Source organism: Hahella chejuensis KCTC 2396 (assembly GCF_000012985.1).
Taxonomy (GTDB): domain Bacteria; phylum Pseudomonadota; class Gammaproteobacteria; order Pseudomonadales; family Oleiphilaceae; genus Hahella; species Hahella chejuensis.
In genome coordinates, this window is the sequence record NC_007645.1 from 6,835,439 (window position 1) to 6,890,739 (window position 55,301).

61 protein-coding genes (2 of these 61 running past the window's edge) are annotated in these 55,301 nt (G+C 54.6%); 35 read left to right on the forward strand and 26 right to left on the reverse strand.

Annotated features, from left to right (window positions below):
* The 3 genes from HCH_RS30295 to HCH_RS30310 form a co-directional block, all read left to right on the forward strand.
* On the forward strand, window positions 1-1,445 hold the 3' portion of the coding sequence (locus HCH_RS30295; RefSeq protein ID WP_011400395.1) for a DUF2326 domain-containing protein. The gene continues 352 nt to the left of window position 1, outside the view; the window shows 1,445 of its 1,797 coding nt (coding positions 353-1,797); its start codon lies beyond the left edge, outside the window; it ends in the stop codon at window positions 1,443-1,445.
* 411 nt (window positions 1,446-1,856) lie between these two features.
* Window positions 1,857-2,819 carry an isoaspartyl peptidase/L-asparaginase family protein gene (locus HCH_RS30305; RefSeq protein ID WP_011400397.1) on the forward strand — a complete coding sequence of 321 codons (963 nt, stop codon included), beginning with the start codon at window positions 1,857-1,859 and terminating at the stop codon, window positions 2,817-2,819.
* Window positions 2,820-2,967: 148 nt separating this feature from the next.
* Window positions 2,968-4,911 carry a methyl-accepting chemotaxis protein gene (locus HCH_RS30310; RefSeq protein WP_011400398.1) on the forward strand — a complete coding sequence of 648 codons (1,944 nt, stop codon included), beginning with the start codon at window positions 2,968-2,970 and terminating at the stop codon, window positions 4,909-4,911.
* A 21-nt stretch (window positions 4,912-4,932) separates the two neighbouring features.
* On the opposite strand, the gene HCH_RS30315 is transcribed toward HCH_RS30310, so the two are convergent.
* The 5 genes from HCH_RS30315 to HCH_RS30335 all read right to left on the reverse strand — a co-directional run bounded on the left by HCH_RS30315 (window position 4,933) and on the right by HCH_RS30335 (window position 7,944).
* Complete coding sequence (locus HCH_RS30315; RefSeq protein WP_011400399.1) at window positions 4,933-5,388, reverse strand: DUF4124 domain-containing protein; 456 nt, start codon at window positions 5,386-5,388, stop codon at window positions 4,933-4,935.
* A gap of 116 nt (window positions 5,389-5,504) precedes the next feature.
* Complete coding sequence (locus HCH_RS30320; protein ID WP_011400400.1) at window positions 5,505-6,323, reverse strand: Zn-ribbon-containing protein; 819 nt, start codon at window positions 6,321-6,323, stop codon at window positions 5,505-5,507.
* Between the two features lie 22 nt (window positions 6,324-6,345).
* A complete protein-coding gene (locus HCH_RS30325; protein ID WP_011400401.1) occupies window positions 6,346-6,567 on the reverse strand; it encodes a hypothetical protein in 222 nt (73 codons plus the stop codon).
* A 33-nt stretch (window positions 6,568-6,600) separates the two neighbouring features.
* Complete coding sequence (locus HCH_RS30330; protein ID WP_011400402.1) at window positions 6,601-7,149, reverse strand: 2OG-Fe(II) oxygenase; 549 nt, start codon at window positions 7,147-7,149, stop codon at window positions 6,601-6,603.
* 141 nt (window positions 7,150-7,290) lie between these two features.
* Entirely contained in the window at window positions 7,291-7,944 is a 654-nt protein-coding gene (locus tag HCH_RS30335) for a glutathione S-transferase family protein (RefSeq protein WP_011400403.1), read from the reverse strand.
* 103 nt (window positions 7,945-8,047) lie between these two features.
* On the opposite strand from HCH_RS30335, the gene HCH_RS30340 reads away from it, so the two are divergent.
* A complete protein-coding gene (locus HCH_RS30340) occupies window positions 8,048-9,019 on the forward strand; it encodes a helix-turn-helix transcriptional regulator (protein ID WP_011400404.1) in 972 nt (323 codons plus the stop codon).
* A 126-nt stretch (window positions 9,020-9,145) separates the two neighbouring features.
* On the opposite strand, the gene ltrA is transcribed toward HCH_RS30340, so the two are convergent.
* Together ltrA and HCH_RS30350 are read right to left on the reverse strand one after the other, a co-directional pair.
* A complete protein-coding gene (gene ltrA, locus HCH_RS30345; RefSeq protein WP_011395787.1) occupies window positions 9,146-10,534 on the reverse strand; it encodes a group II intron reverse transcriptase/maturase in 1,389 nt (462 codons plus the stop codon).
* A 528-nt stretch (window positions 10,535-11,062) separates the two neighbouring features.
* Window positions 11,063-11,380 carry a hypothetical protein gene (locus HCH_RS30350; protein WP_011400405.1) on the reverse strand — a complete coding sequence of 106 codons (318 nt, stop codon included), beginning with the start codon at window positions 11,378-11,380 and terminating at the stop codon, window positions 11,063-11,065.
* Window positions 11,381-11,807: 427 nt separating this feature from the next.
* Between HCH_RS30350 and HCH_RS30355 the strand changes: the two genes are divergently transcribed.
* Window positions 11,808-12,791 carry a lipin/Ned1/Smp2 family protein gene (locus tag HCH_RS30355; protein ID WP_011400406.1) on the forward strand — a complete coding sequence of 328 codons (984 nt, stop codon included), beginning with the start codon at window positions 11,808-11,810 and terminating at the stop codon, window positions 12,789-12,791.
* A 102-nt stretch (window positions 12,792-12,893) separates the two neighbouring features.
* Here the strand turns inward: HCH_RS30355 and HCH_RS30360 are convergent, their stop codons facing one another.
* The 4 genes from HCH_RS30360 to HCH_RS30375 all read right to left on the reverse strand — a co-directional run bounded on the left by HCH_RS30360 (window position 12,894) and on the right by HCH_RS30375 (window position 17,106).
* Window positions 12,894-13,595 carry a DJ-1/PfpI family protein gene (locus HCH_RS30360; RefSeq protein ID WP_011400407.1) on the reverse strand — a complete coding sequence of 234 codons (702 nt, stop codon included), beginning with the start codon at window positions 13,593-13,595 and terminating at the stop codon, window positions 12,894-12,896.
* A 66-nt stretch (window positions 13,596-13,661) separates the two neighbouring features.
* Window positions 13,662-15,605 (reverse strand): AGE family epimerase/isomerase, encoded by a 1,944-nt coding sequence (locus HCH_RS30365; protein ID WP_011400408.1) that lies wholly within the window; start codon window positions 15,603-15,605, stop codon window positions 13,662-13,664.
* A 284-nt stretch (window positions 15,606-15,889) separates the two neighbouring features.
* The gene (locus HCH_RS30370; protein WP_011400409.1) at window positions 15,890-16,405 is read right to left on the reverse strand and encodes a lactoylglutathione lyase family protein; all 516 of its coding nucleotides are present in this window, start codon (window positions 16,403-16,405) and stop codon (window positions 15,890-15,892) included.
* Between the two features lie 266 nt (window positions 16,406-16,671).
* Complete coding sequence (locus tag HCH_RS30375) at window positions 16,672-17,106, reverse strand: winged helix-turn-helix transcriptional regulator (RefSeq protein WP_011400410.1); 435 nt, start codon at window positions 17,104-17,106, stop codon at window positions 16,672-16,674.
* A 91-nt stretch (window positions 17,107-17,197) separates the two neighbouring features.
* Here HCH_RS30375 and HCH_RS30380 point away from each other — a divergent pair, with 91 nt between their 5' ends.
* Genes HCH_RS30380 through HCH_RS30395 form a run of 4 tightly spaced genes read left to right on the forward strand, consistent with a single transcriptional unit; the run spans window position 17,198 to window position 21,116 of the window.
* Window positions 17,198-17,635: a MerR family transcriptional regulator gene (locus HCH_RS30380; protein WP_011400411.1), complete on the forward strand. Its 438-nt coding sequence runs from the start codon at window positions 17,198-17,200 to the stop codon at window positions 17,633-17,635.
* Window positions 17,636-17,652: 17 nt separating this feature from the next.
* Window positions 17,653-20,250, forward strand: coding sequence for a heavy metal translocating P-type ATPase (locus tag HCH_RS30385; RefSeq protein ID WP_011400412.1), 2,598 nt, complete (start codon window positions 17,653-17,655; stop codon window positions 20,248-20,250).
* Entirely contained in the window at window positions 20,247-20,606 is a 360-nt protein-coding gene (locus tag HCH_RS30390) for a cupredoxin domain-containing protein (protein ID WP_011400413.1), read from the forward strand. Before HCH_RS30385 ends, HCH_RS30390 begins: the two co-directional genes overlap by 4 nt.
* Window positions 20,607-20,645: 39 nt before the next feature.
* Window positions 20,646-21,116 (forward strand): DUF411 domain-containing protein, encoded by a 471-nt coding sequence (locus HCH_RS30395; protein ID WP_011400414.1) that lies wholly within the window; start codon window positions 20,646-20,648, stop codon window positions 21,114-21,116.
* Window positions 21,117-21,122: 6 nt separating this feature from the next.
* Here HCH_RS30395 and HCH_RS30400 read toward each other — a convergent pair whose 3' ends face one another.
* Window positions 21,123-22,058: a hypothetical protein gene (locus HCH_RS30400; protein ID WP_148212694.1), complete on the reverse strand. Its 936-nt coding sequence runs from the start codon at window positions 22,056-22,058 to the stop codon at window positions 21,123-21,125.
* 116 nt (window positions 22,059-22,174) lie between these two features.
* On the opposite strand from HCH_RS30400, the gene HCH_RS30405 reads away from it, so the two are divergent.
* Together HCH_RS30405 and HCH_RS30410 are read left to right on the forward strand one after the other, a co-directional pair.
* Window positions 22,175-22,624 (forward strand): TerB family tellurite resistance protein, encoded by a 450-nt coding sequence (locus tag HCH_RS30405; protein WP_011400416.1) that lies wholly within the window; start codon window positions 22,175-22,177, stop codon window positions 22,622-22,624.
* A gap of 20 nt (window positions 22,625-22,644) precedes the next feature.
* On the forward strand, window positions 22,645-23,010 hold the full coding sequence (locus HCH_RS30410) for a thiol-disulfide oxidoreductase DCC family protein (protein ID WP_011400417.1): 366 nt from the start codon (window positions 22,645-22,647) through the stop codon (window positions 23,008-23,010).
* 16 nt (window positions 23,011-23,026) lie between these two features.
* Here the strand turns inward: HCH_RS30410 and HCH_RS30415 are convergent, their stop codons facing one another.
* From HCH_RS30415 to HCH_RS30425, 3 genes are all read right to left on the reverse strand, one after another.
* Window positions 23,027-24,361 carry a reverse transcriptase family protein gene (locus HCH_RS30415; protein ID WP_011400418.1) on the reverse strand — a complete coding sequence of 445 codons (1,335 nt, stop codon included), beginning with the start codon at window positions 24,359-24,361 and terminating at the stop codon, window positions 23,027-23,029.
* A gap of 271 nt (window positions 24,362-24,632) precedes the next feature.
* Complete coding sequence (locus tag HCH_RS30420) at window positions 24,633-25,508, reverse strand: substrate-binding periplasmic protein (protein WP_011400419.1); 876 nt, start codon at window positions 25,506-25,508, stop codon at window positions 24,633-24,635.
* 65 nt (window positions 25,509-25,573) lie between these two features.
* Window positions 25,574-26,779: an MFS transporter gene (locus tag HCH_RS30425; RefSeq protein WP_011400420.1), complete on the reverse strand. Its 1,206-nt coding sequence runs from the start codon at window positions 26,777-26,779 to the stop codon at window positions 25,574-25,576.
* A gap of 213 nt (window positions 26,780-26,992) precedes the next feature.
* On the opposite strand from HCH_RS30425, the gene HCH_RS30430 reads away from it, so the two are divergent.
* Window positions 26,993-27,868, forward strand: coding sequence for a LysR family transcriptional regulator (locus HCH_RS30430; RefSeq protein ID WP_011400421.1), 876 nt, complete (start codon window positions 26,993-26,995; stop codon window positions 27,866-27,868).
* An 80-nt stretch (window positions 27,869-27,948) separates the two neighbouring features.
* Here HCH_RS30430 and HCH_RS30435 read toward each other — a convergent pair whose 3' ends face one another.
* The 6 genes from HCH_RS30435 to HCH_RS32850 all read right to left on the reverse strand — a co-directional run bounded on the left by HCH_RS30435 (window position 27,949) and on the right by HCH_RS32850 (window position 33,465).
* Entirely contained in the window at window positions 27,949-28,689 is a 741-nt protein-coding gene (locus tag HCH_RS30435; RefSeq protein ID WP_011400422.1) for a hypothetical protein, read from the reverse strand.
* Between the two features lie 166 nt (window positions 28,690-28,855).
* The gene (locus tag HCH_RS30440; protein WP_011400423.1) at window positions 28,856-29,623 is read right to left on the reverse strand and encodes a hypothetical protein; all 768 of its coding nucleotides are present in this window, start codon (window positions 29,621-29,623) and stop codon (window positions 28,856-28,858) included.
* Between the two features lie 135 nt (window positions 29,624-29,758).
* The gene (locus HCH_RS30445; protein WP_011400424.1) at window positions 29,759-30,526 is read right to left on the reverse strand and encodes a hypothetical protein; all 768 of its coding nucleotides are present in this window, start codon (window positions 30,524-30,526) and stop codon (window positions 29,759-29,761) included.
* Window positions 30,523-31,671: a hypothetical protein gene (locus tag HCH_RS30450; protein ID WP_011400425.1), complete on the reverse strand. Its 1,149-nt coding sequence runs from the start codon at window positions 31,669-31,671 to the stop codon at window positions 30,523-30,525. The genes HCH_RS30445 and HCH_RS30450 overlap by 4 nt, the downstream gene beginning before the upstream one ends.
* Window positions 31,672-32,134: 463 nt before the next feature.
* Complete coding sequence (locus HCH_RS30455; RefSeq protein WP_011400426.1) at window positions 32,135-33,148, reverse strand: phage integrase; 1,014 nt, start codon at window positions 33,146-33,148, stop codon at window positions 32,135-32,137.
* Window positions 33,148-33,465, reverse strand: a complete 318-nt coding sequence (locus HCH_RS32850; RefSeq protein WP_011400427.1) for a helix-turn-helix domain-containing protein — start codon at window positions 33,463-33,465, stop codon at window positions 33,148-33,150. The genes HCH_RS30455 and HCH_RS32850 overlap by 1 nt, the downstream gene beginning before the upstream one ends.
* Window positions 33,466-33,959: 494 nt before the next feature.
* Between HCH_RS32850 and HCH_RS30470 the strand changes: the two genes are divergently transcribed.
* The 7 genes from HCH_RS30470 (at window position 33,960) to HCH_RS30490 (ending at window position 39,922) form a co-directional block, all read left to right on the forward strand.
* Window positions 33,960-36,614: a toprim domain-containing protein gene (locus tag HCH_RS30470; RefSeq protein WP_011400428.1), complete on the forward strand. Its 2,655-nt coding sequence runs from the start codon at window positions 33,960-33,962 to the stop codon at window positions 36,612-36,614.
* A gap of 457 nt (window positions 36,615-37,071) precedes the next feature.
* A complete protein-coding gene (locus tag HCH_RS30475) occupies window positions 37,072-37,626 on the forward strand; it encodes a hypothetical protein (RefSeq protein WP_011400429.1) in 555 nt (184 codons plus the stop codon).
* Entirely contained in the window at window positions 37,623-37,757 is a 135-nt protein-coding gene (locus HCH_RS35080; RefSeq protein WP_011400430.1) for a hypothetical protein, read from the forward strand. The genes HCH_RS30475 and HCH_RS35080 overlap by 4 nt, the downstream gene beginning before the upstream one ends.
* Window positions 37,758-37,794: 37 nt before the next feature.
* Window positions 37,795-37,962 carry a hypothetical protein gene (locus HCH_RS33385; protein ID WP_238384947.1) on the forward strand — a complete coding sequence of 56 codons (168 nt, stop codon included), beginning with the start codon at window positions 37,795-37,797 and terminating at the stop codon, window positions 37,960-37,962.
* Window positions 37,963-38,026: 64 nt separating this feature from the next.
* Window positions 38,027-38,596 (forward strand): 3'-5' exonuclease, encoded by a 570-nt coding sequence (locus HCH_RS30480; RefSeq protein WP_011400432.1) that lies wholly within the window; start codon window positions 38,027-38,029, stop codon window positions 38,594-38,596.
* Window positions 38,597-38,964: 368 nt separating this feature from the next.
* Complete coding sequence (locus tag HCH_RS30485) at window positions 38,965-39,537, forward strand: hypothetical protein (RefSeq protein ID WP_041599035.1); 573 nt, start codon at window positions 38,965-38,967, stop codon at window positions 39,535-39,537.
* 28 nt (window positions 39,538-39,565) lie between these two features.
* Window positions 39,566-39,922 (forward strand): hypothetical protein, encoded by a 357-nt coding sequence (locus tag HCH_RS30490; protein ID WP_011400435.1) that lies wholly within the window; start codon window positions 39,566-39,568, stop codon window positions 39,920-39,922.
* A 4-nt stretch (window positions 39,923-39,926) separates the two neighbouring features.
* On the opposite strand, the gene HCH_RS30495 is transcribed toward HCH_RS30490, so the two are convergent.
* The gene (locus HCH_RS30495) at window positions 39,927-40,787 is read right to left on the reverse strand and encodes a hypothetical protein (protein ID WP_041599036.1); all 861 of its coding nucleotides are present in this window, start codon (window positions 40,785-40,787) and stop codon (window positions 39,927-39,929) included.
* Between the two features lie 494 nt (window positions 40,788-41,281).
* Complete coding sequence (locus HCH_RS30500; protein WP_041599037.1) at window positions 41,282-41,803, reverse strand: hypothetical protein; 522 nt, start codon at window positions 41,801-41,803, stop codon at window positions 41,282-41,284.
* Between the two features lie 380 nt (window positions 41,804-42,183).
* Here HCH_RS30500 and HCH_RS30505 point away from each other — a divergent pair, with 380 nt between their 5' ends.
* Window positions 42,184-42,390, forward strand: a complete 207-nt coding sequence (locus HCH_RS30505) for a hypothetical protein (RefSeq protein ID WP_011400437.1) — start codon at window positions 42,184-42,186, stop codon at window positions 42,388-42,390.
* Here the strand turns inward: HCH_RS30505 and HCH_RS30510 are convergent.
* From HCH_RS30510 to HCH_RS30520, 3 genes are read right to left on the reverse strand one after another with little or no spacing between them, the layout of a single operon-like run.
* The gene (locus HCH_RS30510) at window positions 42,383-42,646 is read right to left on the reverse strand and encodes an ogr/Delta-like zinc finger family protein (RefSeq protein ID WP_011400438.1); all 264 of its coding nucleotides are present in this window, start codon (window positions 42,644-42,646) and stop codon (window positions 42,383-42,385) included. The two genes, HCH_RS30505 and HCH_RS30510, sit on opposite strands and share 8 nt — an antisense overlap.
* A gap of 58 nt (window positions 42,647-42,704) precedes the next feature.
* Window positions 42,705-43,697: a phage portal protein gene (locus HCH_RS30515; RefSeq protein ID WP_011400439.1), complete on the reverse strand. Its 993-nt coding sequence runs from the start codon at window positions 43,695-43,697 to the stop codon at window positions 42,705-42,707.
* Between the two features lie 14 nt (window positions 43,698-43,711).
* Window positions 43,712-45,457, reverse strand: coding sequence for a terminase large subunit domain-containing protein (locus tag HCH_RS30520; protein ID WP_011400440.1), 1,746 nt, complete (start codon window positions 45,455-45,457; stop codon window positions 43,712-43,714).
* A 159-nt stretch (window positions 45,458-45,616) separates the two neighbouring features.
* Here HCH_RS30520 and HCH_RS30525 point away from each other — a divergent pair, with 159 nt between their 5' ends.
* The 15 genes from HCH_RS30525 to HCH_RS30590 form a co-directional block, all read left to right on the forward strand.
* Window positions 45,617-46,429, forward strand: a complete 813-nt coding sequence (locus HCH_RS30525) for a GPO family capsid scaffolding protein (protein WP_011400441.1) — start codon at window positions 45,617-45,619, stop codon at window positions 46,427-46,429.
* 25 nt (window positions 46,430-46,454) lie between these two features.
* Window positions 46,455-47,492: a phage major capsid protein, P2 family gene (locus tag HCH_RS30530; protein WP_011400442.1), complete on the forward strand. Its 1,038-nt coding sequence runs from the start codon at window positions 46,455-46,457 to the stop codon at window positions 47,490-47,492.
* A gap of 91 nt (window positions 47,493-47,583) precedes the next feature.
* Window positions 47,584-48,285 carry a phage terminase small subunit gene (gene gpM / locus HCH_RS30535; RefSeq protein WP_011400443.1) on the forward strand — a complete coding sequence of 234 codons (702 nt, stop codon included), beginning with the start codon at window positions 47,584-47,586 and terminating at the stop codon, window positions 48,283-48,285.
* Between the two features lie 99 nt (window positions 48,286-48,384).
* Window positions 48,385-48,849 (forward strand): head completion/stabilization protein, encoded by a 465-nt coding sequence (locus tag HCH_RS30540; RefSeq protein ID WP_011400444.1) that lies wholly within the window; start codon window positions 48,385-48,387, stop codon window positions 48,847-48,849.
* On the forward strand, window positions 48,849-49,337 hold the full coding sequence (locus HCH_RS30545) for a phage tail protein (RefSeq protein ID WP_011400445.1): 489 nt from the start codon (window positions 48,849-48,851) through the stop codon (window positions 49,335-49,337). Before HCH_RS30540 ends, HCH_RS30545 begins: the two co-directional genes overlap by 1 nt.
* Window positions 49,321-49,974 (forward strand): phage virion morphogenesis protein, encoded by a 654-nt coding sequence (locus tag HCH_RS30550; protein WP_041599038.1) that lies wholly within the window; start codon window positions 49,321-49,323, stop codon window positions 49,972-49,974. Before HCH_RS30545 ends, HCH_RS30550 begins: the two co-directional genes overlap by 17 nt.
* Before the next feature lie 2 nt (window positions 49,975-49,976).
* Window positions 49,977-51,080, forward strand: coding sequence for a DUF2586 domain-containing protein (locus HCH_RS30555; RefSeq protein WP_011400447.1), 1,104 nt, complete (start codon window positions 49,977-49,979; stop codon window positions 51,078-51,080).
* Between the two features lie 18 nt (window positions 51,081-51,098).
* Window positions 51,099-51,554, forward strand: a complete 456-nt coding sequence (locus tag HCH_RS30560; protein ID WP_011394376.1) for a DUF2597 family protein — start codon at window positions 51,099-51,101, stop codon at window positions 51,552-51,554.
* 3 nt (window positions 51,555-51,557) lie between these two features.
* Window positions 51,558-51,794: a hypothetical protein gene (locus HCH_RS30565; RefSeq protein WP_041599039.1), complete on the forward strand. Its 237-nt coding sequence runs from the start codon at window positions 51,558-51,560 to the stop codon at window positions 51,792-51,794.
* Window positions 51,791-52,384, forward strand: a complete 594-nt coding sequence (locus tag HCH_RS30570) for a hypothetical protein (RefSeq protein WP_011400448.1) — start codon at window positions 51,791-51,793, stop codon at window positions 52,382-52,384. The genes HCH_RS30565 and HCH_RS30570 overlap by 4 nt, the downstream gene beginning before the upstream one ends.
* On the forward strand, window positions 52,381-52,860 hold the full coding sequence (locus HCH_RS30575) for a hypothetical protein (RefSeq protein ID WP_011400449.1): 480 nt from the start codon (window positions 52,381-52,383) through the stop codon (window positions 52,858-52,860). Before HCH_RS30570 ends, HCH_RS30575 begins: the two co-directional genes overlap by 4 nt.
* Before the next feature lie 3 nt (window positions 52,861-52,863).
* Window positions 52,864-53,094 carry an HP1 family phage holin gene (locus HCH_RS30580; RefSeq protein ID WP_011400450.1) on the forward strand — a complete coding sequence of 77 codons (231 nt, stop codon included), beginning with the start codon at window positions 52,864-52,866 and terminating at the stop codon, window positions 53,092-53,094.
* Window positions 53,066-53,350: a putative phage tail assembly chaperone gene (locus tag HCH_RS30585; protein WP_011400451.1), complete on the forward strand. Its 285-nt coding sequence runs from the start codon at window positions 53,066-53,068 to the stop codon at window positions 53,348-53,350. The genes HCH_RS30580 and HCH_RS30585 overlap by 29 nt, the downstream gene beginning before the upstream one ends.
* Before the next feature lie 56 nt (window positions 53,351-53,406).
* Window positions 53,407-53,526 (forward strand): DUF6890 family protein, encoded by a 120-nt coding sequence (locus tag HCH_RS35320; RefSeq protein WP_420794884.1) that lies wholly within the window; start codon window positions 53,407-53,409, stop codon window positions 53,524-53,526.
* Window positions 53,527-53,533: 7 nt separating this feature from the next.
* A protein-coding gene (locus HCH_RS30590; RefSeq protein WP_011400452.1) for a phage tail tape measure protein crosses the window boundary here: on the forward strand, window positions 53,534-55,301 show its 5' portion. The gene runs 257 nt beyond the window's last position; only the first 1,768 of its 2,025 coding nucleotides appear in the window; the start codon lies at window positions 53,534-53,536; its stop codon lies off the right edge, out of view.

Here is a 55,301-nt window from a genome sequence, read left to right on the forward strand (position 1 = left end):
CCGATGACCATTGGGATCACCTTGATGTTCCATTTGCTAGAGCAAAGGAACTTCTCGATAGCTTGCTAGATCTCTCGGCAATCAAGCCGTGGACATATAGGAATGGGCTTGGATATCTTATTCGATCTCAGGATGATTACAACGATGTGTTCAAGTTGCGCAAGTTCGGTTCTCGGGATGCCTATTGGAAGCCGTACTTGTCTCATATTCTAGGGTTCGATGCTGATCTGCTGGTTAGGCATTATCAAAAGGAAGAAGAGTTAAGTAAGAAGGAAGATGCAGAGAGCACCGTTAGAAAAGAGTTGGGCGGGTCGGTCGAGGACGTTAGTAAAATCGAAGGTATATTACTGATTAAGCAGCAGGATGCTGAAAAAAAGCAAAAGCTCCTCGACTCATTTGATTTTAGGCAACAAGACAAAGAAAAGACAAAGTATTTGGTCGACGAGCTTGACGAAAAGATAGCAGAGTTAAACAGGAGGCGCTACTCGCTCAATCAGAATCGAAAAAAGATATTAAAGTCTCTTGAGGAAGATAAGATCATCTTCAACACTGAAGATGCTCAGAAAATTTTCCAAGAAGCCGGAATTTTATTCTCCGGACAAGTTAAAAAAGATTTTGATCAGCTGGTAGCGTTTAATAAGTCAATAACTGAAGAGCGTTTTGGTTACCTCGTAAGCGAAAAATCCGAGATCGAGTCAGAAATATCAAAAATTAGCAGCGAACTTAATTCTCTAGGTAAGAAGCGCTCAGATACATTGTCTTTTTTGAGTGATACAGAGGTATTCAATAAATATAAAAGATTGTCCAATGACCTTGTTTCACTTCGAGCAGACATCGAGGCTTTGGAAAGACAGAAGAGGCATATTCATCGATTGCAAGAATTAAGGGCCGAAATTAGAGGCTTGTCAGAAGAGTGTAGTCATCTCCAGTCTGAAATTGAAAATAATGTTGAGCAACAAAACTCTGAAAAAACCAGCCTTTTTTCCCAGATACGATTGCACTTTAGCGAGATTGTAGATGACGTAATTAACAGGAAAGCATTGTTAAGTGTTTCGCCTAACAGCGAGGGACACTTGCAATTTAAGGCCGAAATTCTTGATGAGTCAGGGAACTCAACTAGCGCTGACATGGGACATACCTATAGAAAATTGTTATGCATAGCTTTTGATCTGTCTGTGCTCCGGGCTCACCTAGGCGAAAAATTTCCTCACTTTGCATTTCATGATGGTGTTTTTGAGTCTCTTGATAATCGGAAAAAGGAAAATCTACTGGCTGTTATCCGCCAATATGCCGATATGGGTATTCAATCCATAATCACGCTGATTGACTCCGATCTTCCTCATAGAGAAGAAGAGGAGTCTTCCGTTTTTGATGAGTCAGAAATCGTGCTTCAATTGCATGATGAAGGAGAAAAAGGGCGCCTGTTTAAGATGAAGGCTTGGTAATCACTAGTCCGGCCATCTGTATTTTTGGGAAGCGGCTCCCCCCTACTTCCTTATTGAGCCTGCTTAAATTGAGTAATTTCCACGTCCTGACCATCGGGAAATTTGGCGTTAATTTCGAGTTTGGCGGTCTCCAGTATATAACCCGCTTTCGCGGTTGTACTCAGCGCGATGACGTCAACACAGAGACGGCGATAACAGCCATAGCCAGCGCCAAAATCGGCGTGCTGCACCAAGCATGAATAAATAGGGTCGACCGGCAAACGCGTAACATGATGATTGATCCCCTGACTGGAAAATTGGAATATTAATCTGCTGTTAAAACGCTCCAGTTAAACAAGCCCCGCCTGGGGCGATAACTGGGGAAAACCCCAGGCGCCAGCAGTATTTCATCAGGAAAACCAGGAAACTTTTATGACGCAGCCGAATCGATACGCGATCGCCATTCATGGAGGAGCGGGGACCCTGTCCAAGGGGATGCTCACAGAGGACCAGGAGAACGAAGTACACGCCGCCCTGCGGCAGGCGGTCATGGCGGGCAAACAGATACTAGCCCAGGGAGGAACCAGCCTGGACGCCGTCGAGGCGGCGGTGCGCGAGTTGGAGAACAGCGAATGGTTCAACGCCGGCAAAGGCTCCGTCTACAACTATGACGGCGACCACGAACTGGACGCCTCCATCATGGACGGCGCCACGTTGAAGGCCGGCGCTGTGGCGGGCGTCCGCAACAGTCCCAACCCTGTGTCAGTCGCTCGCGCAGTCATGAACAAGTCCGAGCATGTGCTGCTGGCGGGCGAAGGCGCAGACCGCTTCGCCAGGGCGATGGGATTGCCTCAGGTGGAAAACTCCTGGTTCGGCACGCCCATGCGCCATAGCCAGTGGCGTCAGGCGCAGGACAAAGCGCAACCCAGCCTGGAACCCGGCGCGGAGGATTACAAATTCGGCACCGTGGGCGCCGTTGCTATTGATCAGGCCGGCAATCTGGCGGCCGCCACCTCCACCGGCGGCATGACCAATAAAAAATACGGCCGCGTCGGCGATTCGCCGCTGATCGGCTGTGGCGCTTACGCTGACAATCGCAGCTGCGCCGTCTCCACCACGGGGCATGGTGAGTATTTTATCCGCCATGTGGTGGCGCATGAGGTGTGCGCCCGTTACCGTTATCTGGGCGAATCGCTACAGCAGTGCGCGCAGCAGGTGTTGTTCGAAGAGTTGCAGCCCAGAGGCGGCGAAGGCGGACTGATCGCCATCGATCATACCGGCGCCGTAACGTTGAATTTTAATACGGAAGGCATGTACCGGGGCTGGAGCGAAAGCGACGGTGAGATTTTCACGGGCATCTACGGCGACGACGCCGTGCGCTCCAACAAGCCTTAACCGCGACTGCCGCTCAGTTTTCGCATTATTTTTAGCCAAAACAGTGGGATAGACTATTCTTAAAGAAGGTTTTTGACAAAAGCCTCTTCTCTTCCATCAGGACGAGGTGGGGCTTTGCGCCGTTTGTCAGTACTTTCTGGGGATGTCTATGCCTAAATTGCTGCGTTTTTTCACCACCCGGTTATTGCGGCCGGTGCTTATCGTGTTGTGCGTTGCGGTGGCGTTGCAAATTATCGCCAATATTCTGCTCGGACAATTTCAGCTGAACAATTTGGTCAAAGAGGTCGAATCCGGCCTGCGCGATAGCCGCCAAAAGGTCAGCACCGAACTGAACGCGGCGGAAAGCGCCGTCGCCAGCCAATTACAGACCATGTCCGACAACGCCCAGCAGCAGCTACAGAGCAAGCTGGGCGCGCAGTTGGAGACTCAGCGCAAGGATATCGCCCAGAATCTGCGACAGACCCTGGATGAAGGGGTTAAGAACCTCACCGGCATCGTCGCCGCTATCGCACCGCCCGCTATCTGGGACCGGGACACGCCTGAATTGACGCGTCTGGCGCAGTTGGTGGATAACAGCGACTCCATCGTGTTCGCCGGCTTTTATGGCTTTTTCGGTCAGGAGCCCGAACAGTTGACCCGCTATGTCGACCGCACCGATGAGCAAGTGCAGGCGCTGATTAAACAGGGCGAAGGCAAAGGCTCTTTGGCTAAGGTAATCGATGCGGCGGAGAAAGATCCCGGCATCGTTGTCATTCGTACGGATATCGCGCCCCAGGGCGCGGTGATCGGCCAGTTCGTGGTCGGCGTCAGCACCTCCCGCATAGACGGCCAGATGGAGCGTCTGAAAGGCCAGTTCTCAGACCTCACCAACCAAAGTAAGGTAACGGTGGCCAATGTGCTCGGCGGCGAATTGTCGCGGGTGTCAGAGGCGTTGCGGCTGTCTCTGAAAAACACGGAAACGCAAACGGACGAATCCATTTCCTCCGCCGTCCTGCAAATTCGGGAAGGAGCGGAGTCGTTGATCGGCAGCCTGACTTCCGCCTCCCTGGCGGCCGGAGTCATATTAGTGGTGCTGATCTCCCTGGTGTTGGGAGTGCGCGTTGTGCTGAAAGTGGATGTGCTGAGCAAAGCCATCTGGAATATCGCCGAGGGAGAGGCGGACTTGACGCAACGGGTGAATATTCAAGGCAACGATGAAATCGCCGACGTGGGCAAAGGCCTCAACGTCTTTATCGAACGGATACAGAAGATTGTGTTGAATGTTAACAAATCCGCGGAGCTGGCTTCATCGCAATCCGACGAACTCAAACATAACACTCAACAAGCCGATGAAGCGGTGGCGCATCAGAAGCAGGAAATCGAGCAGATATCTTCCGCTATTTCAGAAATGTCCAGCAGCATTCATCATGTGGCGGAGCATGTGCAACTGGTGGCGAACGATGTCGACCACATCAAGTCGGAAACCAAAAAGTCCGGCTCCATCTCGCAGAACCTGCGCAATATGCTGCAATCTCTGCAAACGGAAATGAGTAATGCGGATGAGGTGGTCAACCAGCTCGACACCCATAGCAAGGAAATCGGCTCGGTGCTGCTGGTGATACGCACTATCGCCGAACAGACCAACCTGCTCGCGCTAAACGCCGCGATTGAGGCTGCGCGGGCGGGAGACAGCGGGCGAGGCTTCGCGGTGGTGGCGGACGAAGTGCGCACCCTCGCCAATAAAACCCAGCAATCCACCACGGAAATACAGAGCCGCATAGACAGCCTGCAAAGCGGCAGCCAGAGCGCGGTGCGCTCCATCAGTGCGGCGTCGGAAAGAGCCAAACGCTCCGCTGAAGCCTTCACCGAGTCCGACAGCAGCCTGGAGAACATTAATCAATTGGTGATCGGACTGTACGAACGCGCCACCGAAATCGCCTCCATGGCGGAAGAGCAAAGCGGCGTCGCGGAAGAAATCAACCGTAATATCGTCAATATCGCCGACGCCTCGGAACGCACGCAGCAGTCCGCCGCCGAATCCGCCCGAGCCGGCGCCAGCATTCAACAGTCCGTGTCGGATTTGCGACGGCAGGTATCTGAATTTGTGGTGTAGCGCTCAGCGTTTTCTAAGGGATTAATAGGGCCGATACGTGCTCATGCACTGGGCGATGTGATTGGACGCGTCATTGAGACACTCGAAGAACTGACGTTGTTTGCCTTGCGCCTGCGAACACTCGCGCTGGGTTAGCTTGCCTTCAATGCGCTTCAGCTCAGGCATGCCCTGATCGTATTGCGCCTGCGTCATGTGACCGGAGTTCAGGTTTTTCCTGGCGACGTCTCGCATGCTCGACAGCCAGTCCTTGCCATTGCTGATGGATTTAGAACAGAAGTCCGATCCCAGCGCTTCCCCTGACGCCGAACCTTCATCGTCCGTATCGACGGACGCCGCATCCTTTTTGATCTGCTCCTGTTTTTGGCCGGGACAGGGACGATCCGAAAACGTCATATTGCCCGACGCATCCGTACACTTGTAAATACCCGCTTCAGCCATCCCTGACAATAACAAGAAAACCACCGCCAACTTCCGCATTTCCAACTCCAAAGACTCAGTCCACGCCACTCCTAACGAGCAACCTTACAAAATAATCAGAATAGACCATCAATCCCAGGATACAAATAAAGGCGGAAATTCACGCCCGCCGGCAGCTACTTATCGCCTTTCCACTCACCAATGGAAGCGCGCCGCTCATCATCGTCCGCTAATGCATGGCTGGCGACCAGCCTGCAGGGTTCGCATTGATAGGGGAATAACCAGAGGTCGCCGCCCCTCTCAGTAGAATGACCTGTCCGCCAATCTCCACCGCACCCTGGACACCAACGTTTTTCCTCATTTTTGCGTCGGCCCCAATACCGGAAGAGAAAGTAGTATGCAGGTACGCCAGTGGCGGCTTCAATGATCCGGCACACCTCTTTCCCAGCTAAAGTCAGCGCGCTATTGGCGTCGGCAAGTTCCTTGTAGGTTTCTGACTCAAGCACGGCGGACCTCATCCAAATAGAATCGCACTGACGATAATCCCGTTGCCAGAAATAGGCCCGCTCACGCTCATCCGCGTCACAAGGAACGGTATACAGGGTGATATTTTCTCCATTGTCGCCCCGATATAACGGCGACTCACCGCCATTGTCGAGCGTATGCAGGTACAGGAATGGCGCGCCTTTCCATGAGGCTTCCTTCTTTGGCGCGTTATCCTCCAACATTTCCCAAACCGGCTCACCACCGAAATACCCTTTAAGCCCTTCCAATGAACTCAAACCATAACGGTTAAAAAAACTCAGCTCCGTGGCGCTGGGTCCAAGCGCATTAACATATGCGCATACAATGCCTTGCTGAACTGCACAAACATAATCGTCTACATTCACCTGCCCATTATGCGCAAGCGTAGAAAGAAAGCTGAACGCCAGCTCCAGCGCCTCATCTTTATCATCATTAACCAGCGAACCGAAGGTTACTTTATGTAGAATCAATGTTTATTCCCAATCCCTGAACTCAAACCAAGCGATATATAAAATACGCCCCAAGTCCCACGACAACCCAGAACACTATCCCAAACACGATCGCAAATAATCCGTCCAGGTCGGCATGTTTTCCAGCGAATAGTCGATGGATCAGATATCCCGGACCTTTGATCAGAAACTCCATCACGAAATAGAGCACGCCTTGCGCAATGACGCCCAGCAGTCTAAGGAGAAGGACAAGTATATCTTCCATCGAAATACCACATAGATTTGAGGAGTAAGAAGGCTACGCTATTTCCCGATACATCACATCCGTGCGCAGCACATATTTAACGCCGCTTTCGACCGTTGTCCCTTGATGCATCATGGCGTGGGGAAACACTACCACGGAGCCTCTTTCGGGTTTGATTTTGTCCCAGCGGAAGGCGATTTCTCCGCCTTCGTAATCTTCGTTCAGAAAGATCAGGAATGACAGCAGACTCGCTTCTTTTTCGCTGCGGGCGTATGAGCCGTCGCGATGCCATTTGAAGTACTGGCCGGGTTCATAGCGGTAGAAACGTAAGCGTTCATTTAAGCCGACCAGTTCCCAGCCGTCCAACTCCTGCGGCAGCATGGCTTCAATTCGATTGAAGATATTATTCGCCATGACGGCGTCATCAAAAATCACGCGATCATTATTGCGGATATCTTTGTACATCTGCGATCCACGTGCGGTTTGAATCTCCGCTTCGTCGTATCCCATTGCTTCACTGTCGGAAATATAGGCGTCGCACTCATGCGCCGTTAGAAACCCTTGAATGGCGAAAACACCTGCGCCGTATTCGATTTTTTTCATGTCGCCAACTCACTCCTATGACTACGCGGCGAATACCCAATTGGGCGGTAGGAGTCTGTATTATCCTGTGGCGAACATGGAAAACCATACGCATAAGCCGCCCTAAACGGGCGGCGATGGGATGAGAAATGTGAAGAGAGATCAGTCTGCCGAAGTTTCCGTTTTCGCCTGTAGGTCGGCGGCCATCTCAACGTCTCTGGCCAGCACTTCGCTGAAACTGCGGCGACTGGTGACGCGTTTGATATAGGCGTCGATCACCTCCGTGCGCGCAACCAAACCAAACTGAGTACACCAATGAAAAGCCATTCCCCACAATACGTCCGCCGCGGAGAACTTTTCGCCCAGAATGTAGGGGCCGCTGGCGATGCGCTCCACGATGCCGCTTAGCATGAGGTCATAATCCGCATAAGGGCTGGTATCCCGCGGCGCGGGCTCTCTTTGCATGGCCTTGTCCACCACCGCCGGCTCAAAACAACTGGCGTAATACACCATCCAACGCAGATAAGGTCCGCGCAAAGGATCATTCAACGCTGGAGCCAGGCCCGCTTGTGGAAACAAGTCAGCAAGATAAAGAAAGATCGCCACCTGCTCCGTGATCAACGCATCGCCATGCTGCAGTGCAGGGACTTTGCCCAAGGGATTCACCTGCAAATACTCATCCCGGCGGTTTTCGCCATTACGGATGTTGATCAGTTTCACTTCATAAGCTGCTTCCAGTTCCTCCAACAAAACCATGGAGCCAGTGGAGCGGGATTGGGGGCAGTGAAACAACACAATTTTCGAATCAGAAGCCATGACGCATATCCTTTTGGTTGGGAAATAAACTCAGTGGCATAATACGACTCCATACCTGTCAGTTTTTGTCAGGTTTAAAATAAAAAATTTGCAGCAGGTTTTTATGCGAGCCAGCCGTCTCCTGACCATCCTCATGACCCTCCAGGCCCGCGGCCAAACCACCGCGCCTATGCTGGCGAAAGAGTGCGGCGTGTCTCTGCGCACGGTTTATCGCGACATAGAAACTCTGAGCGCACTGGGCATCCCGGTTTATAGCGAGCGTGGCGCAGAAGGCGGATACCGGCTTCTTGACGGCTACCGCACCCGGCTCAACGGACTGTCCTCACAGGAAGCGGAAGCCCTGTTCCTGACCGGTTTAGCCGGCCCCGCCAACGATATGGGTCTGGGCGCCGCCGTCTCCGCCGCACAGACGAAACTGTTGGCGGCCCTGCCCCAGGAACTGCGTTCCGGCGCGGAACGCATGCAATCCCGGTTTCATCTGGACGCCCCCGCCTGGTTCTCAGAAGCGGAACACCCGGATCATTTACGGGACATTACACAAGCCGTCTGGGAACAGCGCACAATCGAGATGCGCTATCAAAGCTGGAAAGGCGAGAAGCAGCGACGCGCCGAGCCGTGGGGCGTGGTATTGAAAAGCGGCTCCTGGTATCTGGTGGCGCAAGTTGATGGCGATCTCCGCACCTATCGCATCTCCCGTATTTTGGAGCTGACCGTCTCGGAAACCCGCTTTGAACGTCCGTCGGATTTCGGCCTGGCGGAATACTGGCGAGCCAATACTCTCCGTCTGGAGGAAGAGTTACACACCTATGTCGCCGAAGTGCGCCTGACCGAAAAAGGCGTCTGGATGATGGACGCGCTCAATTCGCCGTATGTGCGCGCCGCCACCATCATTGATCCAACCCCGGACGCTCAGGGTTGGCGCAAAGCCACACTGCCCGTCGGGACTCTGCGTCAGGCCTGCGTGGAGCTATTGCGGTTCGGCGCTGAGCTGGAAGTGCTGGGACCACCGGAATTACGGGAAAAGATGGCGAGTATCGCGGAAGAAATGGCGCAGTTGTATGCGCAATCAAAGTAGAACGTAATTCAGAGTAACCGCTCCTCACCCTGACTTTAAAGGGAAGTGGACTCCATCGAGTAGGAGGGGGAGTTACCTCCCCCGTCCTCTCACACCACCGGGCATACGGTTCCGTACCACGGCGGTTCATGATTGGCGCTGAAGCCGGTTCATCGTATCCAGCAAGCTTACCAGAGACAGGCGGTCGAACATCCTCTTGGGAAGCGCCGCGTTCATATGGGACGCGCCACTATTCCACCAAGGTCCCCGACCATTGCTTGCGCTACTCCAAGCCCTCTGCTCGGACAGTCCTAGTCGCATTAGATTACGGGCTCGGGTGTAAGTCCGTTTCCACTGTCGCCAGAGCAACAGGCGCAACCGCCGTCGCACCCAGCCATCGAGTCCTTCCACTGGGCGCTTCGAGGTCGTCAGGCGATAGTAGTTCGCCCAGCCCCGGAGTGCCGGATTCAGTCGCGCAATGGTGGTCTGCAGCGGTCGCCCTCGTGATTGTCTGAGCAACTGACGCAGTTTGGCCTGGTAGCGCTTCAGGCTCTTCGGCGCGATCCTCAGCCGTACCTGCTTGCGCCAGCTCACGCTGTAACCCAGATAGCTCCGGCGCCATGGTCGATCCACAGCACTTTTCTCCGCGTTCACTTTCAGGCGAAGGTGCATTTTCAGGTAATGGGTAATGCTAGTCATGACCCGGTGACCGGCCCGCTCGCTTCGGACGTAGATATTGCAGTCGTCCGCGTAGCGGCAGAACCGGTGGCCCCGGCGCTCCAGCTCCCGGTCCAGTTCGGTCAGGAGCACATTAGAGAGCAGAGGTGACAGGGGGCCGCCTTGCGGCGCGCCTTCCCGCCTTGGGCTGACCAGCCCACCGTCCAGCATACCGGCTTGCAGGTATCGGCGGATCAGGGTGAGCATCCGTCGGTCGGCGATGCGGCGGGCCAGCAGGCCCATCAGCACATCGTGGTTGACCCGGTCAAAGAACTGCTCCAGATCCAGATCGACCACCCAGCGGTGACCGTCGTTGATGTGCCGTTGCATCGCCCTAACCGCCTGATGGGCGCTTCGCCCGGGGCGGAACCCGTAACTGTGGTCCGAGAAGATCGGCTCCAGCATCGGGCTCAGCACTTGGTGCAGGGCTTGTTGGATCAGGCGATCCTGTACCGTTGGGATGCCCAGTATCCGTTCTCCGCCTTGCGGTTTGGGGATACTGACCCGGCGTACTGGTTGAGGATGGTAGTCTCCGGCCAACAGCCGCTCTCGCAGCGTTGGCCAATGCTGTTGCAGGTGGCCTTTCAGGGCCGCCACCGGCATCTGATCGACACCGGCGGCGCCCTTGTTGGACATCACCCGCTGATACGCATGCATCAGGTTCGGGCGCTCAAGCACCTGTTCCATCAGCGTATTCGGCTCCGCGTTCGTCCACGAGTGAGCCCCCGTGTCTGCCTCAACACGGGCTTCAGTCTCTGCCGGATACCGTCCGACGTCTCCCTGAATACCCTGACCCATCCGGATCGCTTCTGTCTTCATAAGCACATCACGAGAACTCACCGCCTACTGGCGGTCAACCATGTTCAGTCCTTCAGTACGCGGTAACGCACCTACTATGACCTCGGCTGAGTTCTGGCGCTCCATCCCCACCCCTCACGAGGTGAGTAGCACAACGGCAGAGAACCAGACTTCCCAGGGTAAGACGCGTGACCTTCACACTTATGCCCGCCGCATCTACGTCCACACCTTCCGTGCAAGTACGGGCTTTGACGGTATTTGCCGCCTTACCCAGTGTGGCCGCCTCGTATGCGATTCCTGTTCGTCAGGCCAGTGCTTTGCCTACGGCTTCCTTCAGATTCCACCTCACGATGGACACCCTTGCCGTTCGGCTAGTGGTTCCCCTTGCCGGGCCCACAGGGGACTTGCACCCCCAAGTCATCCGGCCAGCACCACCTGAACCGGAACAGCGCCCGTCAAGGCACTACGCGCCATGCCTGGCGCACAAAAAAAAAGCTGCTCCCCGATGGTCAGCAGCTTTCAATCAGAACCGATCAAGTCGATGCGGAATCAGGAATCTGGATTGGCTTTCCAATACTCAACAATCCGCTCGTTCGCACTAAAGCTATCGCCAAGCTTGTATTCGATCTTGGTTCCTTCAGTAAGACCATCAAACTTCAAACTGGGGTCCAGTTTCACCATTTTGACGTCTGAGTCTTTGTTAAAGGTGGACCAAGCCCTGACTAATCCCAAGCTATGAGAGCCTTTATCAAACTTGTATACATATCCGCTGTACACCATGCCGCCCTCATTCGGAGCCGCAAAGCTAAACGCGGAGATAACCAACAATGAGGCGAGTGCGCCCATCTTTACAACTTTATTTAACACAGCCTTCCCCTCCTGCTGACGAGTACGCTTTACATTCCCAAAATATATACCTTCCACACGGGCATCTCTAGGTGTTATTTGTAGCGAAAGTGACCACAAGATCCCAATTACCAATAAAATTACAAAATTACACCATTTCGTTGCAATCGGGCATAAGTCCGAGATCACATAGATGACTCGACTAGTTGGCGTTTTCGTAATGCGGGAAGCACCCATCATACCTTATCAAAACAACCAAAATCTCATCAAAAATAGGCTTTATTAGGGATACTCCCCTCCCTCTTCCACATGCACAATTTCCTGACGGTTTTAACCAGTTTTTCATATTGCTGTGAAAAATTAGGGCCGCGTTCATACCCCGTTTACTGAACAGGATGAAATGGGGACGCCTCATTGAACAATAATTAAAAAAGGACTCTTTAAAATCATGCATAAACTCTCTTTTCTGGCTGGCGGGTTGCTCGCCGCCTCACTCAGTCTGACCGCTAACGCTGAATATTGCCCTGACTATGACAGCGTGCTGCATGCTCCAGGTCTGCAGAAGCCGGCGCAGAAGTCGTTTCACCATTGGGGTAACCGTCTGCTTGCTTCTTTGAATAAGCCGTTCCATATGGTCCACGACCAGATCGTCAAAGCCGGCGACTCCGCCACCATGGTGGGGAAGTTCGACTACTCCGCCCTGTTCCACAAAGACCTGGAAGATGAAGACATACATGTCTACGTCTACGGAACCGGTATGTCCGGTTGGGAGTATCTGGGAGAACATCGCACCAATAGCGACGGCAAGATTTATGTCAACATCAACAAGCCGGAGGGCGACTACGTGGTGCGCATGGTGGTGGAAGGCGATCACACGGAAGCGTCTGGTTACCTGACCGTGGTGCAGCCCGGCCGTAAAACAGTCTTGTTTGATATCGACGGCACTCTCACCCTGAATGACTTCGAAGCCATTGGCGACTACCTGGGCACGGACACTGCGGAAATGCACAACTACGCGGCCGAAGTGGTGTGGGACTACGTGGAGAAGGGCTATCAGGTGGTGTATCTCACCGGCCGCCAGTACTGGATGGCGAAAACCACCCGCAACTGGTTCAACACCAAAGGCCTGTTCCAATGGCACCTGCGCACGGACAGCAACGCGGAAAACCCCGCCAGCCCACAGACTCAAGCGTATAAGACCGCCTATATTCGTCACCTGCTGAACGACGTGCAATTGGATATCGTACGCGCCTACGGCAACGCCGCCACCGATATCGCGGCCTACGCCGACGCCGGTTTGTCAAAGTCCGAGACTTACATCATCGGGCCGGAAGCCGGTAAGGAAGGGACACAGACGGTTGACGGCGATTACGCCTATCATTACTCCACTGTAGTGACGGAAACCCCCGCCGCAGGCTGCGAATGGCGATAGCCAGGACGCCATAAGCCGTGGTAGACAGGGAAGCCTTCGCTTCCCTGTTTTCATCTCACCCCAGCGGGAACGGAAACCTCTCTCCTGCAAACACTGAGAGAATCAGGACTTATCCAGTTCCCGTAAAAACGTTTCCATAAAAACGTCCACTACCGCCGGGTGCTTGCCGGTAATCAAATGGCCGTCCACGAAGGTGTCCACGGCCTGATTATTCTCCACCTGCAAAACTCCTCCTGCGTTGCGCACGTCGGCGGCGATATTGTGGGCGGCGGTGACTTTACGCCCCTGCAGCAACGACGGGTCCGCGGTGAACAGCCAGAGCGAGTGGCAAATGGCGCCGATTTTAATGCGATCGGTAGCGATGACTTGACGCAAAAACGCCAGCGCCGGGGCGCGGGAGACGCCATCGTCGCTTAACTCGGTTTCATAGCGCAGACGATCCATGGCGTAGCCGCCGATGAGAATGACGCCAGCGTATTGCGACAGATCCACCTGGGTGATATCGGTCTTCACCACCACTTGGCGTTGATGGTCATTGCCGTTGAAGGTCAGTTCAGGCTGGCCCCACAAATAGGACATGAACACCACTTCATAACCGTGGACGGGGAAATATTGCTGAAACGCCACCAACTCGGTTTCATCGAAATGCTCCTCCACCAACACGCCGATTTTGCCTTTGTACTCACCCGTCACCGGCGGCGTCTGCACCGTGATTTGCGGGATTTCTACAGAGGAAGCGGAAGAGAAAAGCGAGGCGAACAGCGTCAGCGCCGCCAGCAGTAAGGTCGTCGATCTTAAATACATGGGTTAATTCCTTTACATCCAATCTGGTTGCGGACGCCCCGCACATCAGGGCGTCCGAATAGGCAATCAGGCAGGGGTCAGTCTGACTTTGACGTTCATTTCCTGACGCTCGCGAGGCAGCGTCACCGTCAGGTTCGCCGGGTCGAAATCCTGATAAAGCTCGCCGTTCACCCACACTTTGTCGATCTTCACGCTGCCCTTGGGCAGGATGTCCGGCTCCACTCGCAACAAATTACCGGTAAAGCCGTTCGCCTGCGGCTTGAAGTAAAGATCCATAGGCTGCTTCAGAATCAGCAGCTTGTTGTACACCGCTGACAGATAGGCCAATTCAAAGGCGTGATACCCCGCCATGGAATGGCTGCCTTTGCTGCGCTCCATGCCTTCCACATAAGGTTGGCCGCCAGCCAGCACATTGAAATAGACGCCGCCGTCCGTGCGGTCCAGGAACCATGCGTTGTAGAAAGCGGAAGATTCCCGCGCCAACTGTAGATAATCAGGGTTGCCGGTCACGCCCGCCAGAATCTGATAAGCCAGAATGCCCTGCTCCTGTTGCCACCAGGCTTTGCGATCATGGAAAGCGAAACGATGCTGGCTTTGACCGTCGCCGAGCTTGCGCTCCACCACGTCGTACCATCCACCGCGCTGCAAATCCGCGCCGTACTTGGGCATGGCGTCGCCCAGGGTTTGCGCCAGCTCGGAATAGGACGCCTTCGGACGCAGGTTGTTCATGCGCATCAAATTCCAGGCGATTTTCAGGTCATGGCCTATCACTGCCCGGTCCTGCTGCCACTTGTAACCGGCATCCACAGACCAGTCCGCGAAGAAGCGTTCGTTGACGAAGGGACTCTCACCGTTACTCGGGAAGCGGGCGGCGATGGTGTCGAAGGTATCCTCAAGAAAATCCGCGTATTCCACCTTACCCGTGGCCAGCCACAGGTTGATCAGATACGCCGGCGCGTGATCGCCCACCGAGTTCCAGTTCTTCTTGCTGCGGTTATCGCCCAAAGACTCCGCATGAGGGCTGAACGTCACCGGATCGATATGGGAGAAGTAGCCGCCCTGGGCGCTCTTGTCGCGATAGCGGTTTTCAAATAAAGACAGGGTTTTCTCCACATCCTGCAGAATGGCGCTGTCGCCAGTAATGCGATAGGTCTGCACCAGTCCCGCCAGGTCATAGATCTGCTCGTAACAGGGGATGGCGTTGTAATCGTCGGAGAAACGCGAGCCCGCGAAGGCCTCAACGCCGTTTTTGCCATTGACGTCCAAGGCGTGCAGCCAATAGAACTGCTCGCCCTCGTTTACCTGAAAGTTGGCGCGCAGATAGGCCGAGCCCTTGCTCGCCGCCTCCCAGTAACGATCCTCTCCCGTCATCATATAGGCGGTGGCGAAGCCGTATATCAGGCGGGATAAAGTAGCGGCTTCCTGAATGCCGTCCCCCAGCTTATCCCCTTCCAGAGACAGGTTGGTGCGATAAAGTGTGTAATCGATCGGACCGTCGCCGAACTCCGCCTGTAGATAGAAGTCCGCCAACTCACTGATTTGACGGCTCCACCAGTCGCTTTGCTCAAAGACGTATTGGTTATCCTGACTTGTGGGAAAAACCAGATGGGTCGCCTCCAGCGCGTATTGGCCGTCATGGGGATAGAACACGCCATAGGCGTAAACATAGCGCCCCTGGGTCAGCATGACGTCCAACTTATCGGTGGCGTTCTTGAACTCTTCACCCAGATTACGCACGAATTCCGCATACGCGTTGTCGCCGATTTTGACGGACAGCTCGTGGCCATTGCGGGTTTTCATGGCGAAGGTCTTATGAGCGCGGTCATATCCGGTCACGTAACCGGCGACCAGATCGGAAAAGGTGAATCCAGTACGTTCCGCCATAAACGCAGACGGGGCTGCTGCCTTTGCAGCCTGCGGCTCATTCGCCGCCGCGACCGGACTGGAAATGGAGACTAATGTAGAGAGTGAAGCAGTAACAACGCAGGCCAGTATCTTCTTCTTAAACATATTATTCTTTCGTTTTCTTTTCGTTTAACGTCAACAACTCATGTGCTATAAACAAAAATTCCTATCGCTCCATCTCCCTGGAAGCGCCTGAAAACTGCCTGTTTTCGCCGGAATAACCGGCTTTATCCCCCTGTCTGCGCACCCGCGCAGGCGCTTGTCTGAAGATATGAATTGCTTACAACGCAGAAATAAGTCTGTGAGGACAACGCGCTTCGCCACCGACCGGCGTAACGCGTCGCTATTGTTCTTCCGGGCTTGCGCCCAGGCGTCAGAGCCGAAGTCCGTTACGCGGATTTATTCTGATAGGCTCCCGCGCTGTAGTGCAGCTCGTAGGAGTGCGAATAAATTTCCACGATGTTGCCGAACGGGTCTTCCATGTAGACCATTCGGTATGGCTTTTCACCCGGAAAATATTCCCGGATCGGCATTCTTTGCTTGCCGCCCAGTTCGACAATGCGCTGAGCCAGCCCTTCCACATCCGGGTCCTGTACGCAGAAATGGAACACGCCGGTCTGGTAGGGGTTGAACTCGTGCCGGGGCGTTTTGTTTTGCGGGAATTCGAACAGCTCTACGCCAATGCTGTCGCTGGTGGACAGGTGGGCGATTTTGAAGGAGCCCCAGCCTTCGCCGAATACGTCGATGCACATGGCGCCAATAGCGGTGTCCTTCTCTTCCTTCACCTCAGTGACGTCCATGATGACGTACCAGCCCAGCGCTTTTTGGTAGAAGTCCAGGGCTCTGGCGATGTCGGGAACGGATATCCCGATGTGGGAAAAGGCTCTTGGATATCTTTTTTCCATCTGTTGACCTCAATGTTTTGTTGCTCGCGCCAGCAGGCGCATTTCACATAGAAATGAGAAGCAGAAAAACAAGTCGGCCGAACTTTTTCTCTTTGCAATATCACAGAGCGACTGCGATTCGGGAGCATCATAGGGAGGGCTAAGTGGCTGATCAAGTAGGCACTTTTTGGTAAGCACCCCCACTTTTGCGCGCGTTTTACTCTCTTGAACAGGCAGGATAGCCGTTAAGACCGCGTGCTTACTGGTGTGAACGACGGCAGGGGGAGCTACTCATCTTCCGCTGATTTTTTCAGGTCGAATTGCGCGATGGCCCATCCATGCATCTGTTCCAGAATGGGAAAAATGCTATGCCCGCGCTCCGTCAATTCGTACTCCACTTTGGGGGGAACTTCCGGGAAAACCGTCTTCACGATGAGCCCGTCACGCTCCATTTCCTTGAGCTGTTGCGTCAGCATTTTCTGACTCACTCCCGGCACGACCCGCTCCAGCTCCTTAAACCGCATTTTGTCCAAATGCAGATGCCACAGTATCAAGCACTTCCATTTGCCGCCCACCGCCGCAAAAGCGACCTCCACCGGGCAACGATAGGGTTTGTCATTCCAGGTATACATGCGTCCCTCAACGAGCTTTCTCGGTAACCAAAATCCGAATGGTAATACAGGGTTGGCGCGATCACATCCTCCCAAAGAAACCTTTTTCATTCGCTTTCTCCTCCCCCTTGACCTATGTGTTACTCCCAGGTTTTACACTAAGCTTAAAATCATCGACGCAGACAATGGGAGATGCCGGAACATGAGGGGTTTGCAACTGAAAGTCAGCGAGATGGCGAAACGCAGCGGCGTGACCGCGGACACCGTGCGTTTTTACACCAAACAGGGGCTGTTGCAGCCGACTCGCGATCCGGACAACGGCTACCAGCTGTATGACCGGGACGACCTGCAGAAGCTGATCTTCGCCAAAAAGGCCCGGCAATTGGGATTCAGCGTAAAAGAAATCAATCAGATCATGGCGCAGGCGGAGGATCATCATTCTCCCTGCCCCATGGTGCGGCGCCTGTTTGAAGAGAAATTCGCCGAAGTGGAACGCCAAATCGCCGAACTCACTCAGCTCAAAACCCGCATGCAGGAAGCCATGAGCGCCTGGGAGCACATGCCTGACGGCGACCCCAACGGCCATACCATCTGCCGTCTGATCGAACATTGGGAACAGGAAACCGACGCGCAACGCTAGCGCCAGTGGAGGCTGATATGAATCAGGCATTATCGGAACAAGGCGCGCTCATCGCGATCCAAGGCGCCGGCTGCCAAAGTTGCGTAAAAAAAATCAAACACGCACTGGCGCCCTTGACCGACGCGGACAAAGTCACCGTGGATTTGCAAGCGCAAACCATCGCCATCGACGCCGCCGTGGATATTCCCGCCGCGCTGGAGGCGATTCGCCAGTTGGGTTATCCGGCGGAGCTCAAAGAAGACGAACAGAACCAGGAAACCGCCGCCGACGCGCATTGCGCAACTCGCGCCGCCGAGCCAGAAAGCACGCCTGCGCAAGCAGACGCCTCTTCCCACCCCATGCGTCAGGCCGACATCATCCAGCTCAATATCACCGGCGCCAAATGCGCGGCCTGCGTCAGTAAAATCGAACAGGCGTTGCAGAGCGTTCCCGGCGTCGCCAGCGCAACCATGAATTTCGCCGACCGCACCGCCGCAGTGGAAGGCGATGCAGATACGAACGCGTTGATTCAGGCGGTGGAACAGGCGGGATACGGCGCCGCCCTGGCGACGAATGACGCCGCCGACCAGGAAACCAAGGAGAAAGCGGAACAGGCCTACTACAAACAGTTGCTGCGAAATATGTGGCTGGCCCTGGGCCTGGGCGTCCCCTTGATGGCCTGGGGTTTATTGGGCGGGGAAATGATGGTGCGGCCAGGACTCAGCCAGTTCGCCTGGTTGGCGGTCGGCCTGATCACCTTGGGAGTGATGGCGAAGTCCGGCGGCCACTTCTACACCGGCGCCTGGAAAGCCTTCAAGAATCATTCGGCCAATATGGACACCCTGATCGCCACCGGCACCGGCGCCGCCTGGCTATACTCCATAGCGGTCGCGGCCCTGCCCCAGGTTGTGCCGGAAATGGCGCGCCACGTTTACTTCGAAGCCTCCGCCATGATCATTGGATTGATCAATCTGGGTCTGGCGCTGGAAGTGCGCGCCCGCGGCAAAACTTCCCAGGCCATCAAACGCCTGCTGAATCTGCAACCCAAAACCGCCCGCATCATTCGCGACGGCGACGAGAAAGACATTCCCATTGAGAACGTCCGTAAAGGCGACCTCCTGCGTGTGCGTCCCGGCGAAAAAATCGCCGTGGACGGCGAAGTGCGCGACGGAAAGAGCCTGGTGGACGAGTCCATGCTGACCGGGGAACCCATTCCTGTGGAGAAAAAACAGGGGGATAAGGTAGCCGCCGGCGCACTCAACAAAACCGGCTCCATGACCTATATCGCGGTAAAAGTCGGCAAGGACACGGCGCTGGCGCACATCATCGCCATGGTGAAGAAAGCTCAGAACGCCAAGCCGCCGCTGGGCCGTCTGGCGGACAAGATTTCCGCCGTGTTCGTACCGGTGGTGTTGATTATCGCCGTCATCGCCGCCCTTGCCTGGTATAACTTCGGTCCCGATCCCCGGATCGCGCATATGCTGGTGGCGGCGACCACCGTGCTGATCATCGCCTGCCCCTGCGCGTTAGGACTGGCGACGCCCATGTCGGTGATGGTCGGGGTCGGCAAGGCGGCGGAAGCCGGCGTGCTGATCCGCAACGGCGGGGCGCTGCAACAGGCGGGCGAGCTGGCCACGCTGGTGCTGGATAAAACCGGCACCATTACCGAAGGCAAACCTTCCGTACTGGAGATTCGCGCCATCGACGGGCGCGATCAAAAGGAACTATTGCGCCTCGCCGCCAGTCTGGAGAAAGCCTCCGAGCACCCATTGGGCATAGCGATTGTGGAATCCGCCCGCGAGCAGTCCCTGGCCTTGAGCGATCCCGCCGACTTCCGTAGCGAATCCGGTCAGGGCGTGACCGGCGTTATCGACGGCGTCACCGTGTTGCTCGGCAATCGCCGCTGGATGGAGACCCATCACATTGACGCCGGCCCGCTTACTGAAGTAGCGGATAAACTGGCGCAACAGGCCGCCACGCCGCTGTTTATGGCGACGGATGGCGCGCTGGCGGGGGTCATCGCGGTGGCGGACAAGATCAAACCTGACTCCCGCGACGCTATCGCCCGTCTGCGCGACCGCGGTTTACGCATCATCATGCTGACCGGCGACGTGAAACACTCCGCCGAGGCTATCGCCAGGCAGGTGGGCGTGGATGAAGTCATCGCCGAAGTGCTGCCGGAAGACAAAGCGCGCGTGATTCGCGACCTGCGCCAGAAAGCTGGACAGGGCGAGCTGGTGGGCATGGTGGGTGACGGCGTCAATGACGCTCCGGCGCTGGCCGAAGCGGACGTGGGCTTCGCTATTGGAACCGGTACGGACGTGGCCATTGAAAGCGCCGACATCACCCTGATGCGCGGCTCTCTGCATGGCCTCGCCGACGCCATCGAGGTTTCCCGCGCCACCGTGCGTAATATCAAACAGAACCTGTTCGGCGCTTTTGTCTATAACGCGTTGGGGATTCCCATCGCCGCAGGACTGCTGTACCCCCTGTTCGGCGTGTTGATGAGCCCGGTGCTGGCCGGCGCCGCCATGTCCCTGTCGTCGGTCACCGTCGTCAGCAACGCCAATCGCCTGCGCCTGTTCAAAAGCAGCGCCGCCGATGCGCAACGCCAACAAGAGGAGAAAGCGGCATGACTATTCTGGTGAATCTGCTCGGCCTCGGCGCCATGGCTTTTGTGATTTACTGGTTCTGGCTGTGGCGGCCGCAAAACGCCGCGCGCAGCGCTGGCGGCGCCATCGAAATCACGGTGTCGGACGGCGTGTACAGTCCCAGCCACATAGAAATTCCCGCCGGGGAAAGCGCCACGCTGCGCTTCCTGCGCAAAGACCCCAGCCCCTGCGCCGCCATGGTGATTTTCGATGGGCTGAATATCAGCGAGGAATTGCCGGTCGGACAGGCGAAAGACATTCGCATCCAGGCGCAGGAAAAAGGCGTCTATAAATTTAATTGTCAGATGAACATGTACCAGGGATCGCTGAAAGTTGTCTGATCGCCAGCGATAAATAGCATGAGCCACAAGGAGCCCATCATGATCTCAAACATAACCACCTTGCCGCGCCGCCTCAGCGGCGTCCTGCTGGCGCTGAGCGCTGGATTCGCCGGCGCGCAGCAGGCTACAGCGGAAGAAATGACGGTATATAAGTCGCCTACCTGCGGGTGCTGCAAGGTATGGGTCGACCACGTCAAAGCCGCCGGGTTCGACGTCACTGTGCATGAAACCCGTGACGTGTCGCCAGTGAAACAGCAGGCGGGGCTGGCGCCGCAGCTCGCTTCCTGCCACACCGCATTCGTCAATGGGTATCTGATCGAAGGCCATGTGCCGGCGGCGGATATTCAGCGCTTATTGCAGGAAAAGCCGGACGCTCTGGGACTCAGCGTCCCGGGCATGCCCGCCGGGGAAAATGTGCCAGGCATGGAAGTCCCCGGCGTCAGAGCGAAATTTGATGTGTTGTTGGTAAGCAAGGACGGCGGCGCAGCGCCTTACAGTCACTACGAATAAGCCGCGTCACTCGCCGATGGGGTGATAATACAGCCGCACGGTGTCGCTGCGGCTGGCGATGATGCGCCCGCCGTCGAAAGGCTGCGCCGGCGTGGACATGCGTTCCCGCAACAGCGACAGATCAAACTCGCAGGACTGCAACTCGCCGTTGCGCATCTCCGCTTCGGGGGAGCCGAAGGTCAGCGCATCCACCACTGCGCCGACCAGACGCGCGCTCATATCTGCGAGAAAGCCGCTTTCAGCGCCGTCCTGAGAGGCGATAATGTCGCCTACTTTGATTTCCGCATAGCCTTCCGCCGCGCCGGCGCCGTCTTCCCGTCCCAGTACTTCGGAGCGGGTGTAATACTGCCGCCGGCCGTTGCTATAGTCGCAGCGGCCGCGCACGGTGTAACGGATCTGATCATTTTCGCCCAGCGGCGCCCACTGCAACGCAATGCGGTCGCTGCGTGAGGCGTATTCCATCTGCGCAGCGGGAGAAGCCAAATGAATGGCGGGAGGGAATTCGATAGAAGTGGTCAGGCCCACCAACTCGCCGGGGCGTGCGCTGACATCAGGCAGACCGGAAGTGAACCAGCTTTTGTCCTGCGCCGCGGCTACATCGTATTCCACGCTGAAATACACCGTATCGTACTCGGACGCCACTTCCAGAAGCCCCTGGTAGTCGCCGCTGAGGTTTTCCAGCGCATTCAGACGCACCTTGTCGATGGCGCTTTCGGCGAAAATCACATCGCCGCCCACCAAGGGTTGCCGTACGCTATCCTTAAAAATCACCGCGCCCACCTGCGCCTGCGCGCCGGAAGCCGGTAAGTTCGCCTGCACCAGCGCCGCAATTCCTTTTTCCGGAATCTTCGGCGGCTGCGCGGTTGATTCATCCCCTCCGCAACCATACATCATAGATATGGCCGCGACGATGACAGCTCCGCGTAGTATCCCTGAACTCATAGCCTTGCCTGTTGTTAGCGGAGAATCCATCAGTTAATGATGGTATGAATTCCGTCAGGAGCAAGTCGAGAGGCGCCCGACGGCTGAAAACGTCACATCATATCATGGGAGTATTCATGCTGAAAAAGTTACAGGCGATCTTTCAGGAACTGGCCGCTGACGCGCGCATGCCGATCAAGCAACCCGCGCTGGAGCAGGTCACCGCGGCCCTGTTGATTCAGTTGGCCAGAGTCGATCAGCAGGTGGATAACACAGAGCTGCAAGTGGTGGAGAAATACGTGCGCCAGGCCTTCAACGTGGACGGCGCCGAGTTGACCGAGCTGATGGAGGACGCCGCCAAAGAGGCGGAGAGCGCCACCTCCCTGTATGAGTTCACGTCGCATATTAACGAGGTCTGCTCGCCCCAGGATAAATACCGCATCATCCTGAACCTGTGGCGCGTCGCCTTCGCCGACGGACAAGTAGACCGGTACGAGGAGCATTTCATCCGGCGCGCGGCGGAGTTGATCTATGTGCCTCATGCGGAGTTCATTCGCGCTAAACTGGAAGCGCAAGAGCAAACCTGAACCGCACGGGAGGGGAAAATATGACCCAGCCTAAATTGACGGTTTACTACGACGGAGCCTGCCCCCGTTGCGTCCGCGACCGTCGCAATTACGAAAAGCTGGCGGGCGACCGCGCCGCCGAGGTGCGCTGGCTGGATATCACCGGCCGCGATGACGAGCTGCGCCGCGAGGGCATTGATCCTCACGCCGCCTTGACGGAATTACACGTACGCGATGAAAACGGCGATATTCATCGGGAACTGAACGCCTATATCCTGCTCATGCGCCGCACCCTGCTGCTGCGTCCCCTGGCCTGGCTGTTGAGCCTGCCCGGCTTGAAAGGCTGGCTGTCCCGCTGGTATCGCCGCAGCGTCATGCAACGCTTGCAGAAAAGCGGACGCGTTTAGTTGACGGCGCTGGAAATCAGGCGGACTCCTGCGGCCAGATAATACGCTGATACAGCGCCAGCAACTTGCGTCCTTTTTGCGGATTGATCCCCGCCACGTAAGCGATTTTCCCTCTCAGATGCGCCGCCCAATCCCCATGCCCCTGGCGATTTTGCCCGTCGGGACCAAAGCGCAGGCAATTGTGCAGCACCGCTTTCAGTTCATCGTAGTCTTTGCGAGAAATATTGGCCTTGGCGTTCACCACCACGCCGCCTACCTGCTGACGCGCGCCCTGCCCGATCACCGCGCTTTTGCGTGTATTCAGAACGAACCCCTCTTCCAGGGCGATAGCGCCGACCAGCGCCTGCAGGCGCTCAATCGCGCCGGGGCTCATCAACGCACCGGAAAGAACGAAGTCGTCGGCGTATCGACTGTAACGCCGCCCCATACTGTCAGCCAGCGCGCTCAGTCGCCGGTCCAGATGGGCGGCGACGAGGTTGGCCAGCGCGGGAGACGTGGGCGCGCCCTGGGGCAAATGCGCGCGACGGAACAGTTCCTCGCCGCGTTCAAGATGGCGCGCCGCAGGAGAACGGAGTATCTCGTTGGGCGTGACCTGCGTGCACAGCCTGCTAAGCAGGCGCGTTACTTCGTGGCCGTATCCAAGCCGTCGCAACACGCGATAAACCTGCGGGTAACCAACTGAAGGGAAAAAGTCCTTGAGATCAAACTTGAGCAACAACGCCTGCCCGACATGCACGCGGGCGTGAGTCAGGCTGGACCGCTGCGCGCGAAAACCGTGAACAGCCTCATGCAGGGGTAGCGGAGCGAGAATCTCCTGATAGATACGTCGCTGTATGCCCTTCAGCCAGACCTTGGGCGCTTCCAGCAATCTGGCGCCGCCTCGGGGTTTATCCAGCCAGCGATAGGTGTAATGCCCTAACGCAGAAGCTGCCTTGCGCGGCGCGCCACGGGCCTGCGTCAGCCAGTCCAGATCTTCCGGGGTCAGTCGCAGCCAGTGCATCAGGTCGCCGGCGCAGCGCAGGGCCGGTAAGCCATATTGCGACGCCAGGCTGTCCGGTGGAAGCGCCCGGGGCGGCGGCAAGAATATATGTCGCACCTGAACCGGGCGGGCAGACACGGCGAGGCCTTGCTGAAAGCCGCGGTCGGCGAGAATCGCTTCGCTCAGCGCATAGGCGGAGGCGCCTTCCCAGCCTTGCTGGAATCGCCTCCACATACGACGCGTCAACGAGGCCAACCAGGTCGGTTGTTCTCCCAACGTCACAACGGCGCGTTGTTGCATTTCCCGCACTGTCGGCGCGCCGGATTGGTAGGCGTCGGCGAGACGGGCGGCCAGCCAGCGGTCATATCTCATCGCCAATATCCCTGGAGAATGTCAGAGGCAGAAAAATAGAAAGGGGACGACGCTCCAACCCTCCTCCCGTGGTCGATACCGTTCTACGCCTTGGCGTAGGGCGGTATGGACGGCGATATGCGTAGTCAACATGTAACCCCGGGGTAGCCCCGGAGCAACGGACCTGGCCCGGTCGCGCCGGTTCCGGATCACGTTCGCTTGAAGCGTCGTCGCAGTGCAAGGTAGAGGACAACAAACGCCCTTGTCAACGCCGGAAGCGCGAGACCAGGGGTCAGCGCACCCGCGGCGAGTCCTCGTAGCCTTGATACCAGAGTTCTTCGCGCTGCAGAGGGGTTGTTTCAGGCAGGATAGGGTTGGTCAGCATGTATACTTCACGGTGCGCCAGCTTGGCTTTGTTGAGCAGTTCGCCGTGATAGTAGAAAAACATATCGTCAAAAGAGCCATCGGCCAGGGCGCGCAACAGCCCTTCTTCGATCAGCGCCTCCAGTTCCTTGTTATCGGGGGCGACGAAGTAGTAGAAGGCGGTGGGATAGCGCAGTAACTTGGTTTGCTCGATAGCAAGCCCCATGTCCCGGTGATTCTCCAGCTCCGCCCAGATTTCCACGATGGAGCGGGGAAACAGATCCACGCGCCTGCGCGCCAGCATATCGAAGATGGTTTCATAGTTGGGCGTGCCCAGCACTTTATAGCCGTTCATCTGCAGGATTTTCGCATCCGGCCAGTCATGTCCCTGCACCATCAGAAACTGCTTCATTTCCTGCGCCGTCATGGGACGGCTGAGGCGTTCGACATCGCTTTCATTGATCAAAAAGATGCGCCAGCCGATCAGGCCTTTGTAGATGGGAATGCGCACCGGCAGCAATTCCTTTTCACGCTCATCCGAGGTCATGCTCCAGACCACGTCCAGATTGGCGCCGGAACGCAATAATTGCAGAGCGCGTCCCTGATTCATCAACTGATCGGTGGGAACCAGACGGTAGTCGACTTTCATTTTCTGAAATGCGAGTTCAAGCAGCTTCAGCGGATACTCGGTCCGCTTATCCACATCCGCCTCAGGTCGCGGATACCGCACCACTATGGTTTCCGCTGCCGCCGCGAGCGTCATCAACAGTAACGCGGACGCCACCGCCCAACGTATTGTACGCACAAACTTTTCCCCATCCGGCTAGTCTACAAATCCCCACAGTTAAGCATAGACAAAAGAGGAAGGCATCACACGCAGACGTCAGGTTCTCCAACGGGTTCGCATTCCTGACGATATAACCAAATGGCGGCGCCCAATACCCCGGTCAGCACCAGCATGGAGCCTAGCACCACGCCGTCCCAGCCCATGGCGCTCCAGAAGGGATGCAGGTAAAAACCGCCGCTGCTGGCGCCGAGGTAATAAAACACCAGATAGAGGGAGGAGGCGCTGGCTTTGGCGCCGCGGGCGCTGCGATTGACCAGACTGCTGGCGGAGGAATGCGCCAGGAAAAAACCGAAGCTGTTGATCAACAGTCCCACAATAATCGTCGGCAGCGTTTGCGCCAACGTCAGCAGGGTTCCGCTCATCAGGATGGCCACGCCCAAGGCGATGCACAGGGGCTGGGGAACTTTTAACACGATCTTACCGGACAGGGACGATCCCACCGTACCGGCCAGATAAGTGAGAAACAGCAGTCCCAGATACTGAGCGGACAGGTTAAACGGAGCGTCCTCCAGCACGAAGATAATGTAGCTGTACTGGTTGATAAAGATGAAGAAGTTCAGACCGCCGATCAGGTAACAGGTGAGCAATATCGGATTGCGCAAGTGCCCGCCGAGATCCGCCAGCATCTGCCGGGGACACAACGGCTTGCGGGTGAAGCCGCGGGAATTGGGCAACATCAGAGCGAACACGATCAGACACAGAACACTGACGATAGTCATCGCTACAAAGGCGGATCGCCAGGAGAACGCTTCACCAACAAAGCCTCCAATCAAACGTCCGCCGATGCCGCCCAGGCTGTTGCCGCCGATATACAAACCCACGGCGAACAGCAACGCCTTGGGGGAAAACTCATCGCCCATGTAGGCGATAGCCACCGCCGGTAAGCCACCGAGGAAAAACCCCTGCGCGGCGCGCAGCGCCACCAGTGCGGAATAAGACTCCACCTGCGTCAGCAGCAGCGTACACACCGTGGCGCCGACCAGAGAAATGAGCATGATGGACTTGCGACCCACCGCGTCGGAAAGCGGCCCGTAAATAAGCAGGGACAGGCCCAGCATCAGCGTGGTGATGGTGAAGCTGCCGTTTGCTTCCAACACGGTCAGGTCGAAGGCGTCGGCGATCATCGGCAGCAGAGGTTGGGTGATGTAGACGTTGGCGAATGTCATGAAAGAACCGATACACAGCGCCAACGTCGCCAACCAGAATTGTCTGCCGCCGGATTCGATCATACTACTGCTCCTCAACCGCCTTTATTATTAATCAGACAGGTCAGGCCCTGTCTCCCGCAGCTAGCCGCCGCGCAGGCGCATCCATGCGCCTGATTAGTAACAGGCCACTATCATTGCCATGTTAATAATATGAAGCTGGATGCAGGGTCACTATAGAGCTACAGTTATCATCAATAAAATATATGCTGCTTATACAGTTAATAACGATTGCTTATGGATATTAAAAGCCTGCGCTACTTTTACGAGGTCGCCCGCCTCGGCAGTTTCACCCGCGCCGCCGAATCTCTCGGCGTCGCGCAGCCGGCGGTCAGCATGGCGCTGCGTAAGCTGGAGACGGAGCTGACGTTAACGCTATTGCACCGTAACGACCGCCGCATCTCCCTCACCGACGAAGGCGCCATTCTGTATCGCCATGCGGAGAAGATTCTGAGGGCCGCGGACGACGCCGCGCTGGAGATGAGCGAGCTGAAGGGGCTGACTCGCGGCGAGGTGCGCGTGGGGGTGCCCAGCATGTTGGGCTCGTTTTACTTCCCACCCATCCTGATGGCCTTTCGCCATCGTTATCCCACGTTGAATCTATCGGTGATCGAAGGCGGCACCTGGCGTTTACAGCAAATGCTGGAGCAAGGGGAGCTGGATCTAGGGGTTATCGTGGCGGAATTCGTGCCGGAGGAGTTGGAGGCGCGCCCTTTTCTACGGGAGCAAATGCTGGTGACCGTGTCCCAGGAGCATCCCTTCGCCAAGCAAGAAAGCGTCACGCCAGAGCAGTTTTTCCGGGAAGAGCTGGTGATGTTCAAGGAGGGCTACTTTCACCGCAAAGTGGTCGACAGACTCGCCAAAGCCGCCGGCGTCACCCCCAACATCGGCTTCGAAACCAACCTGCTGCCATTGATCAAATCCATCATCAAACAAGGCTTCGGCATCTCCACCCTGCTGGGAATGGTAGTGGAGGAAAACGAAAGCCTCGTCACCATCCCCTTCGATCCCCCCATCTGGCTCGACCTCAGCATCGCCTGGCGCCGCAACGGCTACCTCTCCCGCGCCAACCAAGCTTTTGTGGCGTTTTTGTTGGAGCATAGTGGGTGTTGAGTAGAGATGTCTATGCAGTCATTAACTTCTCAAATAAAGCCCCGCACACCTTCTGACTGGGTGTGGGGTCGGTACTGTTGTTACTCTTTACGTAGCTCCACCATGGACATGATGCGGCGGGCGTCTTCAGCCATGCGCTCCCGTCTTAATTCCTTGATATCACCATGTTCAAAGAGCATCCAGAAAGATACAGTAAGGTAAAAATTTTCACTTACTGGATACGCCCAATAATATGTGTAACGGTATCCCGCACGACCTTCTGGACCTATCTGATAAGACAGCCATGAAGCGTCATTAATATTTTCGATATCATAGCTTTCAGGCAGGGTTACTAGGTAGTGATCTGGCACTTCCCCTTTCGTGAAGGCATCGTCTTTAAACTTTTGCCTAGCTTTCCAGTTTATTCCGCCCTCTGACTCATAGTAACGAGAAAAGTCATTTTCTAAGTAGCTTTTCAGACTTTCTAAATTTCCTGTCTTTAATGTCGTATGAGGTTCAGCACGATTAACGTCTATGTTTAACGCCAAACTACATAAACGTCCAAAATTTCCTTGAAGAATAAACCCACGGTACTCCCATGACTCGCATTGAACCTGAATATATGACCTATTGAACGCCTGCTTGTACGATGTTTGGTCAAAAAGTTCTGGCTGGAGATTTACCATTAAAGGAAAGTTCGGTCTTCTAACACCTTTCAGACCAAGATTTCCTGGCAACTTGTATCCAAGTACATAGTCGCCTATTCGGCACTCTTTTTCAGAAAGATGAGAATAATCAGGCCCCTTCCCTGTCAGTGCAGGGGCTAACAAATTTTTTAGCATCCACTTAACCTGCTCTGCTCTTTGATAACTCGAGCCGCCGCTCTATCGCGACCGCACAACTGTAATTATGGCGATCGCCTATGCAGTCATTAACTTTCCAGAAGAAGAGCAAATCAATAATAAAGCCCCGCACACCTTCTGATTGGGTGTGGGGTCGGTACTGTTGTTACTCTTTACGTAGCTCAACCATGGACATGATGCGCTTGGCGTCTTCGTACATTTCCTGAACTTTTAGCTCTCTATTTCCAATTTCTGTTGTCATCCAAAAACTGAAAGTTAGGTAGAAACTATCTGTCATCGGGTAAACCCAATAAAAAGTATGCCTAGGTCCAGGAATTCCTTCGCCTCTAATTTGGTAATGGAGCCACTCCAAACCATTAATAGGCGCCCTTTCATAGATTTCAGGTAAACGGACCAAAACTAGTGTATCAGGGGGAACGTAGCCTTTGGCTCTCATTTCGTCAGGGTGATCAAACTCATATCTTGCTTCCCAGTTAGCTCCCTGTTCGCCATCAATATTGCGTTCCGTTTCGTAATAGTTCCAAAGGTCCTTTTTCAGATACAGTTCCAAGCTGTCAAGATCACCTTTACGAAACTCTGTATGGCGCTCTGCATGATTAACATCAATATGTAAGCTCATCTTGCTCAGCAGCCCTGAATCTCCCTGCAAAAAACGCCCTTTGTATGCCCACTTCTCAAACTCCATTTGCACAAAAGTACGGTTATACAACTTCTTCGGGCCATACGAATCAAATAGATCCGCGTTTAAGTTAACCCTAGCCGGGACTGGAGCGTCAGGCATACCAATATGAATAGTATTTCCCGGCAGCTTATACCGTAATTGGTATTCACCAACTCCGCACTCCTTTGCGCTCAGCTCTGAAAAGTTCGGCCCTTTACCAGTAAAAAGCGGCCGAACTAATTGTTTGATCATAATAAGGCGAGTTCCTCAATAGGAGACACGTATGGCTGAATGTAGTGCTGAAATTGGTTATAGATAGAATCGCCTGATATCGCAAGAGCAATCTCTCCAGCGCTAATCAGGCATTTGCGACATGTTCGGAGTGAATCACCCTTTACACAGTTCTACCATTGACATGATTTGCTTAGCGTCTTCAAGCATTCGCTGATATCTCTGTTCATTACGACCTAATTCAGTCGTCGTCCGAAAGCTAAACGTAAGGTAATAATTATTGGTCAATGGATAGGCCCAATAATATGTAATATTGGTGCCAGCAATCCCCTCTCCATCAATGCTGTAGTGTAACCACTCAACATCATTGATCCGTTCCTTAACGTAGATTTCTGGTAGCAGTACTAACACCAATCTCCTGACAGGGATGTAACCCTTAGCTCTTACCTCGTCAGGGTTATCAAAATCATATCGCTTCTGCCAGTTGCTTCCCGGCACTCCATCGATATTTTTTTCTGCTTCGTAGTAATCCCAATAGTCCTCTCTCAGATAAGTCTCCAGACTTTCGAGATCACTTCCACCAAGAGGTGAATTGGGATTTATTCGGTTAACGTCGATATGCAAGCTCATCTTGCTTAGCAGCCCAGAATCTCCCTGTAAAAAAAGCCCTCTGTAAGCCCACCACTCGAACTCCATTTGAACGAAAGTACGGTTATATAGCTTCTTTGGGTCATACGAATCAAATAGATCTGCGTTTAAATTAACCCTAGATGGAACTGGAGCGTCAGGCATACCAATATCAATAGTATTCCCCGGCAGCTTGTACCGTAATAGATAGTCACCAATTCCGCACTCCTTTACGTTCAGCTCTGAAAAGTTCGGCCCTTTACCAGTAAAAAGCGGCCTCACGATTTGTTTAATCATAACAAGTCGAGTTCCTTCATGGTTAGCTTCGCCAGCCTTTCCGCCTTCTTATGATAACCATTCATCTGTAGATGACGGATAGCAGACTCTCTGCCAAGGTAAGGTAGCGTATGCGGACTAACTTCAACAGGACGGTCATCACCTGTTACGAGTTTCCTGCTACGTATGCCACGAATAAATGAACCGAGAGACAGATCGTTAAAACCTAAGAGGTTGGGCACAAAATCATCTGGGTGGTCTCGTCTGATTTCGTCGATGATCATCCCTGCTTTTGTAAAGGCGTTTTCTGCTCGCGTCTTATAGTTTCCGCCAGCATGAATGGAAACGCGCTGCCCTTCCAACCTTACTCCACGCATGTTCACCAGCTCTACTGCTCGGGTCATGATAATCCCACCCTGACTATGGGCTGTCCATTTACGCTTCGCGCCTTTTTGCTGACTTTCTATCAACATAATTGCCAGGAATTCCGCAAGCTTAGAGGTTGAGACCCTGTCTTGAATGCACTCAAAAATGTCCATTTTTCCGCGGGTAGGGTTGTAAACGAGTGTATAGGCTTTTGCATTATCGTCCCAATATGCTGTGTCCATATGTACACCCATCAGCCATCTTGCTTTGTTTAGATCGTTTGACATTCCGTTGATTGCAACATGTTCGGTATTTATAGACGCTACCGGCATAGGGTCTCCCCACGCACTCTCCAATTTTTGCGCATCCTCCCTAGTGGAACCTTCATGCCATCGAACACCCGATGCTCGCTTGACTTCAAACAGTCCCATTTGCTGTTTATTCACTGGTGTAAGAAGGTCTGTCGCCTCTAGCTCAACGGTCATCCGATTAATAATTATCATTTCAGGATTCACGCTATACATGAAGCTAATTCCTCCCTGACACTTTTTCTGCCTCATGAACATAGGGTCTTTCCTGAAACCCTTACTAAACCGCCCATACCCCCCTTCGCTGGCTAGCTTTAGCACCTCATTATAAACCTTTGTTTTTTCGTAAAGGTTCAAACCACGCATGAAGGTGTCGGCCTCTTTGGTGATCATCAATTTCTTACCTGTGGCCTTTTTCTTTAAATTCCATGACGGCAATGGATTTTCAAGATCAAGTAATTGGTGCTGGGCGGGGATATTGCTTTCTTGCATGGTACTTTCCTGAGCTGGCTGTAAAAGCAATAATCCTAGCAATATACACACCTTTGCCTATTGACCTCATGGCCGAGTCCAATTGGGAGATGGTGTCATCCCTAGGTTAACTCAGTAATTTTTCACTGAAGCACTATCGCCCCCCACATCCGAATCCGTAAAATTTCGTTACCACCCCCGCGCGCCGGGGTGCGGTGGACTATACTGAAAGTGAAGGCGTAGGCCCGCCGGGGAGTAGTAATACGGCGCAGATCTATGACAATCCTTGTCGTCGTCACAATAAGCAACAGTACTTGCGTTCGGTTCAAAGATGGGCGTGTTTCCGCATATTCATCTCCCTGATTCCGAGTCCGACTTGATAGCCCACAATAGGACACAATAGAACATAACTTACTGATTTATAATAACAAAACTACTCCTTACACATCCTTACAGCTCGTTGCTGTGGACACATTGTGGACACTTAAAGCGTAGCAAGAGGGTTTTTGGATACTGCATCAGCCAAGTGGGCCGGAGCCAGTTTTGCGTAGCGAATTGTCATATCCAATGACGCGTGACCCAAAATATATTTTAATTTCAGGATATTCCCATCATTGATCATATAGTGGGAAGCAAAAGTGTGTCGTAGGATGTGTGTTAGCTGACCGTGTGGGAGGGTTAATCCAGCTCTCTTTACTGCTCGCTCAAATGCTTCTTCTGATCCCGCTCCTCTAAACAAGCGCCCTCTTTCTGCACGTCCTGACAGTATCTCAACCGCCAGTTCTTCCGAAATTGGAACTGCTCTTGATTTACTGTTCTTAGTGCCAACAAAGTGAACTTTGTTATGTCTGATTTGCTCCGCATTCAGTTTCTCGGCTTCACCCCAACGAGCCCCTGTTGCCAAACAAATTTTCGACATGGCCAATACATTGGGGTTTCTTGATTTCTTCAGGGCTTCTAGTAACGCCCTTATTTGGTCCTTTTCCAGATAAGTTAGATCACGTTCATCTATTCGAAGTTTTGAAACACCTTTAAGGGGGTTCTCAAGCTTCCAGTTACCGAACTTGATCAGTTTGTTAAAAACGGCCGATAAGTACATGTGATCATGGTTTACCGTGTTTGCTGAAACCAGTCTATTGCTGTTTTTAACTTTCTGCGTAAGTCGCCATCGCCTGTATTCTAAAAAGTCCTCGGCTGTAAACTCTTTGGCTATAGGGTTATTTAACTTCTCGCACAAAACTTTCAATGCGTGCAGCCGGTTATCTGCATCTTTAAGTGTATGGCCATGCAGGTCATGCCAAGTTTTAACAAGATCAGATAATCTTCGCTTGTCCTTGGTTGGCGCCTTCCATTCACCAGAATAGGCTTTTGACTTTTGCTCGGCTTCCCACTGCTTCGCCTGCTGGAGCTTAGGAAATGTTTTTCTTACTCTTTTCCCTCCACGCCCTTCAGGCCTTATATCAACCTGCCATCCCGTTGCAACTTTCTTAAAAGCCATTACTTAATTTTTTCCTCCAACATATACCCTTCAGGAACCTGCCCTGCTTCTATTTTCGCTGCGATCAATCTACAGAGCTTTGCCTCACTGTTTTGCAAAGCGCTTAACGAGATATCACTTTCGCAAGCAACCCAATGCAGCATTTCTGGAATCAGCAATCCAACTTGAGCGAACTCATCCTCAGCCATTCTTGCTTTTTGCTGCTCAATATTTTTGAGCCGGAAATAGTCAATACCAAGCAGTTCGGCAAATTCACGCTGAGTTAATCCAATCAATTCTCTTAGTCCCTGGAGCCGATCACCCGCCTTCATTTTCATAGCTTTGCCTTCTCAAAATTTGATCATAAGTTGGCCTTCCAGTGATCTCGTTAATAGGCCACGTTAGAGCACATTATTACACCTTGCTGCATACATAGTGAATGTTACGTACGCATTTTTACGCCTCTAGGAGTAACTATGAGCACCAGCAACCCATAAAGAGCACTATTTACTCTTTTTGGATCTCATACTACTTGACTGTTGAGACGCCAGGAGTAAATAATACTCTGGAACACGTAAGACCAAGTTACAACATGATTAAATGGAGAGTTGTACTAATGAGCGAGGCTGTTGTGGTTTTAACGCCAGTGATGACTCAGGAGAATTTTGCAAAGCATTCTGGATTGAGGGTTGACCAAGTAAGAGGACAAGTTGACAGAGGGAATATACCAACCATGCATATTGGTAGGCTTCACCTCATTAACATCGCCCAGCTGACACTGGAATGCGTAAAAGCAAGCGAAAGCCAAGGGTAACTGGGCTAAGGACGACTAATGCAAACTTTCGATAACAGAAACGAAATAGCGGAGGCGCTGGCCAGCGATGGCCAGTTCGCTTTCAAGCGTGTAGGGGAATACCTACAGCAGGGCAAATGCCCGAACTGCGGGAAGAAAGAGCTTTTCGTCAGTATGAAAGAGCCCTGGCGCGTCAGCTGTAACCGCTTGAAGCATTGCGGTTACAGCGAGACGACCCGGGAGATATACCCGGAGCTTTTCAATAACTACTCCGAACGCTTCCCCACCTCGGAGGCGAACCCAAACGCCACGGCGGACGCCTACCTGGCGCACAATCGCCGTTTCCCTCTCAGTGAAATGGTGGGCTGGTATGAGCAAGGCAGCTATAAGCTGCCTAAGTCCCAGGAGTGGTGCAACACCGTCCGCTTTTATCTGAACAGTGACCGGACCCTTTATTGGGAGCGGTTGATCGACAAGCAGAAGGATGACGGCCAGCGCATCAACTTCAGCGGCAAACGCCATAACGTCAATGGGCGATGGGTTTTAGTTGACCCAGTTAAGGGCAAGTGGTGGATGCCACCGACCCAGGAGCTTAAACAAGGTGATCGCGTTTATATCGTGGAGGGGATCTTTCACGCCCTGGCGCTGCACTTCTCCGAACGTAAAGCGGTGGCGATCCTGGCCGCCGGTTACTACCCAAGCGAGGCGATAAAACCCTATCTAGGTAAAAAAATCACTTGGGTGCTGGCGCTGGATGACGACGCAGCGGGCCGCAAGAGCATGAAGTCTCATTACACCAAGCTCCAGATGGCGGGTGAAAAAGTCGAGATATCTCTAACCGGGACCAGCAAGGACTGGGACGACCTTTACCGCCTGGATAGGATCAACGATACGTTCCTGCAGGAAGCTCAGTACCGGGGGAAAATGTTCACGGCGCAAAGCGTGATGTGGAAGGCGTACGCGTACTATTTGTGGAAGCGTCACTCTTACTTCGTTATCGACTTTGAGAACCGGCTGTATTCGGTTTCTGTGGACTTGCATAAGCTTAGTGAAGCGTTGGACGGTGCAGCATTGACGCTAGGTAAAGGCTACGACTCGTTTAGCCAGCACTGCACAGCCTTCCCCATCAGTAACTTTGTGCCGGAACTGCTTTATGCGGAACGCGATGACATCCTGGATGAAAAATTCTATGTGTTTCGGGTGCAGTACAGCAGCAATAACGCGGATGCGTTAATCCCGTTAGATGGTGGCAACATCGACACGCCATCGAGCTTTCATAAGGCGATGATCACCAAAGGCTATGGCGCGTTCTCCGGAAGCTCCAAAGACATGGCCATGCTGCATGAGCAATGGTTAAACCGTAAGGTCAAAGAAATTCAATCCATTCCTTATGTGGGTTACCACGCCGACAGCCAGGCATACGTCTACCAGACCTTTGCGTTTAGTAAAGGCAAAGAGCTGGAACTGAATGCGGAGGGGTATTTTGAACTGGAGCGGGGCGGCATCAAAACCAGCTTCAAGGGCTTTCGGGTGCAGCCTGGAGAGTTTAACCCGGAATGGATCGACAACTTTATAACGACCTTTTCCTGGCAAGGATTAACGGCGCTGGCCTTCTGGCTGGGCTCGTTGTTCGTTCAGCAGATCCGGGCGAAGCACAAGAGCTTCCCCTTTCTTGAACTGACGGGCGACCCAGGCGCCGGTAAATCCACGCTGATTGAGTTTCTTTGGAAACTCTTGGGCCGCGATGACTACGAAGGATTCGACGCCATGAAGGCGACGGCCGCCGGACGCCGGCGCGCATTCACGCAAAGCTCTAACATGCCGCTGGTGTTGATTGAATCCGACCGGGGCGACGAGCCGGACGTGAAAAAGAAGCAGTTTGATTTCGACGAGTTTAAACCCTTCTTTAACGGGCGTGCGGTCGGAACGTTGGGCGTCGCCAAGCGCGGCAACGACACGGAAGAGCCGCTCTTTTTGGGTTCCCTGGTGTTTGCGCAAAATGCCATGGTGGACGGATCGGAAGCCCTGCTGCAACGGATTGTGCATTGTCACTGTACGACCGAACACCACTCGCCAGGCACGCGAAAACTGGCGCAGTGGTTTGAACGGCAAATCGTCGATCAGATGGCGGGCTTTATGCGTAAGGCGCTGGAGAATGAAACGCAGATCTTAAACACGTTCTTCAACGAGTTTAATCGCTATGAGGAAGCCTTCACCCGCCGCGGAGAAATTAAAACCAGCCTGCTGCGCTTGGTGAAAAACCATGCCCAGATAATGGCGGCTGCAAAAGCGTTGCGGCATATCTTCCCAACCCTTAATGAAAGCGCTTTCAGTGGTTTGAGCGATTATCTGTATGGGCGTGCTCTCAGTCGCCAGGAGCGCCTGGCGGACGACCATCCGGCGGTGGCGGAGTTCTGGGAGTCTTTCGAGTATCTGAACGCGCAGCCGGACCCTAACGCGTTTGCATCCAGCGCCCTGGTGGAAGTTCTAAACCACGCCGTCGGGACGGGAAACATCGCCGTTAACCTGAACCATTTTGACGAGGTGTGTCGCACTCACGGCCAGAAGTCACTGGACCTCAAGGCCCTAAAGAAACTGCTGCCCAACAGCCAGCGCTACAAGTTCATTGAAACCGGGAAGGTTTATTCCAGGAGTCTCAATAAAACGATTCATTGCTGGATATTTAAGCGCTAAGCAAACGTGTAAATACGTGCGCCTATGTGCGCGTCAGGCAGAGGAAGCCCGTTTTTTCAGGGGGGTGTCGGGATTTGGTAATTTTGGTAAGACGGGTTTAAAAAGTGAGTTTTTTCTATTTTAAATCAATGTCTTACAAACTTACTAAAAAGGTAATATTTAGGTAATTTTGAGGTAAGTTTCTTACCTTTTGAAACCCTAAAAAATTACTTCCCCATTACCTTTTTAAAAATGGAAAAAGCGTTATAAATCAAGGGTCTTACTTTTTACCTTACCTTGATATTACCTTTTTCTTACTTTTTGGGAGTAACTAAAAAACCATTTAAAAACATAAAGATAAGTGCTGTTTTCGGGATCGTCTTACCAAAATTACCAAATCCCGACACCCCCCACCCAATTATCGGGGGGAGATTCAGGCCCGGGGCTGACCCGGAATCAATGTAAAGGAGTTAACACCATGATGAATAAAGGGGCGATTTCGCCCACTTTAGAGGCCCCCTTATGCCCGATGGAAACCTGGGCGGCGGGGATCTGCAACGGCCTGGCGATTGCGCCGGGCATGTCGAAAACCCTTAATTCGCGGCAGGCGCTGCGCTGTTGGGTGCATGAAGCGAAAACAAAAGGCCGGCTCGCCGTGCTCGAAACGCTGGGCAGGCGTCACTACAGGGCGCCGCATGAACTTCCCCAGGCGACCCCGGCTTTATTCTTCTACTGGAGCCAAGCCGTCGAACTGCTGGGGGAAAACGCCTTTGCTATCCAGTCCATGAAAGAAGGCTACAAGGGTGTTAGGCGCCTGGAGCAGATCGGTTTGAGATCCCCAGCGGCGCTAAATGCGGCATTGCTCAACGCCAAGCGTCGCGACCAGATCCTACTGGCGACCATGGCCAGCCTGTTAAAGCCTGTGTGGGGAACGCTACTTGTCGCCAGCCATGGCGTGTGTAGTCAAAGCGATCTGGCCGGGGGCGTACTGGATAGCTATTACGAGTCGGTGATAGAGGGGTTGCTGATATGAGCAATATTAAAAGAGCACTGACAGCAGAACTTGACCGGGACGCTGTCAGCCGCACAAGCATTAATCCTGACAATCCGCACCAGGCCGACGAGTCGGCGCCGCTACGCGCTCATGCGTTAGCCCGAGTGTGATTCTACGTGGTGAAACGTGCAGAGGAAAGCGCCGGCAATGGAACGCAAATACCCGAAACACAACGGCCACGTCATCGCCTGGCTGAAGCATCTAGTGAATGGCGGCAAGTACCACCGCAGGTTAAGAAACAGGAACGAACGAGCAAAGCAGACGACAAGAGAAAATGATGACGTTACGCCAGTTAATAATGGCGATATGAATTAATCAAATGGAAGCACAAGCTGAGGGCTGCAATCGCTCGCCCTCTGCTCATTAGGACAAAGTAAAAGTGAATAACGAATTATTGGAGCTTTTTAAAGGGTGGCTATACAGCCCCCAAGTAGTGGTGCTGGATACGGAAACCACAGGCCTGGACGATCAGGCGGAAGTGATAGAGGTCAGCGTCATGGATATGCGCGGGAAAGTGCTGTTTGACCAGCTGGTGCGCCCGCTTAATCCGGTGCCGGACGAAGCCGCCGACATCCACGGGATAACCTCCGAAAGCCTGGCGGACAAGCCTAACTTTCCAGACGTGTATCACTCACTTAAGCGAGTGATCAGCGGTAAAACGGTGGTGGCATACAATGCTGACTTTGACAGTCGGCTATTAATGCAGACCTGCGCCGCCTACGGGTTACCGGTGATAGAGGCAGACTGGCAATGCGCTATGAATGCTTACACACGCTATCGGAAAGAACCCGACGCAAAACGAGGCGGCTATAGAAGACAGAGCTTAGCCAAGGCCGCCGCACAAATGGGCATAGAAGTGCATGGCGCCCACCGGGCACTGGCGGACTGCTTTACTACCGTTGAAGTGATTGGCAGCGTATATTCGAAATTATCAGCAAAATTATCGTGAATACAGATCCCTGGCTACCTCCGTAGCCAGGGGTTACGGAGAAGACCGCTTTGCTTTACGGCGATATAAAAGTTTAAGGAAGTGCTTCTAATGCATACTTACTAGCTACGCACAAGCTGCGTATACCATATGGCCGATTTATTTCTTTTCCGTAGTTGATTACAATTTGTCCACACCTTCATTCGAAGCAACATCTATAAATAGGGATTTTTCACCTCAAAAGAAACTCACCTTCTATATTCATATTTCTTTGGCTTTTTTATAGCTTAATTGTAAATAAAGAAAAACCGAAGACATAGCGAGGGTTGTAGCCATTCTTGTTGAGTTTATTAAGACCAAAATTCTTATTTAAACCAAACTGAGAGGATATGATGAGCGGCGCACAGCAAGCAGTTATTGACCACAACTCAACTATCAAATCCATAGGTGGAACCATCGCATCTATGGGCTTAGAAAAGAGTGGTTACAGTACGCTAGGAAAATTTATTACTCCAGCAGTATGGGCCACAGACTATGCTGTAAATAAGAATATGCCAGATAAGGCGGACGTAGGGATATTTGCAACAGGCCTTTTTGGAGGGCCAGCCGCAGTTGCTTCTACAGTAGTTGGAATCTTTAAGTCAGTTCTTGATGATGATATGAACGCCAAGCTTAGAGTTATAAAAGCAGCTGAAGGGGCTCCATTCAACGAAGGAATAAAAATCTGTTATCACTATGCGTCATCAGCTCCATTTATAAACGCACTAACTATAGCAAGTTTAGGTGGTACATGCTGGCAACATCCTAACGGATTATGGGTTTATATAGTCGATAAAAACAACAATCTTGTTCATAACTATACACCAAAGGTGGCCGTTCAGATTATACGTCCTGCGCATCCATTTAGAATGGGGTCGAATGGGCGACTAGCTATAACGAATACCACCGTACGAAAGTTTTAGTAACTATATAGGGATTGTAGGCTAGATAATGAAAGCTAAATTTATTGGATTGATTGTTGTTTTTTTTGTGATTTCAGCAATCGCATTCACCTTTCTTTCAAAGGCAGATGAAAATGACTTTGATGTAGTTTGCTCTTCATTTAAAGAGCTGTCTAAAGAAGGTGACGTGGATGCTTTATCCCATGAGGAAAGAGTGGCGTATATCACTCAGAAACTGGATCAGAAGCTAACTTCTGACGGTAATGCATATGCAGCATGGATGGCTACGTCTTTTGCTGTTGAAGGACAAAGGTACATGCTCTTTAAAATGGCAGCGGATAGCACTGGCTATGAAAGCTGGAGTTGTGAAGAAATGCGCAGCCTGATTGAGCCTTCTTCAGAGTAATTTTTTATAGCCACTCAGATGGAACTATCAGTGGGCAGCTTTCACCATTCGGCTGCCCTAGTTTTATAGATGAGAGTAAGTTTTTAATTTCCCTTTCAATAAACGCATCATCCTCATACTGTAAAATATCAATTTGAGCTGACAGCGAGTTAGACATACTAATGGCAAACCAATGCCATTTTTGGAAATACTGCGAACTTTTATTTTCCCGCGCCAGGCATGAATAAATATCATTGTTGGTATAGCATTCAATGTCTCCAATCTCTTTTCTATGAGATAGGTCTATTATTGACTCTGGTATTGAAACGGTTGGTGGGTTGAAACACTTTGGCCTTATCTCGGCAATTTTGTTCTCATTTTCTGAATAGCTAATATATGGAAAATACGGTGACTGTAAATATTGTTTGTTCCATTTTATATTAGCCACTAACGACACCCCCATTTCAGGGAAGTAAAACTCTTTTTTATCCCCTTCTTGTTCTATGCTTTTGGGAAATGGCAGTGCTTTATCGAACAGACCTGATTGTATTGCAATCATGTTTTTTATTTTAACATCAAACCCTGATGTTATTGCGTAAGATAAAACGAAAACTGGAATACAAATACCACTCAGTATGAAGTTGGCATTTGTGACCCACTTCGTTAAACACATCAGGCAGATAATAATAAATGGAACAAAAAATACAGCCTGAATAAACGCAGTAGACTCCTCGGCTAACGACGCGTAGATATCTATATATGGAAAAAACGACAAGTAATAAGTTGCCATTAATGCTCCAACTACAAGCCGAGCGTGAGTGTTTTTTGTCTTGTGACTTACAACAAGAATAAGGGCCAAGGAGGTAATTAGGTATACTTTGTCCATTTTATATTTATCGTACGCTTTCTAATGGGGTTTCTATTTAGCGTCTCATACAGAGTATAGACTGTTTAAATTTTGGCTAAATTAAAGAGTCTGTAATATTATTCACTCATACGGTAGCCCAAGTTCAATTCTACGTGGTGAAACGCGCAGGGGAAAGCACTGAAAATGGAATACCCCTACACGTTATCGCCTAGCTGAAGCTTCAAGTTGACGAACTAGCAGACATTATAGAGATGCACGGGAAAGCGCTGCTTGATCGTTTGTGCGCGCGCTTATTCCGATGGCGGACGAAGGCAAACTTTCCATATCTAAACCATGCGCTAAGGAGAGTGATCAGAAGTAAAACGATGGAGGCCTCTAGCTTCTCAACGAAGGAACTAATCCGAACAGTATTTGCAAAACTGTTGGCCTCTAACGTGTGATAGCAGTTCAGTCGCTTCTTAATGCCAAATGTCTTTCCAGAGGATGTTAATACCTTATGCTAGAGCTTAGCTCTATCTGCGCTGTAGATCATCTGAGTTGTAGGAGGCTCTTTTTTTCTGAACTGATTGCAACATTTGTAGATTCTCTATTGCGATCTCATTTCCCGCCGCAGCTGGTCTAGAAAAATACGTAATTGGATCGAATCGAAGACATGCGCTTCCCACAATAAATATGTATGCGATCAGAGCTCCACCGATCCATAGGCTACCTTTCCAAAAGGCCAATCCAGCCCAAACAATTCCAGCTAAACGCAAAAAGTTCAGAAGGGCTGAGAATGCTTGGCCTGCGCCTGGAGCAAATAAATATGTGTGATAAGTTCTGTAAAATTCAAACTCAGATTCTGAGAGTAAACGTGATAAAGGTATTCCGTGCGGAGGTTTTGTGGCGAAATCTACCACGAACAGGAGAAACCAAATCGAATATGCGGTAATGGCAAACGCAACGGAACCTACTTGAACCGAAGATGTTACCGTAATGATTGTTAGTACAACAGTGATGGCTAAAGCAAGAAGATTCCCTAGCAAATTACCCATAGCGCCTTTCTCCCACTCACGAAGATCAACTCAAATGAATATAGTTGATAATGGTGAGATTATCGTCATCCTGGTTGTTTTTTATTCGCCCTCAGGCCTGTAAAGAGATAAATTCCTCAAGGTGGTTTTTGTGGTGTGATTCACAAAAATTCAAAAAAATCCTCAAAAAAGTTACACACATATGCGTGGAAAAAGTGTCACATAAGTGAACTGTTTTTTTATACAGTTATTTGGGTTTTTATTGTAATGTTTGATCTTTTTATAGCCAGCAAATCCGATTGGTTATGCTTTTAACATTCACCATGATAGTTATGGCCTCTATCAATCAGAGGTTCTGAGCCATAAAGGCATAAAAGGAAGTATTTGGGAGTTATCGAGTTTTGTTATCCAGGAAGAAAAACATTAACAACGCTTTGGATCTGCTGACGGATAGTCAGAGAGTGTTGAGCTTCATGCAGCAGTGTTTGACGCGAAATCCATGGCCAGAGTTGAACCAGGAAAGCCAGGAGGGGTTCGATATCATTATTGAGGACGTAAAGGAAAAACTGGAGAAATCACAGAATGCGATCAAAGCGGAAACTAAATAGCGCCCGCGTTGTGTTGAGCCTGGGCTAGTAGTTCCAACTGCTCGGCCTGATCCATTCCCCGTAACATTTCAATCATCATTCGCTTGGCCTGAAACGACGACGGGCTGAGCGTATGGCTAAACGCTAGGTTCATGACAAAGCTATGCCCGCATTCCGCGTTTTTACAAACGCAGTATAGATTCGCCAGTTTAGGGTCCAACACTTGGCGACTGGTAATAATGGCTTTATTTCCGCACTCTGCGCAATTGACTTGCATCGACTTCCCCCTGATTCCATGTGAATGGAAATAATATCATATTACGCTTTTACGCGTATTAATTACCCACCCCTTGTGATGGATTGAGAAAGCGAATCTGCTTTGGGTTAGACAAATCCTCATTAAGTTTTAAAAACACATGCTGCATAGGGACAACCTCGTTTTCGTAATAAACCCGGCTGATCTTTTCTATATCCCCAAAGCCTCCGGTATTTTCCGGCATGATGCCGGCCAGCGCGGGCTGGATGCGCCACATGCTCAATACATCGTTGCGGCTTAGATTCTTGACCCGTTCAAACTCGTCTTTGGTGGCGATATCGCCAACGGGGATGATTTTCACGGAGTCGGGTTTGCCGCCGGGTATGTTGATATACAGACTTCTAAAATTGCCCACGCCCTTACTGGCGCGGATTTGTTCTTTCAGGGATTGTTCGTCTTCCGGGTCCAGCTGCGCGTCAGCGGTGTAGAAGATGAAGCCCATGTGCGCGCCGTTGTTGTAGTACTTCCTCCGAAATAGCGTTGCGCTTTCATTCAGTAGAACGGACTGCAAACCGCCCAGGTATTGCGGGACGCCATAGATCTGCTGGTTAACGTCGTACTCTTTTAACTGAATGATTTCCCCCGGACGAAACGCTAACGGGTCCACCTGGTTAGGTTGCAGTAAACAGAACTGGTCCAGCGCTTTCATGCGCCGCATGTTCAACGCGGGAATGTGTTGCAGGCGGACGATCTGCCCCAGGCGGTTAAAGAGCTTCTGAAAGTAGCACATGCCAAACACCAGATAATCGAAGCCGGCGTTCTCCAGATCCGTGGCGCTGAGCACGGGCGACGGTACGTAAAACTTGCGCAGCATGTTGCGCTTAAAATAGGGAATGGTCCCGTGATGGGCGTTGGCGCGTAGCAGCTTGGCCAGCCCGGTAAGACTGACCGGGGGCGCGTAGTAGTCGCCATGGGGATTCAGGAACACGCCCAGGTAAGAGGTCAGCGTCGTGTCTAAAACAGCCTCGGGCGCGCCAAAGCTAAACGCAGTCGGGGAAGTCGGTTTGCTCATTTTCTAATGCTCTCTTATCCCGCCATGGCGATGGAGCCACGGCGCTGCTTACGGTCCAAAGGTTCATTGCTAAGCGCGTGCATGATTGACCAGGCCACATCCGCATGGCCGGTTTTGCTGCTGCGGTCGGCCACGTAGGTGACCAAGTCGTTGCCGGTGGTGGTCTGCTTCACCTGCAGGAACGCCTGGGGAATGTCGGTGTGTTCCGCGTCCCACTCAATACGGGCGTTTTCGATCACGTCCATGGCTTTCAACACCAGGGCGGTTTTGGCGTTCAGACTGTAGTGAATGGGCGTGGCGCGAGGGTAGAAGGCTTTCACCTGCTCGAATACGCCCAGGCCGGGGCCGGTGCAGTCGATGCCCACAAACTGCACGTTGTAACGTCCTAACAGATCCTTGATGCGGTTCGCCTGATAGCTGAACGCGCCTTTTAACTGGATCTTTTCCAGCACGCGGAACTTGCCGGCGGGATGCATCGGCGGCGCCACCACCACCACGGTGGAGCGGTCCCCCGTGCGTGCGGGATCGTAACCCAGCCAAACCGGATAATTCGCAAACGGGCGCGGCTGCCTGGGCTTGAAGTCGGGCCAGACCTCGCCGCTGCAGACGGCGCAGCTTAGCAAGTCGTCCAGCTTGAACACGGAGAGGCCCGCTTCCATGAACGCGCACATAAACAGGTTGTTGAATTCCGCCTCGGTGTATTCCTGCTTCAGCTCGTCGATGTCGAACAGGTCGCAGCCCTGGTTTGCGGCATCCTCCACCGTGACCACGTTACGCCAGACCTTATCCGGCCCCAGCTGACCCTCCCGTAACGCCGCCCGCGACAGATCAAACTCGACCTTATGCCGGCGGCTCTCGTTGTAACGCTCGCCGCTCCACAAGGTATAGGCGCCGTGGCTTTTCACCGATGGCGTGGAAAAGTAGGTTTTGCGCCATTTCTTATGCGCCGCCATGCCGCTGGCCAGCTTGTTGAGCCGATCAAAATCGGGAATCCAGAACACTTCGTCGATGTAAAGGTGGCCGTGGTAACCCTGGGCGGTGCGGCCATTGGTGGACACAAAACGCAGCTCCGCGCCGTTGCTAAGCGGGATCACGTCCACGCCTTTCAATTCCGTGTCGAAATACTCCCGCGCAAACTTGAGGATGTAGGCCTTAAAAATGTCGGCCTGGGAGCGGCTGGCGGATAGAAAGATCTGGTTATCGCCGGACGTGATCGCGTCCTGAAACGCTTCCCAGGCAAAGTAATAGGTGGCGCCGATCTGGCGCGACTTCAGAATAAAGCGCGTGCGCTGGCTTTTGTTATCGTGCCAGCGGTGCTGGTAGTCATAAAACAGTTCTTTGCGGATGGTCTCCAGGCGTTCCGGGGTAATCCCGCTCACGTCATTCTTCACGCCGCGCTTTTTCTTCTTGCGGTTGCCGCCGGCGTCGCCGTGGTCCGACTGCGCTTTCTCCCGCGCGGTTTTGGCTTTCTTCAAATCAATACCGGCCAGCTTATCCAGCAGGTTGCTGAGCCGGTCTATCTCCTGGTAATCGCCCGCGACCTTATTGGTTTTTTCAACCAAGTGAATTAACCGCCGGGCGGTGGCCTGCTCGACGGTTTCGTGTTGCAGCATGTCTTTCCAGTTGTGCCGCTCAATCCACTGGTAAATAACGCGGACGTTATTAATCCCCAGCTGCTGCTGGATTTCCGCCGGCGTGATATGGCGAAGAAAAAGGCCCTTCGCCGCTTCGATGATTTCAGGGGGATAACGTGATGACATGCGGCCCAGTGTAAGGGCTTTTTGGCGGCGTTAATCCTTGTTTAACTCCTTGTTATTCCTACCAAAAACAACAAGGAAAGACGCGTATTCAAAGCCTTTGCCGGGGCCGGTGGGAATGCCTATCTTGGCGTCATCGCAACGACTGACGGACCCGAACCCATGCCCCGCACCCTGCATACCGATTTTGTCAAAGTGGCCACCAGCGGACCCACGATCGACGGGCGCAACATCGCCGCCCAGGACATTATCGACATGGCCGCTAACTACGACCCCGCCGAATACACGGCCAACATCTGGTACGAGCACATCCGCATTTTTGGAAACCTCGGCCAGGTGGTGGCGGTGAAGCACGAACAGGACGACAAAGGCCGGGAGTGTTTGTTCGCCAGAATCGCCCCCTCGGACCAACTGATTTTGATGAACACCAGCGGGCAAAAGCTGTTTACCTCTATTGAGATCCAGCCGAATTTCGCCGGGACCGGCAAAGCCTATCTGGCGGGCCTGGCGGTGACCGATTCGCCGGCCAGCCTGGGCACGTCGGAACTGCGCTTTAACGCCCGGGCGCAACACCCGGACAACCTGTTTAGCGCCCCGATTGAACTAGCGCCGCTGCGCGTGGACAACCCGACCAGCCTGTTTTCCCGGCTCATGGGCAAGTTTGCGCGAGCGGAACCCAGCCACGAACCCAACGAACAAGAGCACGCCATGACGGAAGACCAATTCAAGCAGCTTAACCGCGCCCTGGCGGACGGCTTCGCCAGCCTGGCGGACAAGCTGAACGCCAAAGACGACGACCCGAAAGAACCCGACGCCCCGGATCTGGCGCAAGCGCTGGCGGAGATCAAAGCCGAGTTCGCCGACCTGAAGACCGCGCACGACAGCCTAAAGGCGGAATTCAGCGCCGCCCTGGAAGAAGCGCCCGGCACCCTGATCCCGGAAGGCGTCGGCGACGCCGCCCCGCGCGTGCTGTAACTCAAACCACTTACGAGCGGACCGAATGAACTTTAAAACGAAACAATTATTCAATGACATGTGCGCCGCCATGGCGGCCACCTATGGCGTGGGCTCCGTCGCGGAGCAGTTCAACGTTGAACCCACTATCGCCCAGGAGTTGCAGGACAAGATCACCGAAAGCTCGGAGTTCTTGCAGCTGATCAACGTGGTGGCGGTGGACGAACTGAAAGGGGAAAAAGTCATCGGCAGCGTGACCGGCTTTGTGCCCAAGCGCACCGACACCGACAGCGCCGACCGTCAGACCAGCGACGTGCTGGCCCTGGGCAGTAAAGGCTATGAGCTGCACCCGGTGGAATACGACACCCATATTAAATACAAAACCATCGATTCCTGGGCCAAGTTTCCCGACTTCCAAGCCCGTTACGGCGGATGGGTGCGCAAGGCCATCAGCCTGTCAAAACTCCGTGTGGGCTGGCTGGGCACCAGCTGCGCGCTACCTGCGACCAAGCCAGGCGACCACCCCAACGGCGAGGACGTGAACAAAGGCTGGTTGCAGCAACTACGGGAATTTAAATCCGGTTCGCAGTGGTTCGTCGAAGGCGCGACCGCCGGCCAGATCCGTATTGGCGAGGGCGGCGATTTCGCCAACCTGGACGCGGCGGTCCACGCCTGCTTACAGATGGTGGACGAGCTGCATCGCGACGGCGGCGACCTGGTGGTGATCATGGGGCGGGATCTGCTGGCGGAGGACAAGGCGCAGCTATACGCAGCGCAAGGTCACAAGCCAACGGAAAAAGAGCGCCTGGAGAACCAAGCGATTATCCGCACCTATGGCGGTTTGCCGGCGATCACCGCGCCCTTTTTCCCGGCCCGGGGCCTGCTGGTCACCAGCCTGGATAACCTGAGCCTTTACTACCAGGCCGACAGCCTGCGCCGCCAGGTGATCGACAACCCGAAACGTAACCGCGTGGAAGACTTCAACAGCCTGAACGAGGGCTATGTGATCGAGGACGAAACCAAGGCCGCCGGCTTTGAGTTCGCCAACGTGAAGTTGCCCGACGGCGCGGGCGCTTGGGCCTAATTTCTGGAATGCGCAGGGACGCGCCTTACCGCCGGGCTGAATCTGAAGCCGGCCCAGCGGCTTTTTTTCATCGCATTAAACAGGGGAAGCCATGCCACTGCTGACCGTCCAACACAAACAGCGCCGACTCGCCAGGCAGGCCGCCAGCGACGCCTTAACCGCGGCGGATAAGGCTAGCCATGCCCCGGTGATGAATAGCGCACTGTCGCCCCGGGTGCGGGGCGATTACCAGGTGGCCCTGGCGGCGCTGACGCAATGCCGGGAGCAGCTGGCCGAGCTGGACAGCATCCCGGACAAGGTCGCGTTAAAGGCGCGCGTGCTGCCCCAGTTCATGGACTTTTTGCAGGCGTACCGGGACAGCGGCCAGCGCTACCCCAACGAGGTGTTGGTGTTTTGCGTCATCTGGTTGTTCGACGTGGGCGACATCGAAAGCGCCCTGTCCTGGGCGGGCCTCGCCATTGAACAACAGCAATGCATGCCCGGCCACTTTAAACGGGATCTGCCGACTTACGTGCTGGAAGAGGTCCACGACTGGGCGGAGCGCCAGTTCAAGGCCGGCGACAGCGCCAGCCCCTACCTGGACGACGCGGCGGCGAAGCTGACGGCCCAGACCTGGCCCACGGCAAACGACATTGTCGCCGGCAAGCTGTACCGCCAATGCGGGCTGAACGCGGAGCAAAACGGCGACCTGAACGCGGCGCTGACCTACTTCGAGCAGGCGCAGGCGGCCAACCCGGCGGCGGGCTGTAAAACCCGCATCGCCAAACTACAGGCCAAGTTGGGACTGGCCTAACCGACTACCCACCCGGGCGGGCGCCTGGGGACGCTGCCGGCCTCGCGCCGCGTCAGCTGAACCCAGTGCGCGCCGCCTTCTTATTTGGAGGCTGCGACCATGAGTTTCAGCGGTAAAAGCAACGCCGTGATAGAGGCGACGCTCACCAATGACGGCTTTTTCCCGGACCTGTCTTTGGCGGAGTTTCAGCGGGTTTACCGCATCCCGGCGGAGTACCACGGGGACATGGTCGCGGCCCATGTGCGCCAGGCCATGCTGGACATTAATTTCAGCCTGGCGATGCGTAAGGCGGAATGGCTGAGCGGCGGCTTTAAAACCTTGGACGCGGTCGGCGCGGAGCAGCTGGACGGTCGCAACGTGCTGGTCCTGTACTACCTGCGCGCCGTGTCTTATCGCGCCAAAGCGTCGCTGCTCAACGCCTTCGCCACCATGAACCGGCGGGCGCAGGCGGAGAACCTGGCCAAAGAATCGGACGATACCGAGCAAAGCCTGTTAAGCGACAGCGTGCGCGCGCTGCGTCGCCTGCTGGGCGCGGCCACGGGCATTACGGCGGAGTTGCTGTAATGGCCCTGGTGAAGCTGCGCGAGCTGACCCGTTTCCTGCTGGCCCAGGATCTGGCCCCGGCGGAACAGTGGGACAGCTGGATGGAAAACGGAACCCTGGAGGCGGCGGATAAGCGCCTGGGCGCAGGCGTGCGGGTGTGCCGACTGAAGTATGACGCGGTGCTGGCGGTGGAGCGCTACAGCGGCCCGCCGCCACTGCTGATCGCCCATGTGGTGACCTGGCTCATGGACCACGACCCCGAGCGGGACCGTGACGGCTTGGGTCATCCCGATATTGATGTGGACGTAAACGGCGACGATACCGCCGACATAGAAATACGCATCGGCTTTTACGAGAACCTGGACCTGGTGCGCGACGACGCCGGCGCGATCCAGTTTAACGGCGCGCGCTGGCGGGTGGAAATGGTCCCGGTGTACGAGCCCGACGCGGTCGGCGTGGGCGACGATAAAGCCCTGCCCACGGATGCGCCCTATGTCCGTAAAAATTGAGGTCGGCGGCCATCTGAAATTAAAGCGCCAGCTGGCCCTTTTGAAACTGCCGGCGGCCAGGCGCAAGCGCATCCTGGGACAGATCGGGCGCCAGGTGCGCACCCAGTCACGCAAGCGCCTGCGCAGCCAGACCGGCCTGGACGGCCAGCCCTGGGAAGCGCGCAAACAGGGCAATAAAAAAATGCTGCGGGGCTTAAGCAAACGCCTGGCGGTGTTCGCCGGCCCGGATCGGGTGACGATCACCTTTAAAAACGCCCTGGTCGGTCGTATCGCACGCATGCAGCAAGAGGGCGTCACGGAAGTGATGACCCGCGCCCGCATGCAACAGCGCCACGGCCAACCCGACTACGCCGCCCCGGCGACCCGGGGCCAGGCCAGGCAGCTGCGCGAGGCGGGATTCACCATTCCGCGCGGCCAGGGGCGCGGGCGCAAACGGCCCACGCTGAAGTGGGTCACGCAGAATATGACTTTCGGCCAGGCCGGCGCCGTGCTGCGCGCGCTGACCGACAAACCGCGCCAGGGGCGCTGGTTGATACCTCTGCCGGCGCGCAGCTTTTTAGGGGCGACGCAGCACGACATCGACGCGTTCATTGATCGCATTTTTAAACAGACATTCAAGCAGGCAACAAAGGGTTAACCATGGCGCAAGGCAAGGTCACCATCAATAACTTGAACCTCTCGCAAGGAAACTTCCCCGAGGTGGAGCGCAAGGCGCTGTTTATCGGCGTCGGCGCGAAGAACCTGGGACGGGTGCTGTCGCTAAACACCCAAAGCAACCTGGACGAGAGCCTGGGCGCGGACGACAGCGCCCTAAAAACCAACGTCGCGGCGGCCAAGGCCAATGGCGGCGAGAACTGGCAAGCCTACGCGGCGCCGATTAACAGCGGCGATCCCTGGGAGGCGGCCTTAGATCAGGCCATGTTAACCGTGTCGCCGGAACTGGTGGCGCTGTGTGCGCCGGCGGCGGACGCCGCCGCCATTGAGGCAATGCAGACCAAAGCGGAATTGATCCGCACCACGATAGGCCGACGCGTCATCATCCTGACCGCCAGCGCCGGCGTGGATGCGGAGACGCAAAGCTGGAGCGATTACGAGGCGGCCCAGGCGGCGATCACCCAGGGCGCGGCCTGTCCTCGCGTGGCGGTTGTCCCGCAACTGCACGGCAACGACTTAGGCGTGCTGGTGGGGCGGTTATGCAATCGGGCGGTGAGTATCGCCGATAGTCCGATGCGCGTCGCCACCGGCTCCGTGTTGGGGCTGGGGGATGCCCCCGTGGACCGCGACGGCGTGGAACTGCCGGACGCCACCCTGGCGACCCTGGACGCCAACCGCCTGTCCTGCGTGCAGCGTTACCCGGATTACCCGGGCACCTACTGGGGCGACTGCAACCTGCTGGACGTGCCGGCGGGCGATTACCAGGTAATTGAAAACCTGCGCGTGGTGGACAAGGCCGCGCGCGCCATTCGCATTCTGGCCATCGCCCGGGTGGCGAACCGTTCGCTGAATTCCACCCCGGTCAGCATCGCCGCCAACAAAACCTATTTCATGCGCCCGCTGCGCGAGATGAGCAAAAGCGTCGTTTTTGCGGGCGAACATTTTCCGGGGGAGATCAAAAGCCCCAAGGACGACAGCATCGAGATTGTTTGGCCGACCAAAACCCGGGTGGAGGTGTACTTGAAAGTGCAGCCGTACAACTGCCCCAAGGACATTACCGCCAACATCATTTTGGATCTGTCTAACTAAGGACACGGAGCAACAACCATGAGTCAAAAGCGCCTTTCCGGCAAAGACATAGACGTGATGATCGGCGACATGCTGGTGCATGTGGAGGAAGTCACGTTAAGCATTGAGGACGCCACGGCGGTGACCAAAACGCGCGGCATTCCTAACGGATACGTGGACGGCGAAGTCAGCGCGTCGGGCGATATCACGGTGGACACCACCAACCTGCAAACCATTTTAGACGCGGCCAAGGCCGCCGGCAGCTTCCGCGCCCTGGAGCCGTTCGACCAGGTGTTTAACGGCGCCACCAGCGGCGGGGAACTGCGCATCGAGGCGTTCGGCTGCAAGCTGCGCATCTCCGACTTGTTGAACGCCAAAGCCAGCGGCGGCGAGCAGCTGACCCACAAACTGGCCTACGACGTGACGGACCCGGACTTTGTGCGCATTAACGGCGTGCCCTACGTGGACGCGTCGGAAACGGAAAAGCTGGTGTAAGTCATGGCAAGGGACATCTTAGACCAGGCCGCCGAGTTGCAAGAAAAGCTTAACGCGCAGGCGCTGGCCCGGCAGCGGGCCGGCTCCACCCTGGGCCAACCCAGCCGAGCCGTCTGTATTGACTGCGAGGACGCCATTCCGCCGCTACGTCAGCAGCTCGGCGGGGTCTCCCGCTGCGTGGAGTGCGAAGACTACTACCAACATGCGCAACGGCTAATACGCCAAAGGGGGCGCGGATGATCGCCATCAATTACGAACAGCTGCGCGCGGCGGTGCGCAATCAGGGACACCGGTTTTTTGAAAGCGGCGACTACAACCTGAATCTGGTGGGCGTGCGCGCCCAGGATCGCCACGCCAACACCTTTAACGACCTCTTGTGTGTGGCGTTTCAGATCCAAGGGCAAACCCACTGCTTTAGTTTTCCGGCGACCACGGACCCCGGCGTTTATTGGCGCGAACATCTGGCCAACGAAAAAGGGACCGCCATCGTCGCGCCGGGCCAGTATGCGGGCGTGTGGGCGCTGGGCAAACATCAAGGCAAGTATGACGCCCTGGTGCAGCGCGGGCCGATTACTGTGTTTCGGGACAAGGACCGCAACGCCCAGCTGGACGCCCAGGGAGCCACCGAGACAGGTCACTTCGGCATTAACTGTCACCGCGCCACCGAAGATGGCCAAAGCCTTCGCGTAGATCGTTGGTCAGCGGGCTGTCAGGTGATCGCGGACAGCGCCGACTTTGATGTGCTGTTGGCCTTATGTCGCAAGGCGGCGGGGCTATACGGCAATCGTTTCACTTACACCCTGCTGGATGAAACCGAGGTAAGCCGATGAGCCTGTTAAGCAAAGTGGTGGACGTGGTGACCGGCGGCCTGGCGGACAGAGCTTATCAAGTCGTCAAAGACTATTTCCCGCCGGACATGAGCGAGGCGCAGCGCGCCAATGTGCAGCTGGCGCTGGACAAGCTGGAGCTGGAACGCAGACAGCAGGCGGAGCAAGCCCGGCATGCGGCGGAAAAGCAGTTAACCGAGCGCATCAAGGAACTGGAGGGCAGCGCCAAAGACCTGCTGCGGCTGCCCATCCTGGGACCGCTGATGTTGTTTCTGCGGGGCTGTCAGCGCCCGGTGTGGGGCTTCGCCACCCTGTATCTGGACTGGATGTGGTTTAGCGCCTGGACCCTGGACGAACAGCAACAAACCGCGCTGATCACGATCAACGTGCTGGTGTTGGGATTCCTGTTTGGCGAGCGCGCGCTGGCCAACGCCGCGCCCCGCATCCTGCACTTTATGAAAGCCCGTAAAAGGGGGTGATCCATGCACGACAAAGCCGCGTCAGCGGCGGCTTACGCCAGCTCCGCCGTGGCGACCTTATTCGGCTTGAGCCTGAGCCAGGTGGTCGCCCTGGGCGGGCTGCTGATCGCCGCCGCCACCTTCGTGATGAACTGGTATTACAAGCAAAAGCATTTAGATCTGGCCCGCGAACAGGCCAGCCAACAACGCAACGGAGTTAACCAAGATGAGCAACCCAACCACCCAAATGATTGACGTTACGGCAGCCGGCCAGGACTTCAGCTTTAACGTGACCCGCGAGGCGTACAACAAGTACGTCAACGCAGTGACGCCCACGAACAAGGTCGCCCCCAGCCATAACTTTCTGGTCGGGACCGTGGCCCAGGAGCAGCGCGACGCCCTGGTGAAACTAATCAGAGAAACGCCCGGCGCGGAGGTGCAGCTGGCCGGCGCGGTGCTGGAGGAGTACACCCCGGATCTGGGCATCGTGGCAAAAAAGCGCAGCGCATAGCGGACCAGATCGCCGCCAACGGCTATGACCAGTTACGCGCCTACGCGTCCAAGTGGCTGCCGGGACAGGATCAGGACGAACAGGTTTTAGGGTTTGCCCTGTTTCTGGAAACCGACTTTTGGAAACGCCAGGAAATCGCCGTCGCTAACGGCATCGCCAAAGCCTTAAAAGGGTAACGACTCAATGAGCAACAAACTGGAAAAGCTGATGTTCAGCGTGTCGCTGATTGATAAAGCGAGCGGCGTCGCGGGCAAGATCCAGCACAGCCTGGATAAGCTGACCCAGCACGCCACCCGGGGCTTTGTGCAGATGGCCGCCGGCGCGACGGGACTGCTGGGCGCGGGCGTCGCCCTGGAGAGCATGCTGGGACCGGCCATTGAGATGGATCGCGCCTTGGGGGAAGTCAAAAGCCTGGGCGTGGCCAATGACGCCTTGCGCACCCTAGAGGAAACCGCGCTGCGCTTTTCCATTCGCTATGGCGAAGCCGCCGACGACTTCGTGCGCTCCAGTTACGATATTCAAAGCGCCATCGCCGGGCTAAGCGGTCGCGAGCTGGCCGCCTTCACCGAGGCCGGCGGCGTGCTGGCCAAGGCCACCAAATCCGACAGCGCCACGATCACCAACTACATGGGGACCATGTACGGGGTGTTCCAGCGCACGGCGGAGCAGATGGGCAAGGCGCAATGGGTGCAAACTCTGGCCGGCCAGACCGCCAGCGCGGTGCAGATGTTCAAAACCACCGGCGCGGAAATGGCCGCGGCCTTCGGCAACCTGGGCGCGGAAGCGCAAAGCCAGGGCGTGACCATGGCGGAACAAATGGCGGTGTTGGGATCGCTGCAGGCGACCATGAGCGGGACCGAAGCCGGCACCAAATACAAGGCGTTCTTAGCCGGCGTCGGCAACGCCCAGAAAGCCCTGGGCCTGGCGTTCACCGACAGCGAAGGCCGCTTGTTGCCCATGGTGGAGATCCTGACCCGCATTCAAGGCAAGTTTGGCGACATCGACACGGTGGCCAAGGCGGATCTATTGAAAACAGCTTTTGGCTCCACGGAAGCGGTCGGCCTGGTCAAGCTGCTGATGCAGAACACCCAGGGTCTGGCGGGCGCCATTGACCAGCTGGGGGCGCAGACCGGCATGGATAAAGCGCGGACCATGGCCGAGGCCATGATAGATCCCTGGCAGCGCTGGGCGGCGGGCGTGAATGCGGTCAAGGTCAGTTTGGGGCGGGCGTTCCTGCCCCTGCTGCAACCGCTATTAGATCGGATGACCGCCGGCGCGGACACCCTGACGCGCTGGACCCGATTGTTTCCGAACCTGACCCGCCTGGTGGCGATCGCCACGTTAACCGTGATCGGCTTGGTGGCGGCGGCCTCCGCCTTCGCCCTGGCCGCCGGCGTCGCCCAGCTGGTGCTGGCGGGCTGGCATGCGGTGTTATTGCTCGGCGCGGGCGCGATGCGCGCCTGGTCGCTGGCGGTCAGCGCCGGGCGCGCGGCGCTGTTCCTGTTGCAGATCGGAACCTATCTGGCGGCGGGAGCCTTTACCGCCATGCGGGCGGCCTTGCTGACCGGCGCAGCGGCGACCTGGGCGTTTTCCACGGCGCTGCTGGCCAACCCCATTACCTGGATCGTGTTGGGCGTGGTGGCACTGATCGCGGCGCTGGCCGCCCTGGTGATCTATTGGGACGAAGTCAGCGCGGCGGCGTCCGCCGCCCTGGGCTGGATCATGGAAAAGTGGACCGGGTTGCGCGGGATCATTGAGGACAACGCCTTTTTAAGCGCGGTATTCGCGCCGCTGCTGGCGGCGGCGGATCTGGCGGGATGGGTGATTGATTCGTTTGCAACGATTCCCGACTGGTGGGCGCAGTTTACCGACTGGCTGGCGCAGCTGGACCCGTTCGCCGTGATCGGCGCCGGCGTGGATTGGCTGATAGACAAAATCAACGCCATTCCCG

What these genes read in the sequence shown, in the direction of transcription:
- HCH_RS35080 (WP_011400430.1), top strand. Translation starts at nt 37,623, where the DNA reads ATGAGCAATATTAAAAGAGCACTGACAGCAGAACTTGACCGGGACGCT.
- HCH_RS30380 (WP_011400411.1), top strand. Translation starts at nt 17,198, where the DNA reads ATGAGGGGTTTGCAACTGAAAGTCAGCGAGATGGCGAAACGCAGCGGC.
- HCH_RS30430 (WP_011400421.1), top strand. Translation starts at nt 26,993, where the DNA reads ATGGATATTAAAAGCCTGCGCTACTTTTACGAGGTCGCCCGCCTCGGC.
- HCH_RS30490 (WP_011400435.1), top strand. Translation starts at nt 39,566, where the DNA reads ATGAAAGCTAAATTTATTGGATTGATTGTTGTTTTTTTTGTGATTTCA.
- HCH_RS30565 (WP_041599039.1), top strand. Translation starts at nt 51,558, where the DNA reads ATGGCAAGGGACATCTTAGACCAGGCCGCCGAGTTGCAAGAAAAGCTT.
- HCH_RS30545 (WP_011400445.1), top strand. Translation starts at nt 48,849, where the DNA reads ATGGCCCTGGTGAAGCTGCGCGAGCTGACCCGTTTCCTGCTGGCCCAG.
- HCH_RS30450 (WP_011400425.1), bottom strand. Translation starts at nt 31,671, where the DNA reads ATGCAAGAAAGCAATATCCCCGCCCAGCACCAATTACTTGATCTTGAA.
- HCH_RS32850 (WP_011400427.1), bottom strand. Translation starts at nt 33,465, where the DNA reads ATGAAAATGAAGGCGGGTGATCGGCTCCAGGGACTAAGAGAATTGATT.
- HCH_RS30385 (WP_011400412.1), top strand. Translation starts at nt 17,653, where the DNA reads ATGAATCAGGCATTATCGGAACAAGGCGCGCTCATCGCGATCCAAGGC.
- HCH_RS30525 (WP_011400441.1), top strand. Translation starts at nt 45,617, where the DNA reads ATGCCCCGCACCCTGCATACCGATTTTGTCAAAGTGGCCACCAGCGGA.
- HCH_RS30435 (WP_011400422.1), bottom strand. Translation starts at nt 28,689, where the DNA reads ATGCTAAAAAATTTGTTAGCCCCTGCACTGACAGGGAAGGGGCCTGAT.
- HCH_RS30575 (WP_011400449.1), top strand. Translation starts at nt 52,381, where the DNA reads ATGAGCCTGTTAAGCAAAGTGGTGGACGTGGTGACCGGCGGCCTGGCG.
- HCH_RS30540 (WP_011400444.1), top strand. Translation starts at nt 48,385, where the DNA reads ATGAGTTTCAGCGGTAAAAGCAACGCCGTGATAGAGGCGACGCTCACC.
- ltrA (WP_011395787.1), bottom strand. Translation starts at nt 10,534, where the DNA reads ATGAAGACAGAAGCGATCCGGATGGGTCAGGGTATTCAGGGAGACGTC.
- HCH_RS30530 (WP_011400442.1), top strand. Translation starts at nt 46,455, where the DNA reads ATGAACTTTAAAACGAAACAATTATTCAATGACATGTGCGCCGCCATG.
- HCH_RS30500 (WP_041599037.1), bottom strand. Translation starts at nt 41,803, where the DNA reads ATGGGTAATTTGCTAGGGAATCTTCTTGCTTTAGCCATCACTGTTGTA.
- HCH_RS30550 (WP_041599038.1), top strand. Translation starts at nt 49,321, where the DNA reads ATGTCCGTAAAAATTGAGGTCGGCGGCCATCTGAAATTAAAGCGCCAG.
- HCH_RS30375 (WP_011400410.1), bottom strand. Translation starts at nt 17,106, where the DNA reads ATGAAAAAGGTTTCTTTGGGAGGATGTGATCGCGCCAACCCTGTATTA.
- HCH_RS30455 (WP_011400426.1), bottom strand. Translation starts at nt 33,148, where the DNA reads ATGGCTTTTAAGAAAGTTGCAACGGGATGGCAGGTTGATATAAGGCCT.
- HCH_RS30365 (WP_011400408.1), bottom strand. Translation starts at nt 15,605, where the DNA reads ATGTTTAAGAAGAAGATACTGGCCTGCGTTGTTACTGCTTCACTCTCT.
- HCH_RS30335 (WP_011400403.1), bottom strand. Translation starts at nt 7,944, where the DNA reads ATGGCTTCTGATTCGAAAATTGTGTTGTTTCACTGCCCCCAATCCCGC.
- HCH_RS30330 (WP_011400402.1), bottom strand. Translation starts at nt 7,149, where the DNA reads ATGAAAAAAATCGAATACGGCGCAGGTGTTTTCGCCATTCAAGGGTTT.
- HCH_RS30515 (WP_011400439.1), bottom strand. Translation starts at nt 43,697, where the DNA reads ATGAGCAAACCGACTTCCCCGACTGCGTTTAGCTTTGGCGCGCCCGAG.
- HCH_RS30395 (WP_011400414.1), top strand. Translation starts at nt 20,646, where the DNA reads ATGATCTCAAACATAACCACCTTGCCGCGCCGCCTCAGCGGCGTCCTG.
- HCH_RS30310 (WP_011400398.1), top strand. Translation starts at nt 2,968, where the DNA reads ATGCCTAAATTGCTGCGTTTTTTCACCACCCGGTTATTGCGGCCGGTG.
- HCH_RS30520 (WP_011400440.1), bottom strand. Translation starts at nt 45,457, where the DNA reads ATGTCATCACGTTATCCCCCTGAAATCATCGAAGCGGCGAAGGGCCTT.
- HCH_RS30510 (WP_011400438.1), bottom strand. Translation starts at nt 42,646, where the DNA reads ATGCAAGTCAATTGCGCAGAGTGCGGAAATAAAGCCATTATTACCAGT.
- HCH_RS30340 (WP_011400404.1), top strand. Translation starts at nt 8,048, where the DNA reads ATGCGAGCCAGCCGTCTCCTGACCATCCTCATGACCCTCCAGGCCCGC.
- HCH_RS30585 (WP_011400451.1), top strand. Translation starts at nt 53,066, where the DNA reads ATGAGCAACCCAACCACCCAAATGATTGACGTTACGGCAGCCGGCCAG.
- HCH_RS30440 (WP_011400423.1), bottom strand. Translation starts at nt 29,623, where the DNA reads ATGATCAAACAATTAGTTCGGCCGCTTTTTACTGGTAAAGGGCCGAAC.
- HCH_RS30495 (WP_041599036.1), bottom strand. Translation starts at nt 40,787, where the DNA reads ATGGACAAAGTATACCTAATTACCTCCTTGGCCCTTATTCTTGTTGTA.
- HCH_RS30425 (WP_011400420.1), bottom strand. Translation starts at nt 26,779, where the DNA reads ATGATCGAATCCGGCGGCAGACAATTCTGGTTGGCGACGTTGGCGCTG.
- HCH_RS30580 (WP_011400450.1), top strand. Translation starts at nt 52,864, where the DNA reads ATGCACGACAAAGCCGCGTCAGCGGCGGCTTACGCCAGCTCCGCCGTG.
- HCH_RS30315 (WP_011400399.1), bottom strand. Translation starts at nt 5,388, where the DNA reads ATGCGGAAGTTGGCGGTGGTTTTCTTGTTATTGTCAGGGATGGCTGAA.
- HCH_RS30400 (WP_148212694.1), bottom strand. Translation starts at nt 22,058, where the DNA reads ATGAGTTCAGGGATACTACGCGGAGCTGTCATCGTCGCGGCCATATCT.
- HCH_RS30560 (WP_011394376.1), top strand. Translation starts at nt 51,099, where the DNA reads ATGAGTCAAAAGCGCCTTTCCGGCAAAGACATAGACGTGATGATCGGC.
- HCH_RS30370 (WP_011400409.1), bottom strand. Translation starts at nt 16,405, where the DNA reads ATGGAAAAAAGATATCCAAGAGCCTTTTCCCACATCGGGATATCCGTT.
- HCH_RS30475 (WP_011400429.1), top strand. Translation starts at nt 37,072, where the DNA reads ATGATGAATAAAGGGGCGATTTCGCCCACTTTAGAGGCCCCCTTATGC.
- HCH_RS30410 (WP_011400417.1), top strand. Translation starts at nt 22,645, where the DNA reads ATGACCCAGCCTAAATTGACGGTTTACTACGACGGAGCCTGCCCCCGT.
- HCH_RS30415 (WP_011400418.1), bottom strand. Translation starts at nt 24,361, where the DNA reads ATGAGATATGACCGCTGGCTGGCCGCCCGTCTCGCCGACGCCTACCAA.
- HCH_RS30305 (WP_011400397.1), top strand. Translation starts at nt 1,857, where the DNA reads ATGACGCAGCCGAATCGATACGCGATCGCCATTCATGGAGGAGCGGGG.
- HCH_RS30360 (WP_011400407.1), bottom strand. Translation starts at nt 13,595, where the DNA reads ATGTATTTAAGATCGACGACCTTACTGCTGGCGGCGCTGACGCTGTTC.
- HCH_RS30555 (WP_011400447.1), top strand. Translation starts at nt 49,977, where the DNA reads ATGGCGCAAGGCAAGGTCACCATCAATAACTTGAACCTCTCGCAAGGA.
- gpM (WP_011400443.1), top strand. Translation starts at nt 47,584, where the DNA reads ATGCCACTGCTGACCGTCCAACACAAACAGCGCCGACTCGCCAGGCAG.
- HCH_RS30485 (WP_041599035.1), top strand. Translation starts at nt 38,965, where the DNA reads ATGATGAGCGGCGCACAGCAAGCAGTTATTGACCACAACTCAACTATC.
- HCH_RS33385 (WP_238384947.1), top strand. Translation starts at nt 37,795, where the DNA reads ATGGAACGCAAATACCCGAAACACAACGGCCACGTCATCGCCTGGCTG.
- HCH_RS30445 (WP_011400424.1), bottom strand. Translation starts at nt 30,526, where the DNA reads ATGATTAAACAAATCGTGAGGCCGCTTTTTACTGGTAAAGGGCCGAAC.
- HCH_RS30405 (WP_011400416.1), top strand. Translation starts at nt 22,175, where the DNA reads ATGCTGAAAAAGTTACAGGCGATCTTTCAGGAACTGGCCGCTGACGCG.
- HCH_RS30570 (WP_011400448.1), top strand. Translation starts at nt 51,791, where the DNA reads ATGATCGCCATCAATTACGAACAGCTGCGCGCGGCGGTGCGCAATCAG.
- HCH_RS30355 (WP_011400406.1), top strand. Translation starts at nt 11,808, where the DNA reads ATGCATAAACTCTCTTTTCTGGCTGGCGGGTTGCTCGCCGCCTCACTC.
- HCH_RS30390 (WP_011400413.1), top strand. Translation starts at nt 20,247, where the DNA reads ATGACTATTCTGGTGAATCTGCTCGGCCTCGGCGCCATGGCTTTTGTG.
- HCH_RS30325 (WP_011400401.1), bottom strand. Translation starts at nt 6,567, where the DNA reads ATGGAAGATATACTTGTCCTTCTCCTTAGACTGCTGGGCGTCATTGCG.
- HCH_RS30470 (WP_011400428.1), top strand. Translation starts at nt 33,960, where the DNA reads ATGCAAACTTTCGATAACAGAAACGAAATAGCGGAGGCGCTGGCCAGC.